At 62.3% G+C, this 57,671-nt stretch carries 47 protein-coding genes (1 of these 47 only partly in view); 18 read left to right on the plus strand and 29 right to left on the minus strand.

The window, feature by feature from the left end; all coding sequences use genetic code 11:
- Both QB905_RS11620 and mutS read right to left on the minus strand, forming a co-directional pair.
- A protein-coding gene (locus QB905_RS11620; protein ID WP_461781785.1) for a [protein-PII] uridylyltransferase crosses the window boundary here: on the minus strand, positions 1 to 1,008 show its start. 1,845 nt of this gene lie to the left of the window's left edge; 1,008 of the gene's 2,853 nt are visible here — the first part of the coding sequence; its start codon is at positions 1,006 to 1,008; the stop codon falls past the left edge of the window.
- A gap of 15 nt (positions 1,009 to 1,023) precedes the next feature.
- Positions 1,024 to 3,747, minus strand: coding sequence for a DNA mismatch repair protein MutS (gene mutS, locus QB905_RS11625; protein WP_282975187.1), 2,724 nt, complete (start codon positions 3,745 to 3,747; stop codon positions 1,024 to 1,026).
- A 266-nt stretch (positions 3,748 to 4,013) separates the two neighbouring features.
- Between mutS and QB905_RS11630 the strand changes: the two genes are divergently transcribed.
- The gene (locus tag QB905_RS11630) at positions 4,014 to 6,296 is read left to right on the plus strand and encodes an NADP-dependent malic enzyme (protein ID WP_282975188.1); all 2,283 of its coding nucleotides are present in this window, start codon (positions 4,014 to 4,016) and stop codon (positions 6,294 to 6,296) included.
- Here QB905_RS11630 and QB905_RS11635 read toward each other — a convergent pair.
- The 9 genes from QB905_RS11635 to QB905_RS11675 all read right to left on the minus strand — a co-directional run bounded on the left by QB905_RS11635 (position 6,266) and on the right by QB905_RS11675 (position 16,121).
- The gene (locus QB905_RS11635; RefSeq protein ID WP_282975189.1) at positions 6,266 to 7,981 is read right to left on the minus strand and encodes an AmpG family muropeptide MFS transporter; all 1,716 of its coding nucleotides are present in this window, start codon (positions 7,979 to 7,981) and stop codon (positions 6,266 to 6,268) included. The two genes, QB905_RS11630 and QB905_RS11635, sit on opposite strands and share 31 nt — an antisense overlap.
- Before the next feature lie 59 nt (positions 7,982 to 8,040).
- Positions 8,041 to 9,561, minus strand: a complete 1,521-nt coding sequence (locus tag QB905_RS11640) for a response regulator (RefSeq protein WP_282975190.1) — start codon at positions 9,559 to 9,561, stop codon at positions 8,041 to 8,043.
- 89 nt (positions 9,562 to 9,650) lie between these two features.
- The gene (locus QB905_RS11645; protein WP_282975191.1) at positions 9,651 to 11,207 is read right to left on the minus strand and encodes a YifB family Mg chelatase-like AAA ATPase; all 1,557 of its coding nucleotides are present in this window, start codon (positions 11,205 to 11,207) and stop codon (positions 9,651 to 9,653) included.
- Between the two features lie 200 nt (positions 11,208 to 11,407).
- Complete coding sequence (gene gshB / locus QB905_RS11650) at positions 11,408 to 12,358, minus strand: glutathione synthase (RefSeq protein WP_282975192.1); 951 nt, start codon at positions 12,356 to 12,358, stop codon at positions 11,408 to 11,410.
- Between the two features lie 81 nt (positions 12,359 to 12,439).
- A complete protein-coding gene (locus QB905_RS11655) occupies positions 12,440 to 12,826 on the minus strand; it encodes a YraN family protein (protein WP_282975193.1) in 387 nt (128 codons plus the stop codon).
- Position 12,827: 1 nt separating this feature from the next.
- On the minus strand, positions 12,828 to 13,700 hold the full coding sequence (rsmI, locus tag QB905_RS11660) for a 16S rRNA (cytidine(1402)-2'-O)-methyltransferase (protein WP_282975194.1): 873 nt from the start codon (positions 13,698 to 13,700) through the stop codon (positions 12,828 to 12,830).
- Positions 13,701 to 13,703: 3 nt separating this feature from the next.
- Positions 13,704 to 14,822, minus strand: coding sequence for a radical SAM family heme chaperone HemW (hemW, locus tag QB905_RS11665; protein WP_282975195.1), 1,119 nt, complete (start codon positions 14,820 to 14,822; stop codon positions 13,704 to 13,706).
- Between the two features lie 41 nt (positions 14,823 to 14,863).
- Positions 14,864 to 15,478: an RdgB/HAM1 family non-canonical purine NTP pyrophosphatase gene (rdgB, locus tag QB905_RS11670; RefSeq protein WP_282975196.1), complete on the minus strand. Its 615-nt coding sequence runs from the start codon at positions 15,476 to 15,478 to the stop codon at positions 14,864 to 14,866.
- A gap of 28 nt (positions 15,479 to 15,506) precedes the next feature.
- Complete coding sequence (locus QB905_RS11675) at positions 15,507 to 16,121, minus strand: SCO family protein (protein ID WP_282975197.1); 615 nt, start codon at positions 16,119 to 16,121, stop codon at positions 15,507 to 15,509.
- Positions 16,122 to 16,194: 73 nt separating this feature from the next.
- Here QB905_RS11675 and QB905_RS11680 point away from each other — a divergent pair, with 73 nt between their 5' ends.
- Together QB905_RS11680 and QB905_RS11685 are read left to right on the plus strand one after the other, a co-directional pair.
- Positions 16,195 to 17,595 (plus strand): ActS/PrrB/RegB family redox-sensitive histidine kinase, encoded by a 1,401-nt coding sequence (locus QB905_RS11680; RefSeq protein ID WP_282975198.1) that lies wholly within the window; start codon positions 16,195 to 16,197, stop codon positions 17,593 to 17,595.
- 11 nt (positions 17,596 to 17,606) lie between these two features.
- Positions 17,607 to 18,200 (plus strand): ActR/PrrA/RegA family redox response regulator transcription factor, encoded by a 594-nt coding sequence (locus QB905_RS11685; protein ID WP_282975199.1) that lies wholly within the window; start codon positions 17,607 to 17,609, stop codon positions 18,198 to 18,200.
- 218 nt (positions 18,201 to 18,418) lie between these two features.
- Here QB905_RS11685 and QB905_RS11690 read toward each other — a convergent pair whose 3' ends face one another.
- On the minus strand, positions 18,419 to 19,033 hold the full coding sequence (locus QB905_RS11690) for a hypothetical protein (protein WP_282975200.1): 615 nt from the start codon (positions 19,031 to 19,033) through the stop codon (positions 18,419 to 18,421).
- Positions 19,034 to 19,261: 228 nt separating this feature from the next.
- Between QB905_RS11690 and QB905_RS11695 the strand changes: the two genes are divergently transcribed.
- From QB905_RS11695 to QB905_RS11710, 4 genes are all read left to right on the plus strand, one after another.
- A complete protein-coding gene (locus QB905_RS11695) occupies positions 19,262 to 20,272 on the plus strand; it encodes an alpha/beta hydrolase (RefSeq protein WP_282975201.1) in 1,011 nt (336 codons plus the stop codon).
- A gap of 283 nt (positions 20,273 to 20,555) precedes the next feature.
- Complete coding sequence (locus tag QB905_RS11700) at positions 20,556 to 23,021, plus strand: PAS domain-containing sensor histidine kinase (protein WP_282975202.1); 2,466 nt, start codon at positions 20,556 to 20,558, stop codon at positions 23,019 to 23,021.
- Between the two features lie 163 nt (positions 23,022 to 23,184).
- Positions 23,185 to 24,570 (plus strand): chloride channel protein, encoded by a 1,386-nt coding sequence (locus QB905_RS11705; protein WP_282975203.1) that lies wholly within the window; start codon positions 23,185 to 23,187, stop codon positions 24,568 to 24,570.
- 42 nt (positions 24,571 to 24,612) lie between these two features.
- Positions 24,613 to 25,089, plus strand: coding sequence for a GNAT family N-acetyltransferase (locus QB905_RS11710; RefSeq protein ID WP_282975204.1), 477 nt, complete (start codon positions 24,613 to 24,615; stop codon positions 25,087 to 25,089).
- Here QB905_RS11710 and QB905_RS11715 read toward each other — a convergent pair.
- The 4 genes from QB905_RS11715 to QB905_RS11730 all read right to left on the minus strand — a co-directional run bounded on the left by QB905_RS11715 (position 25,086) and on the right by QB905_RS11730 (position 29,496).
- Positions 25,086 to 26,171 carry an HPP family protein gene (locus QB905_RS11715; protein WP_282975205.1) on the minus strand — a complete coding sequence of 362 codons (1,086 nt, stop codon included), beginning with the start codon at positions 26,169 to 26,171 and terminating at the stop codon, positions 25,086 to 25,088. The genes QB905_RS11710 and QB905_RS11715 overlap by 4 nt on opposite strands.
- Positions 26,172 to 26,278: 107 nt before the next feature.
- Positions 26,279 to 26,572 carry a hypothetical protein gene (locus tag QB905_RS11720; protein WP_282975206.1) on the minus strand — a complete coding sequence of 98 codons (294 nt, stop codon included), beginning with the start codon at positions 26,570 to 26,572 and terminating at the stop codon, positions 26,279 to 26,281.
- Positions 26,573 to 26,974: 402 nt separating this feature from the next.
- Positions 26,975 to 28,024, minus strand: a complete 1,050-nt coding sequence (locus QB905_RS11725; RefSeq protein ID WP_282975207.1) for a 1,9-bis(guanidino)-5-aza-nonane synthase — start codon at positions 28,022 to 28,024, stop codon at positions 26,975 to 26,977.
- 197 nt (positions 28,025 to 28,221) lie between these two features.
- Positions 28,222 to 29,496 (minus strand): type III PLP-dependent enzyme, encoded by a 1,275-nt coding sequence (locus QB905_RS11730; RefSeq protein WP_282975208.1) that lies wholly within the window; start codon positions 29,494 to 29,496, stop codon positions 28,222 to 28,224.
- A gap of 434 nt (positions 29,497 to 29,930) precedes the next feature.
- Between QB905_RS11730 and QB905_RS11735 the strand changes: the two genes are divergently transcribed.
- Positions 29,931 to 31,013: a PhnD/SsuA/transferrin family substrate-binding protein gene (locus QB905_RS11735; RefSeq protein ID WP_282975209.1), complete on the plus strand. Its 1,083-nt coding sequence runs from the start codon at positions 29,931 to 29,933 to the stop codon at positions 31,011 to 31,013.
- A 12-nt stretch (positions 31,014 to 31,025) separates the two neighbouring features.
- Here the strand turns inward: QB905_RS11735 and QB905_RS11740 are convergent, their stop codons facing one another.
- On the minus strand, positions 31,026 to 32,099 hold the full coding sequence (locus tag QB905_RS11740) for a glycosyltransferase family 4 protein (RefSeq protein ID WP_282975210.1): 1,074 nt from the start codon (positions 32,097 to 32,099) through the stop codon (positions 31,026 to 31,028).
- 296 nt (positions 32,100 to 32,395) lie between these two features.
- On the opposite strand from QB905_RS11740, the gene QB905_RS11745 reads away from it, so the two are divergent.
- From QB905_RS11745 to QB905_RS11760, 4 genes are all read left to right on the plus strand, one after another.
- On the plus strand, positions 32,396 to 33,067 hold the full coding sequence (locus QB905_RS11745; RefSeq protein ID WP_282975629.1) for a TetR/AcrR family transcriptional regulator: 672 nt from the start codon (positions 32,396 to 32,398) through the stop codon (positions 33,065 to 33,067).
- A 58-nt stretch (positions 33,068 to 33,125) separates the two neighbouring features.
- Positions 33,126 to 33,509 (plus strand): GxxExxY protein, encoded by a 384-nt coding sequence (locus QB905_RS11750; protein WP_282975211.1) that lies wholly within the window; start codon positions 33,126 to 33,128, stop codon positions 33,507 to 33,509.
- A gap of 46 nt (positions 33,510 to 33,555) precedes the next feature.
- A complete protein-coding gene (gene panD / locus QB905_RS11755; protein WP_282975212.1) occupies positions 33,556 to 33,933 on the plus strand; it encodes an aspartate 1-decarboxylase in 378 nt (125 codons plus the stop codon).
- Positions 33,934 to 34,172: 239 nt separating this feature from the next.
- Positions 34,173 to 36,059, plus strand: coding sequence for a ribonucleoside-diphosphate reductase subunit alpha (locus tag QB905_RS11760; protein ID WP_282975213.1), 1,887 nt, complete (start codon positions 34,173 to 34,175; stop codon positions 36,057 to 36,059).
- Positions 36,060 to 36,154: 95 nt separating this feature from the next.
- Here QB905_RS11760 and QB905_RS11765 read toward each other — a convergent pair whose 3' ends face one another.
- The 3 genes from QB905_RS11765 to QB905_RS11775 are packed head-to-tail and all read right to left on the minus strand — an operon-like array spanning position 36,155 to position 39,599.
- Entirely contained in the window at positions 36,155 to 38,095 is a 1,941-nt protein-coding gene (locus QB905_RS11765) for a potassium transporter Kup (protein WP_461781786.1), read from the minus strand.
- An 8-nt stretch (positions 38,096 to 38,103) separates the two neighbouring features.
- On the minus strand, positions 38,104 to 38,640 hold the full coding sequence (locus QB905_RS11770) for a potassium-transporting ATPase subunit C (RefSeq protein ID WP_282975214.1): 537 nt from the start codon (positions 38,638 to 38,640) through the stop codon (positions 38,104 to 38,106).
- Positions 38,637 to 39,599 (minus strand): potassium-transporting ATPase subunit KdpA, encoded by a 963-nt coding sequence (locus tag QB905_RS11775; protein WP_282975215.1) that lies wholly within the window; start codon positions 39,597 to 39,599, stop codon positions 38,637 to 38,639. Before QB905_RS11775 ends, QB905_RS11770 begins: the two co-directional genes overlap by 4 nt.
- 318 nt (positions 39,600 to 39,917) lie before the next feature.
- Here QB905_RS11775 and kdpF point away from each other — a divergent pair, with 318 nt between their 5' ends.
- Genes kdpF through QB905_RS11805 form a run of 6 tightly spaced genes read left to right on the plus strand, consistent with a single transcriptional unit; the run spans position 39,918 to position 47,888 of the window.
- Positions 39,918 to 40,010 (plus strand): K(+)-transporting ATPase subunit F, encoded by a 93-nt coding sequence (kdpF, locus tag QB905_RS11780; RefSeq protein ID WP_282975216.1) that lies wholly within the window; start codon positions 39,918 to 39,920, stop codon positions 40,008 to 40,010.
- 19 nt (positions 40,011 to 40,029) lie between these two features.
- Positions 40,030 to 41,790, plus strand: a complete 1,761-nt coding sequence (gene kdpA / locus QB905_RS11785; protein ID WP_282975217.1) for a potassium-transporting ATPase subunit KdpA — start codon at positions 40,030 to 40,032, stop codon at positions 41,788 to 41,790.
- Between the two features lie 4 nt (positions 41,791 to 41,794).
- The gene (kdpB, locus tag QB905_RS11790; protein ID WP_282975218.1) at positions 41,795 to 43,894 is read left to right on the plus strand and encodes a potassium-transporting ATPase subunit KdpB; all 2,100 of its coding nucleotides are present in this window, start codon (positions 41,795 to 41,797) and stop codon (positions 43,892 to 43,894) included.
- Positions 43,895 to 43,907: 13 nt separating this feature from the next.
- The gene (kdpC, locus tag QB905_RS11795; protein WP_282975219.1) at positions 43,908 to 44,495 is read left to right on the plus strand and encodes a potassium-transporting ATPase subunit KdpC; all 588 of its coding nucleotides are present in this window, start codon (positions 43,908 to 43,910) and stop codon (positions 44,493 to 44,495) included.
- Positions 44,492 to 47,197 carry a sensor histidine kinase KdpD gene (locus QB905_RS11800; RefSeq protein WP_282975220.1) on the plus strand — a complete coding sequence of 902 codons (2,706 nt, stop codon included), beginning with the start codon at positions 44,492 to 44,494 and terminating at the stop codon, positions 47,195 to 47,197. The genes kdpC and QB905_RS11800 overlap by 4 nt, the downstream gene beginning before the upstream one ends.
- A 4-nt stretch (positions 47,198 to 47,201) precedes the next feature.
- Entirely contained in the window at positions 47,202 to 47,888 is a 687-nt protein-coding gene (locus QB905_RS11805) for a response regulator (RefSeq protein WP_282975221.1), read from the plus strand.
- Positions 47,889 to 47,911: 23 nt separating this feature from the next.
- Here the strand turns inward: QB905_RS11805 and QB905_RS11810 are convergent, their stop codons facing one another.
- From QB905_RS11810 to QB905_RS11850, 9 genes are all read right to left on the minus strand, one after another.
- Complete coding sequence (locus QB905_RS11810) at positions 47,912 to 48,934, minus strand: type II secretion system F family protein (RefSeq protein ID WP_282975222.1); 1,023 nt, start codon at positions 48,932 to 48,934, stop codon at positions 47,912 to 47,914.
- A 13-nt stretch (positions 48,935 to 48,947) separates the two neighbouring features.
- Positions 48,948 to 49,943, minus strand: coding sequence for a type II secretion system F family protein (locus tag QB905_RS11815; RefSeq protein WP_282975223.1), 996 nt, complete (start codon positions 49,941 to 49,943; stop codon positions 48,948 to 48,950).
- Between the two features lie 12 nt (positions 49,944 to 49,955).
- A complete protein-coding gene (locus tag QB905_RS11820; protein WP_282975224.1) occupies positions 49,956 to 51,587 on the minus strand; it encodes a CpaF family protein in 1,632 nt (543 codons plus the stop codon).
- 9 nt (positions 51,588 to 51,596) lie between these two features.
- A complete protein-coding gene (locus QB905_RS11825; RefSeq protein ID WP_282975225.1) occupies positions 51,597 to 53,051 on the minus strand; it encodes an AAA family ATPase in 1,455 nt (484 codons plus the stop codon).
- 11 nt (positions 53,052 to 53,062) lie between these two features.
- On the minus strand, positions 53,063 to 53,767 hold the full coding sequence (locus QB905_RS11830) for a CpaD family pilus assembly protein (protein ID WP_282975226.1): 705 nt from the start codon (positions 53,765 to 53,767) through the stop codon (positions 53,063 to 53,065).
- A gap of 8 nt (positions 53,768 to 53,775) precedes the next feature.
- Entirely contained in the window at positions 53,776 to 55,233 is a 1,458-nt protein-coding gene (locus QB905_RS11835) for a type II and III secretion system protein family protein (RefSeq protein ID WP_282975227.1), read from the minus strand.
- Between the two features lie 8 nt (positions 55,234 to 55,241).
- The gene (cpaB, locus tag QB905_RS11840) at positions 55,242 to 56,198 is read right to left on the minus strand and encodes a Flp pilus assembly protein CpaB (protein ID WP_282975228.1); all 957 of its coding nucleotides are present in this window, start codon (positions 56,196 to 56,198) and stop codon (positions 55,242 to 55,244) included.
- Positions 56,199 to 56,830: 632 nt separating this feature from the next.
- The gene (locus QB905_RS11845) at positions 56,831 to 57,358 is read right to left on the minus strand and encodes an A24 family peptidase (RefSeq protein ID WP_282975229.1); all 528 of its coding nucleotides are present in this window, start codon (positions 57,356 to 57,358) and stop codon (positions 56,831 to 56,833) included.
- Positions 57,359 to 57,430: 72 nt separating this feature from the next.
- Positions 57,431 to 57,607, minus strand: a complete 177-nt coding sequence (locus QB905_RS11850) for a Flp family type IVb pilin (RefSeq protein ID WP_282975230.1) — start codon at positions 57,605 to 57,607, stop codon at positions 57,431 to 57,433.
- Positions 57,608 to 57,671 lie beyond the last annotated feature (64 nt).

Below are 57,671 nucleotides of genomic sequence, written 5' to 3' on the forward strand. Positions count from 1 at the left end.
TTCGCCGTCGCGGTCGATAAAGCCCATGCGGCGGGCGATTTCCGGCTGAAGATCAAACGACAGACGTTCTTCGGCGCGCCCCGACACGATGTGCATCAGGATGCGCACCTTCCACAAAAAGTCGAAGGCGCGTTTGAAAATGGCGCGTTCCTTGTCGGTCAGGATCGGGTCGAGCGCCCCCTTCGCGGTGCCGCCCGACATATATTTGGCGATCCAGTAGAGGGTGTGCAGATCACGCAAGCCCCCCTTGCCTTCCTTGATATTGGGCTCGACCACAAAGCGCGTGGTGCCGGACTTGACATGGCGCAGATCGCGCTCTTCCAGCTTGGCGGCGACGAAATCGAAGGTGCTGGATTTAAGGCTATCGCGGCTGAGCTTGTCGTCCAGTTCCTGCGCCAGTCCCTTGTCACCGGCGATGCGGCGATGTTCTAAGATCGCCGTCATGATGGTGTGGTCGCCCCTGGCATATTTCAGGGTTTCATCGACCGTGCGCGAAGAATGGCCCACCTTCAGGCCCATATCCCACAGGGCGTAGAGGATGAATTCGATCACCGATTCGGAGTGCGGCGTCTCTTTCCAGGCGCGCAGGAACAAAAGGTCGAGATCGGAAAAGGGGGCCAGTTCGCCACGGCCATAGCCGCCGACGGCCAGCAGGGTCAGGCGTTCGCCTTCGGTCGGGTTGCGGGCGCGATAGACATGGGTGAGCGTAAAGTCCCACAGGGCCGATACGATGTCATCGGCGCAACGGGCCAGGGCGCGCGCCGTTGACTGGCCGCCCTTGTGATCGTCCAGCCGCTCGAAAAGCGCGGCGCGCGCCGCATCCCAGGCCCCTTTCAGAATGGTGACGGCACGCTGGCGCAGGTCGAGCGTGTCGCCGTTCGACTCTTCATAGGCGCTCGTCAGGGCCTGTCGCAGATGCGCGCCGTCGATACGGTAAGCCGGGGCAGCCGCCACGGCCACCGGGGAGGGCAGATGGGGTTCGGTGAGCATGGGGAGGGGATCGCTCATGATACGCTTAAAACTTCAACCCCCGTCTTTAATCAGATTGTGTAAATTATAGATGATTTCAAGGGCCTCTTTCGGGCTTAAATCGTCGGGATTCAGGTCTTTTATAAGCTTTTCAGCCTTTGACGGCTCGTGGCGGACAGGCACCATCGTGCGCGTTTGCGAAAACAGGGGCAGGTCATCAAGCCGCAGCTCGGTGTGATTGTCCGCTTCCAGCCGGTGCAGAATATCATGGGCGCGCGCCACCACATGGCCGGGCATACCGGCCAGACGCGCCACCTGCACGCCATAGGAGCGATCCGCCGCCCCCTTTTGCGCCTCGTGCAGAAAGATCAGCTCGCCCTGATGCTCGTGCGCCGTCATCGACAGATTGCTGACGTGGCCCAGCCTCTGTTCGAGGTCGGATAGTTCGTGATAGTGGGTGGCGAACAGGGTGCGCGCCTTCGTGACATCATGCAGATGTTCGGTGCAGGCCCAGGCGATGGCCAGACCATCATAGGTGGCCGTGCCGCGCCCGATCTCGTCGAGCACCACAAACGAACGCTCGGTGGCCTGGGTGAGGATGGCGGCGGTTTCAACCATCTCCATCATGAAGGTGGAGCGTCCTTGCGCCAGATCATCACCGGCGCCGACGCGCGAAAACAAACGGTCCACGACGCCTAAGTGCATCGAACGCGCCGGTACGAACAGGCCCGCCTGTGCCATGATGATCAGCAGCGCATTTTGCCGTAGATAGGTCGATTTACCGGCCATGTTGGGGCCGGTCACCAGCGACAGGCGCGGGGCGGTTTCGCCTGAGGCGTCAAGCTCGACATCATTGGGCGTAAACGGCGCGCCTTTGGCTTTCAGGGCGGCGGCGACGACCGGATGGCGGCCCCGACAGATTTCTAGTTTTGTAGAATCGTCGATGACCGGCCTTGCCGCGTCCTGATCCTCGGCCCAGTGGGCATTGCCGCAGGCCACATCGAGCGCACAGATGGCGTCGTGCGCCGCCTGAATCTCGACGGCGTGACGGCGCACCTCTTCGCGCAGGCTTTCAAACAGTTCCTGCTCCAGCGCCAGACCTTGCGTGGCGGCGCGTTGAATCCGGCCATCCAGATCGACCAGTTCGGTGGTGACAAAGCGCACCTGACTGGCCAGCGACTGGCGGTGGATGAACTGTTTTTCGCTATCCTGCGCGATGAGCTGTTCGGCCAGTTTCTGCGACAGCTCGATGAAATAGCCGAGCACATTATTGAACTTGATGCGGATGGCGATGCCGGTTTCACGGGCCAGCCTCTGCTCCAGCGCCAGAACGATCTGGCGGCTGTCGTCGCGCAAAGACCGCACCTCATCAAGCCCGTCATGGAAGCCCTGGCGGATGAAGCCGCCCTCGCGCAAACCGAGCGGCGGTTCGTCGATCAGGGCGCGACTCAGCCGGTCGCGCAGGGCACCCACCGGCAGGGAGGGGGTCAGGGCCGCGATCATGGCGTCGATGTCGGCGGGTGCGCCGCTCAATTGACTGTCGGGCGCATGGCGGGCGTCATTGAGGCATGAGGCCAGGGCTTCGCCGGTATCGAGCGCGTCGCGGATCATGGTCAGGTCGCGCGGCCCGCCCCGGCCCAGCGACAGGCGCGACAGGGCGCGCGCCTGATCCGACAGGGCGCGCATGAGCTGGCGCAAGTTTGTGCGCAGCTCGCGGCGATCCTTCAGCCATGCCACCGTATCGAGGCGCGCATTTATATCTTCGGGGCGCAACAGGGGCCGCGCCAGCCGCGCCTGCAACAGGCGGCTGCCGCCGGAGGTGACGGTGGCATCGATTACCGAGATCAGGCTGCCATCGCGCTTACCGTTCTGGGTGCGGTCGATTTCCAGCGAATGGCGCGTGGCGGCGTCAATCGACATGAAATTGTGCGAAATCACCCGCGCGGGAGGCTTCAGCACCGGCCTTTTGCCCGCCTGGGTCAGGTCGATATAGGCGGCCAGCATACCGAGCGCCGAGATTTCCGCCGCATCGAAGCCGCCGAAGCCATCGAGCGTCTGGACGCCATACAGGCGGCACAGACGCGCCTCGCCCGCTGCTGGATCGCTGAGCGAGGGGGCCTGTGGCTGGATCACCCCGCCATAAAGCTTGATCAGGCCGTACAGATCTTCGTCTTGCAGGATGCGGTCGGCCACCAGACATTCCGAAGGCCGCAGGGCCGAAAGCTGCGCGCCGAGCTGATCGGCCTCGATGCCCGCCACCTCGACCTCGCCGGTGGACAGCTCGACCATGGCCAGCGCCATCATCCCGCCGCGCGAACTGATGGCGACAAGCCGATTGGCGCCTTTTTCCTCCAGAAGCGTATCTTCGGTCAGCGTGCCGGGGGTGACGACGCGCACAATGCCGCGCCGCACCACGGCCTTGGAGCCGCGCTTTTTGGCTTCGGCGGGGTCTTCGAGCTGATCGCAGACAGCGACGCGAAAACCCTGACGGATCAGCTTGGCGATATAGGCATCGGCGGCGTGGGCGGGTACGCCAGCCAGCGGAATATCCTGATCCTTGAACTTGCCGCGTTTGGTCAGGGCCAGTGACAGGGCGCTGGCCGCCGTGACCGCGTCCTCGAAAAACAGTTCGTAAAAATCGCCCATGCGGAAAAACAGGATCGCATCGGGATATTGCGCCTTGGTCGTCAGATACTGGGCCATGACGGGCGTGGCACCCTCAAGGTCAAGTGAGGGATCGAAGGTGGCTTTTTCGGGCGTTGGCGAAGCAGAATCCATATCGGCACGTTAACCTGTGTTAATCCGTCCGCAAAGAGGGGCGTGCGGTAAATTGCGTTTACCTGTGCAAATCGGGCGCAAACGCTTATGGCGCAGCCTTATGCGGACGGCAGTGTTTTGAAACCTGCATCAAAGAAACGTTTTGTAAGATTTAGTGGGTTTATAAGCTATTGATCTTGTTATAAGACTCGCCACAAACACGACAATAATTATCATACAAATGCCCGCCCGTCGCTTGTCCCGACCGGGCACAAGAGTTCAAGCCAATGTCCAGCGAAAAACAGACCTTCAGCGACGACGAAGCCCTTCAGCTTCACCAGTATCCGCAGCCGGGCAAGATCGCCCTCATGGCCACCAAGCCGATGGCGACGCAGCGCGATCTGGCGCTGGCCTATTCGCCGGGCGTGGCCGTGCCGGTGCGGCGCATCGCGGAAAACCCCGAAACCGCCTATGACTATACGGCCAAAGGCAATATGGTGGCGGTGATCACCAATGGCACGGCGATTCTGGGGCTGGGCAATCTGGGAGCGCTGGCCTCCAAGCCGGTGATGGAAGGCAAGTCGGTGCTGTTCAAGCGCTTTGCCGACATCGATTCGTTCGACATCGAGGTCGAGACGCAAGACCCCGACGAATTCATCACCGTGGTGAAAAACATTACCGGCGCTTTCGGCGGCATCAATCTCGAAGACATTAAAAGCCCTGAGTGCTTCATCATCGAATCGGCCTTGCAGGACATGGCCGATATTCCGGTCTTCCACGATGACCAGCACGGCACGGCCATCATCTGTGCGGCGGGCCTGATCAATGCGCTGGAAGTGACCGGCAAACATATCGAAGACATCAAGGTGGTCTTATGCGGCGCGGGTGCGGCGGGGCTGTCGTCTCTGTCGCTCGTCAAAGCGCTGGGCGTGCGTAAGGAAAACACCGTTGTCGTCGATATTCACGGCGTGGCCTATCAGGGCCGCACCATCGACATGGACCAATGGAAGGCGGCGCACGTCACCGATACGCAGAAGCGCACCTTGGCCGAAGCAATGGTTGGCGCCGATGTCTTCTTAGGCATGTCGGCCAAGGGCGTGCTGACGCCTGAGATGGTGGCCACGATGGCGCCCAATCCGATCATCTTCGCCATGGCCAATCCCGACCCGGAAATCGCGCCGGAAGAGGTGGCGCGCGTGCGCTCCGACGCCATCGTGGCCACCGGTCGTTCGGACTATCCTAATCAGGTCAATAATGTCCTGTGCTTTCCCTATATCTTCCGGGGCGCGCTCGATGTGCGGGCGCGGCGCGTCAATGACGAGATGAAGATTGCCGCCGCCCGCGCCCTGGCGCAACTGGCCCGCGAAGACGTACCCGATGAAGTGGCCGCCGCCTATCAGGGTCGCCAGCTCAAATTCGGCAAGGACTATATCATTCCCTCGCCCTTCGACCCGCGCCTGATCTGGTACGTGCCGCCCTTCGTGGCGCAGGCCGCTATGGACACAGGCGTGGCGCGTAAGCCCATCGAGGACATGGACGCCTATCGCAAGCGGCTGGAGCAGCGGCTTGATCCGTCGGCCAGCTTCCTGCAATCGATCACCTCGTCGGTGCGGTCGCGCCAACCGAAACGCATCGTCTTTGCCGAGGGCGAGGACATTCGCGTCATCCGCGCCGCCCACGCCTTCAAGCTGCAAGGGCTGGGCACGCCGATCCTGTGTGGCCGCGCCAATCTGGTTGAGGCCAATATGCGCGCCGCCGGTATCGATCCGGCAGAAGAGGGCATCGAGATCATCAATGCCCGGCTGTCGCACCGCAATGCCGCCTATTCGCAACTGCTGTATGCGCGCCTGCAACGCCACGGCTATCTGAAGCGCGATGTTGATCGCCTGATCTATCAGGATCGCAACTCGTTTGCCGCCGCCATGCTGGTGTCGGGCCATGCCGACGGCATGGTGACGGGCGTGACGCGCGCCTTCGATCAGGCCCTGACCGACGTGCTGCGCGTCGTCGATCCTGCGCCCGATGGCCGCATTATGGGGCTGTCGGTGGTGCTGGCCAAGGGGCGTACCGTCTTTATCGCCGATACCACCGTGGCCGAAACGCCGTCGCCGGAAGAACTGGGCGACATTGCCGTGGAAGCCGCGATGGCGGTGCGGGCGATGGGCCATACACCGCGCGTCGCCTTTATGAGCTATTCGACCTTCGGCAATCCGTCGGGCGAACGTTCGGCGCGCGTCAAGCAGGCCGTGGCCCTGCTGGAACAGCGCGGCGTTGATTTTGAATTCGAGGGCGAGATGCCGCCCGATGTGGCGCTTAATCCCGAACGCTGGGAAAACTATCCGTTCCAGCGCCTGACCGCGCCCGCCAATGTGCTGGTCATGCCCGCCATCCAGTCGGCGTCGATCTCGACCAAGCTGGTCGAAGCCTTAGGCGGCGCGACCGTGGTCGGGCCCTTGTTGCTGGGCCTGTCGAAGCCGGTGCAGATCTGTCAGTTGTCGGATTCGGTGACCAAGATCCTGACCATGGCGACCTTTGCCGCCTATGATGTGCGCGCCACATCACGCGCCTGATCTTCGGGCGGTATTGTGGGTTTGCGCCTGAAATAAAGCCAGACGCTCATCAGGATCGAAATGAAGCCGATCACGATGGTATAGGCGAAAAAGGTGAAATAGCCTGCGCCCAGCGCCGCCGGGCTGACGCCCAGCCTGAGGGCGGGCAGCACGTAGGAATCCGCGCTCAAATGCCCCATCAGGCCGGTGAACAGCGACGCCACGCCGCCCTGGTGCGCGGCCTTGGCCGAAGCCTCGACGATGCGGCCTGATTGCGAGGCCACCAGCTTGCCCAGCACCGAATAGAGGCTGGAAAACAACGCATATTGCGAGGCGGTGAAGGCCGAAGAGGTCAGGGACGACATATAGGCGATCAGCACCGTGCCGGAAATGCCGGCTGAGATATTGTCCAGGGCCATGGCGATGGCGAAGACCTTCACATCATGTCCGGCGCAGGCCAGCCACATGAAACCGGCATGGCTGAGCGGGCCGACCACAGCCCCGATGACCAGCGATTTCATCAGGCCGAAGCGGGCAATGATCCAGCTCGCCAGGCCTAAGCCGAGCATCGACATGGCCACGCCCCACACCTTGCGCATCCCGGCAATCATGTCGAGGCTGAAGCCGAGATCGACATAGAAGGGGTTCATGATATTGAGGATGAATTCGCTGACGCGATAGACGAGGATCAGGGACAGGATGAAGGCCGCCCAGTTTTCATAGCGGCTGAAAAAATCGGCCACCGGCGCCACGAAGGCGCCCTTGAAATAGGCGCCGGGTCTGGTGGCCCAGGGCAGGGGCAGGCAGCAGGCGCCCAGCACGGCAAAGCCTAACAGAAAAGCCGGAATTTGCAGGAAAACACCGCTGGTCTTCGCCGTCCATACCGCTTTCAGGGCGTCCTGAGCATGGGCGCTTAAGCCGACGAGGCCGAGCAGAAAATCGAGCACATCGACATTGCCGGTCAGGCCGCAGCCCATGATGATGGCGGCCAGCACGATCAGCACGCCGCGCGCCATCCATTCCAGCCCCTCCAGCCAGGGCTGCGATGGCAGGCCGTCCATGTGGATCGGGCGGATGGTGTGCGCCTTTTCGCGTGGAGCCAGCAAAACGGCGGCGATGCCGACCGCCATGAAACCGGCCATGATCGCATAGGCGGCGTTCCAGCCGAGCGGCCCGGCCAGCACCAGCGGCAGGACGCCCGCCAGAATGAGGGCGATGCGATAACCCCATTGATAGCAGGACGCCATCAGGCCTTGCAGCTTTTCCTCGACCGCCTCGATACGCCAGGCATCCATCACGATGTCCTGGGTGGCGGCCACGAAGCCGGTCAGAGAGGCGATAATGGCCATCAGGATAATGCCGTGTTCGGGGTGGCTGGTCGAAATAGCCAGCAGGCCCGCCACCAGCAGAATCTGAATCAGCAACAGCCAGCCTCGGCGATGGCCGAAGGTTTGGGTCAAGAAGGGCAGGTTCAGACGGTCGATCACCGGTGCCCACATGAATTTCAGCGTATAGCTGAAGGTGGTGAACAGGAAGAAATAGCCAATATCGGCCAGCGACACACCGGCCTGACGCAGCCAGACGCTGGCCGTGTCATAGATCAAAAGATAGGGCAGGCCGGATGAGAAGCCGAGCGCCAGCATGACCGCCGCCGGCCACAGATTGCGCCTCAGGGTTTCGCGTCTTTCCGCCTTGCTTTCGACCATGTCCGCCTCCGTACTGGTGGCGGACGGTAGGTGGCTTCGTGGCGGCTGTCCAGATGCGATCAGGCCGATCTGGCGGCGGCGTGGTCTCCGGCCCAGGTTTGCAGGCGGTGCTTCAGCGCCACCAGCTCAATCGGCTTGGTCAGGAAATCATTCATCCCGGCGTGCAGGCTGGCGCGGCGATCTTCTTCATAGGCATTGGCGGTCAGCGCGATGATCGGGGTGCGGATGCCGAGCGCCCGCACGGCGCGCGTGGCGCCCAGCCCATCGACGCCCGGCAGGCCTAAATCCATGAAAATAATGTCGAAACTACGCGCCTTCAGGATGTCGATGGCTTCTTCGCCGGACGAGGCGCGCTCGACCCGGCAGCCTTCGCGCTGGAGCAGGATTTGCGCCAGCAGGGCATTGACCGGATTATCCTCGACCAGCAAGACGGCCTTGTCGGGCGCGGCCTCGCTGACGATGCGCTCATCATCCTGCTGAGATGACCCCGCATCACGCGCTTCATTATGCAGGGCTTCGAGCCGTTCGAGCAGCGAGGTGCGGCGCAGGGGCTTGATCAGATAACCGGCCCAGCCCTTGTCGCGCCAGGCATCCAGTTCGTCGCGCTGTTCGGCGGCCAGCAGGATCAGGCTGTTGGCGGAAGGTGCCGCCACAGGCCCCGCCACCGCCGCCCGGTCGCACAGGAGCATGGCCTGGGGATCGATACAGTCTTCAATATCTGTCAGCATACGTACCCGGCAATCCGCCGCCGTCAGATGGCTGGCGGCGCCATCGGCCAGAATGGTATTATGCGTCACCAGCGTCACGGCGTGGGGCAGGCGATGCTGTGCTGCCGTTTTGCGCAGGCCGTAAGGCGCGCAAAATTCGATGGCGAAACACGAGCCCCGGCCCACTTCGGAGTCCAGCGTCAGTTCGCCCTGCATGACCTCGGCCAGCTTTTTGACAACCACAAGACCCAGACCCGCACCACCATAGAGGGTGGCGTCGCTGATCTTGACCTGACCATATTCCTCAAAGATACGCACGCGCGCCTCTTCGGGAATGCCGGGGCCGGTATCGCGCACGCTGAAGCGGATAAGGCCATCTTCGGTCAGGCCGACGCGGATCAGCACCCCGCCCGACGTGGTGAATTTGATGGCATTGCCAGCCAGATTGAACAGGATCTGGCGCAGGCGGCCTTCATCGGCGTGGATATAGTCGAGACGCGGATCAAGCGCCCAGACCACTTCGATGCCATTGGCGTGGGCGCGCGGCGCTAACAGCTCGGCCACGCTCTGTAGCAGCGGTTCGAGCCGCACCTCGCTGGTTTCGAGCTGAATGCGTCCGGCATCGATGCGCGCATAGTCGAGCAGATCATTGACGAGGGTGAGCAGATGTTCGCCCGACTCGCGCGCCGTGGCCAGATAGGAGTTCTGATCGGGCGTCAGGGGCGTGCGCGACAAAAGCGACAACATGCCCATCACGCCATTGAGGGGTGTACGGATTTCATGGCTCATCAGGCGGAAAAAATCTTCGCGCGCCTTCAGCCGGGCTTCGGGCGAAAGATGTTCTTGAGCGCCGGTATTCAGCGGCGTGGACATGGAGACTTTTGACATTGAGGCTTTTGACATGGCGGCTTTTCCGTCGGGTATCATTCTGATCGTTTAAGCCTAGAGCAAAAAGGTTAAGGTCACGCCAAGTTTGCGTTAAGATGAGGTGTATGGCCCGTCGTGTCTGCGCCCTGCCTGCGGTAGATCAGTGCCTCGGCGACGTGGCGGCGTAAGACCGGCCCCGATTGTTCGAGATCGGCGATGGTGCGCGCCAGGCGCAGGGTGCGCGTCCAGCCGCGCGCGCTTAAGCCCGATTTTTGCGCCGCCTGGGTGAGCAGGGTCTTACCCGCTTCATCGAGTGCGCAGATGGCTTCCAGTCCCGCGCCATAGGCGGTGGCATTGAGCGCATTGTCAGGTGCCAGGCCCAGTTTGCGGGCGCGGTCTTCCTGAAGCTGACGCGCCGCCATGACGCGCGCCGCCACCTCTTTCGAGCCTTCCGCAGGCGCAGGCAGGGCCATATCCATAGCGGTCACCGGCGGTACGTCGATTTGCAGATCGATGCGATCGATCAGCGGCCCGGACACGCGACCCTGATAATCCTTGATGCAGCGCGGCGCCTTGCCGCACGCCCCCTTGCCCGCGCCGCCATAGCCGCAGCGGCACGGATTCATGGCGGCGACCAACTGGACGCGCGCCGGATAGCGGACATGATGATTGGCGCGCGCCACGATCACATCGCCGGTTTCTAAGGGCTGACGCAGACTATCGAGCGCCTGCGCTGAAAATTCCGGCAGTTCATCTAAAAACAGCACGCCATTATGCGCCAGCGACACCTCGCCGGGGCGGGCGCGCATCCCGCCGCCGGTCAGCGCTGCCATCGAGGCCGAATGGTGCGGCGAACGAAACGGGCGGTCGCGTGTCAGCTCGCCGCGCGCAATTAGCCCGGCCATCGACCAGACCTGCGAGGTTTCGAGCAGTTCGCGCGAGGTCAGTGGCGGCAAGATACCGGGCAGGCGCTGGGCCAGCATCGACTTGCCCGAACCGGGCGGGCCTATGAACAGGAGATTATGGCCGCCCGCCGCCGCGATTTCGAGGGCGCGCTTGGGCGTTTCCTGTCCCTTGACCTCGTTCAGATCCATCGGTTTTGCCGCCGCCTTCATCTCGCCGGGCGCGGGCGGAGTGAGGACGGACTGACTCTTGAAATGATTGATCAGGGCGATCAGCGAACGCGGGGCGAGGATGGAGACATCGCCCGCCCAGGCGGCTTCGGCGCCATTCTCAAGCGGGCAGATCAGGCCTAAGCCGTAGGATGATGCGGCAATGGCGGCGGGCAGGGCGCCAGCCACCGGCGCGATGGAACCATCGAGCTTCAGTTCGCCGATGCAGACAAAACCTTCCAGCGCGTCCTGCGGGATAATGCCCATCACCGCCATCAGGGCCAGGGCAATCGGCAGGTCGAAATGTGTGCCTTCCTTGGGCAGGTCGGCGGGCGACAGATTGGCGACGATGCGTTTGCCGGGTAAGGCCAGCCCCATACCGGCAAAGGCCCCACGCACGCGTTCGCGGCTTTCGGCCACCGCCTTGTCGCCAAGGCCGACCACCTGAAAAGCGACATGGCCGTGGGTGAGAACGACCTCGGCCTCGACGCGGCGCGCCTCGGCACCTTCGAAAGCTATGGTGGTGACGCGCGCCGGCATGAAGATACCCCCTGATTTTGTAGGACTTTTACGCTTTACCTGCGGTGTAAAGATACAGAATCTATCCACAAGTTAGCGGGGATAAGAGGGTAAATCAAGAACAAAAATGGAACAACAGTGAAACTCGCTGTAATTTTCGCGCAAAAATTATGCAAGCTACGGAATGTATTAAGCTTTTGTGAACGCTTTTCGAGAGCCCGTCAGCGCGCGGCGCGCAGGGCCTCGATACGATCCCACATCAGAGCGCTGGCATCAACCCCCTCGAAGGTTTTGAGCTGCACCGCACCGGTGGGTGAGGTGACGTTGATTTCGGTCAGATAATCGCCGATCACATCGATACCGACGAACATCAGGCCCTTGTCCTTGAGGACGGGCTTGAGGCGTTCGCAGATTTCGCGGTCGCGCGCCGTCAGGTGCAGCGGTTCGGCGCGGCCGCCGACGCGCAAATTAGAGCGCACGGCCCCCTCTTCGGGCACGCGATTGATACCGCCTGCGATCTCACCGTCGATCAGGATGATGCGCTTGTCACCCGCGCTGACGGCGGGGATGAATTTTTGCAGGATGACTGGCTCGCGGCTGATCGAGGCGAACAGCTCGACGAGAGCGTCAAGATTGCGGTCGCCCGCCTTGAGCTTGATCACACCATTGCCCGCTGCGCCATGCAGGGGCTTTAGGATACAATCGCCATGCCGGGCGAAGAAATCATGCAGGGCCAGCGGATCGGCGCTGACCAGGGTGGGCGGTTGCAGATCGGGAAAGTGGGTGGCCAGCAGTTTTTCCGGTGCATCGCGCACGCTGGTCGGGTTATTGACCACCAGAGTCTTCGGATGCACCCGTTCGAGCAGATAGGTCGAGGTGATATAGGCGATGTCGAACGGCGGATCCTGCCGCAGCAGGATCACGTCGAGATCGTCTTCGAGATCGAGTTTTTCATAATCGCCCGCCGTCACATGATCGCCCTTGACGGCGCGAAGCGTCACCTTGCGGGCGCGGGCGAACGGACGGCCATCTTCCAGCGACAGGTGCTTCGGCTCGAACACCCAGAGCTGGTGGCCGCGCGCCTGGGCCGCCATCATCATCTGAAACGTGGTGTCGGCGGCGATATTGACCTTCTCGATCGGATCCATAGAAACGGCGACGCGCAGGCTCATGACGGTGTTCCTTTATTTTCACCCGCCGATATGAGGCGCGGAACACGGCTTGGCAAGCGGCTGATCAAAAATAACAGGCCGCTAAAAATAGCCGTCCGGTTTTTCAAAGGCATTGCGCAGGTGGCGCGGCCAGTGACCGGGAGCCAGGGTATAGAGGTCGATATTGAGATCGAGATGTTGCAGGCGCGGGCGCTTGGCCTGAAGCGTCAGACCGGCCTGCCATAGCCGTTCCTGCTGGATGAAGGAGACGGTTTCCAGCGCCTCTTCGTGGCTGCGGCGCTGCTTGACCTCGACCACGCAGAGGCGACGGCCCTTTTGCGCCAGCAGGTCGATCTCGCCCTGCGGGGTTTTGAGGCGGAATCCTAAGATGCGGTAACCTTTCAGCAGCAGATGGATCAGCGCCACATATTCGGCCAGATGGCCGCTTTTGTGCGCCTTGCGACCGCGCGCCTGCCGATCCGGTTTCATCCTATTCATCCCGGCGTTTGCGCGCCTGCATTTCCAGCGCCTTCTGGTAGATCAGCTTGCGCGGCAGGCCAAAGGCTTGCGCCAGTTGCTTGGCGGCGTCGGCCGGGGCATAGGTTTGCAGGGCCAGTTGCAGGGCTTCGTCGAGATTGTCCGTAGACGGAGCATCGTCTTCGGGCGGGGCGATGACGATGACGATTTCACCCTTCGGCTCCTGCAAAACGGGGTCGTCAATCAGCGCGCTTAAAGGGCCGCGATGGCCGGTCTCAAACAATTTCGTCAGTTCACGGCAGATACAGGCTTCGCGGTCGCCCAGCACAGTTTTCAGGTCGATCAGGGAATCGTGCAGACGCGGGCCGGTCTCGAAAAAGACGAGGGTGGCGCGTTGCGCGGCAAACTCAGCCAGAAAGGTTTTGCGCGCGCCTGATTTGTTGGGCAGAAAGCCCGCGAACAGAAAACGGTCGGTCGGCAGGCCCGACAGGCACAGTGCGGCCAGCACCGATGAGGCGCCGGGAATGGGATGAACCTTCGCGCCCGCCTGATGTGCCTCGGCCACCAGCCTGAAGCCGGGATCGGAGATCAGCGGCGTGCCCGCATCGGAAATCTGGGCGATAATCTGTCCCGCTTGCAGGCGCTCGATAATCTCCGGCAAGAGTTTCGGCCCGGCATGATCATCATAACGCAGCAGCTTCTTTTTCAGATCATAGGCGGCCATCAGCTTGCCGGCGACGCGCGTATCTTCGGCCAGCACCACATCGGCGGCGCGCAGAATATCAAGCGCGCGCAGGGTGATGTCGCGCAAATTGCCAATTGGCGTGGCGACGATATAGAGGCCGGGGCTGACGGGTTTGGGCGGCGGGGCGAACAGGGATTCCATGGTTTAGCTTAGAAGCTCCAATAGTAATCTGTCCAGGACGACGCGGCCCTTATCGGTGGCGCGCAGGCGATCCTTGGTGCACGCAAGGAAGCCCTCAGCGATCAGGGTGTCGGCCTTGGCGAGATCGAGCGAGGGCAGACGTTCCAGTCTGACCCCTTCGATCAGGCGCAGGCCCAGCATCAGGGCCTCTTCTTCGGCCTCGACCAGCGACAGGGCGGTGACGGCAATCGGATCGGCGGATGCGGCATAGGTTTTCAGGTCGGGCTCGGCGATAGTGGCGTGGCGAACGCCGTTGCGCGTCAGTCGGCCATGACTGCCGGGCCCAATGCCCATATAATCGACACCCTCCCAGATCAGCACATTATGCGCCGAGCGGGCAACGGGCCCGCGCGCATGGTTGGACACCTCATAGGCCTCGAAACCGAGCTGGCCCAGCACGTCCTGCGTGCAAAAATAGAAGGCTTCGGCGAGGTCTTGGCCGGGCGGTGACCACTGGCCGCGCCTGACCGCCCGCCCGAAGGCCGTGGCCTGTTCGATGGTCAGTTGATAGGGCGAAATGTGTTCGACGCCCAAGGCCGCCGCCTGACGCAGTTCGGCCTCCCAGGCGTCCACATCCTGATCGGGCAGGGCGTAGATCAGATCGAGCGAGACGCGGCCAAACACAGATTGCGCCGTCTCGATGCCGTGCATGGCTTCGCGCGCCGAATGGTCGCGGCCCAGAAAGGTCAGGGCCTGATCGTCGAGCGACTGCACGCCCAGCGACAGGCGGTTGACGCCGGCAGAGCGAAAGCCTTGATAGCGCGCGATTTCCGCATCGGTCGGGTTGGCTTCGAGCGTTATTTCTATATTTCCGGCAGTTGGGAATAGTGTGTGCGCCGCCGCGATCAGTTCGGCTACCCATTCGGGCGGCAAGAGCGAGGGCGTGCCGCCGCCGAAGAAGAGACTGGCCAGTTGCCGTTCGCCCAGACCCTGCGCCTGACGGCGCAGGTCGGCCAGTAGGGCGTCGAACAGGCCGCGCTGGCTGGCCTGTCCGCGATGTCGGGTCACATTGAAATCGCAATAGGGGCAGATGCGCGCACAATAGGGCCAGTGGACATAGAGGGCGAGAGGAAGAGACCCCACCACCACTTCGTGGTCCCCCTCCCCATGAAATGGGGAGGAGGTCAAAACAACGCCTTGCGCAATTGCTCAAAGGCGAGATGGCGGTGGCTTATCGCGTCTTTGGCCGCCGGATCCATTTCGGCGAAGGTGATGGCGTGGCCATCGGGGCGGAAGATCGGATCATAGCCGAAACCCTGATCGCCGCGTTTCGGGAAGACGATCTCGCCCTGCACCTTGCCTTCAAAAACGCAGGCATGACCCTCCGGCCAGGCCACGGCCAGCGCGCAGGTGAAATGGGCTTTGAGCGTAAAAGCCTCGCCCTTTTCCTCGCGGGCGATGCGCAACTTATGCTCGATCACCTCCATAGCGCGGTCGAAATCCTTGTACGGCCCGGCCCAGCGCGCCGAATAGATACCGGGATCGCCATCAAGCGCGTCAATGCTCAGGCCCGAATCGTCGGCCAGCGCCGTCAGGTCTGCCTTCATGGCGGCGTGGCGCGCCTTCAGAATCGCATTGCCGATGAAGCTGACCTCGGTTTCGGGCGGTTCGGGCAGGTTCAGCGAAGCCGCCGTCACCACCTCGAAGCGGCCATCCAGCAGGGTGGAGATTTCGCGCGCCTTGCCGGGATTATGGGTGGCGGCGATCAGCTTCTGGCCGGTGATCAGCGACAGGCTCATTGTATTTCCTTAAAGAGATGATGCGGGTTTATCCGCCCTGCATCGCCTGTTCGATTTGCTGGGCGTTCTGCTGCGGCGTCATGCTGGCGGTGAGCGGCACGTCGAACTGACCCTGCGGGTTCATCAGATAAACCACCGCCGTGTGGCTGTAGCCATAGCTGTCGCCGCTGCCGGTTTTGGTGGCGGTGGCGCGATATTCTTTCTCGACCTTATCAATGGCGTCCTGCGATCCGGTCAGGCCGATGACGTTTTTCGGAAAGCCGTTGGAATCGAGATAGGCCTTGAGGTTGGCCGGTGTGTCGCGCGCCGGATCGACGGTGATGAAGATGATTTGCAAATTCCTGGCCTTGTCACCGAGCAGGGCCTGGGTATGGGCCAGGTTTTGCAGGGTCAGGGGGCAGACATCGGGGCAGAAGGTGTAGCCGAAAAACACCGCCGACCACTTGCCCTTCAATATTTCTTGCGTCACCGGCTTGCCGTCCTGATCGGTCAGGCTGAACGGGCCGCCGATACGGATGGAGGGGTCGGTCTGCGAAACCGTAGCGCGCGGCGCCGGGTGCAGACCATGCCAGATATTGACACCGGCCAGAACGATCAGCAGGGTGAAGGCGCAGGCGATGATCGCCAGTCGGAATTTGGTCATATCCGTCCTTTTCTTGTCAGTGTCCTATCTCAGCCCCACCCGCTCTTAGACCCTGAAACGGCCCGCCTCAAGCATGTTTGTCGCCAGAACCCTCGAACGCATTTCGGATGTCCTCCATGACGGCGAGCCGGGCCCGGCCTTGTCGGGCGGGCGCGGTCAGGAGCATTTACGCCTGCGCACGCTGGTCATGCTGCGCTGGCTGGCCGTGTTCGGTCAGACGGTCATGGTGCTGCTGGTGGCCTATGGACTGGGCTTTCATATCCGGCTCGGCCTGTCGCTTGGCATTATCATGGCCAGCGTCTGGCTCAATATTACCTTAAGCCTCGGTCGCCGTTCGGTGACGCGGGTGCGCGGCTGGGAAGCGGCGCTGCAACTCAGTTTCGACGCCTGCCAACTGGCGCTTTTGCTGGGCGTCACCGGCGGGCTCGACAATCCGTTTTGCCTGATGCTGATCGCCCCGCCCACCGTGGCGGCGGCCAATCTGCCGACGCGGCACGGGCTGGCCGTGGTGGTGGTGTCGATTATCGCCGCCTGCGGACTGGCCTTCTGGTCGCTCGACCTGCCGTGGTTTGCGGGCGAAACCTTTACCCTGCCGCACATGTACCGGTCGGGCTTTCTGGCCGCCATCATCGTCGGGATCGTGTTTACCGCCGGCTATGCCTGGCAGACGGCGCTGGAGCAGGCGCGCATGGCGCGGGCGCTGACCGCCACCCAGGCTGTGCTGGCCAAGGAACACCGCTTAAGCGCGCTGGGCGGTCTGGCCGCCGCCGCCGCCCATGAACTGGGCACGCCGCTGGGCACCATTCAGGTGGTGGCCAGGGAAATGCTCAATGGTCTGAAGCCGGGCGATGCGCTGTTTGAGGACGCCGAACTGCTGGTGTCGCAAAGCCAGCGCTGCCGCGATATTCTCAAATCCCTGTCGGCCAGCCCCGAGCGCAGCGATATGGTCTATGAGCGCATGGCCTTGCGCAGCTTTCTCGAAGAAGCGGCAGCACCTTACCGTGCCGCGCACAAGCAGATCGTCATTTCGGTCAGCGTCGAGGGCGCGCCCGCAGGCGTTGATCCCGGCCTCGGCATGACCATCCGCCGCCGCCCGGAATGGCTGCACGCCTTTTCGGCCTTTATCGAAAACGCCGTCGATTTCGCCCGCACCACGGTCTATGTCCGCGCCGAAGTGACGCGCGGCTTTGTCAGCGTGACCATCGAGGATGACGGGCCGGGATTCGCGCCGGACATATTGTCGCGGCTGGGCGATCCTTACGTCTCGTCGCGCTATCAGGCCGAAATCGCCGAAAACCGTGACGAGGCCAGCCATTCCGGCATGGGGCTGGGCTTCTTTATCGCCAAGACCCTGATCGAATATACCGACGCCACGGTCAGTTTCGGCAATCGTGAGGCGGGCGGGGCCCATGTGCGGGCCTTGTGGCGGCGCGAGCAAATCGATATTCTGCCTGCGGACTCACTTATTTTATAAGGCAAAGCGTCATGGACGACCCCCACGCCGACACACCCGAAGCGTCACGCGCCGCCCTAGCGGCGAAGATAGACGGTCTGGCCGATACATCCCTGCTGCTGATGGACGATGACGCGCCGTTTCGCAACCGGCTGGCGCGGGCGCTGGAGGCGCGCGGCTTCAAGGTGATCACAGCCGAAGGGGTGCGCGCGGCGATGGCGATCATTGAACAGATGCCGCCCGCCTTTGCCGTGATGGATATGCGGCTGGAAGACGGTAATGGCTTGCAGGCGGTCGAGGCCCTGCACCAAAAACGCCCCGACGCCCATGCCGTCATGCTGACCGGCTATGGCAATATCGCCACGGCGGTGGCGGCGGTCAAATCGGGCGCGGTCGATTACCTGTCCAAGCCCGCCGACGCCGACGATGTGGTGCGCGCCCTGCTGGCCGTGGAGGACAAGGCCCCGCCGCCGCCTGAAAACCCGATGTCAGCCGACCGCGTGCGTTGGGAACATATCCAGCGCGTCTATGCCCTGTGCGGGCAGAATGTGTCGGAAACCGCCCGCCGCCTGGGGATGCACAGGCGGACATTGCAGCGGATACTGGCCAAACGCGCGCCTAAGTAGGTAAGGTATTTTAAGCAAGAGTTTTAACCACGGAAAACACGGATCGCCGCTAAAGCGGCGTCACGGATGGCAGAGTGTAAACGGAGAAGGAGGGATGCCTCCTCTCTCTTATCCGTGTCATGGCCGAAGGCCATGATCCGTGTTTTCCGTGGTTCAAACTCTTTATTGAGCAAGCCGCAAATATTGTGCTCATTCAATCTTGGCTTCGTGGCTAAACCTTATTCATCCGCGATGACAATGCTCGGATTATCGGGCGGAATGAAATCGAACAGGCCGAAATCAAGCGACTTTTGCGGACGTGCCGCCATCAGCGGATTTTGCGACAGGGCCAGCAGTTCTTCCGGCGTCAGGTCTTTTGCGGCGGGCTTTTTGCGTAAGTGACGCGCCTGATCCTTGCTGACCTGACCTTCACCCTTGGGGCGCGCCGGTTCAGCGGCCATGATTTTCCAGTAGCCAAGCGATAGCTGCCAGACGGGGGCCACGGGTTTTTCGCGCTGCGGCCAGCGTTCGCCAGCGGTAAAGACCGGTTCCACGGGCCTTAAACGTCCGCGCTGCGCATCGGGTATGCGGCTCAAAAGACGGCAGATGCGGTCTTCGGGCAGGGGCGTAAAGGCCTTGCCTGCGCGCTCATCTTCCACCAGCCCGGCATAGGCGTCGAGCGCGTCATCGAGGCTTTGATATACCGGCCCCAGCGACTGGGTGACGAAGACCACGCGACCGCCATTCAGATGTTCGGCCTCACGCTCACGCATGGCGCGGCTCTCCGAGCCCTGACGCAGCAGGGCCAGCGCTTCGTGGGCGTCGTGGGCGATGGGAAAGGCGGGCAGGCTCATTTTGCGTTCACGTTTTGATCCGAACGTCACCTTAAACCCGCATAATCGGGGTGACAAGGGGATCATCCTGCGATTATGCTAGAGCAACGAGCGTTTAATTTGACTTACAAATTGAATGCGAGATGCGGAAAAGCGCAAAATGTAGAGCGGGTTGCATGCCTTTGACCGATTCAATCAGAATGCAGACCGCTCTAGACAAAAGTAAGACAAATCTGGATGGAAACGATCATGGACACTCTGCGCCGCACCCTCATTCTCGGCAGTCTGGCGGCTCCGGCCCTTGCGGCTTCGGCGGCTATGGCCCAGACGGCGGCGCCCGATGTCAGCGATCCGCTGCACGCCGGTCTGGCCTGGCCGGAGCCTGCCGCCACGCTTGATCTGTGGCCGAAGGGGGTGAGCGGCCAGTTGCATCCCGATATGCAGGAGCATGTTGAGGAAACCTCGACCGATCCCAAGGTGCGCATTCGCCGCGTTCAGGGCATCAGCCGTCCGCGTGTGGCGGTTTTCCCGGCGAAGAACCCCAATGGCGGGGCCATGCTGATCATTCCGGGCGGCGGGTTTAGCTGGAATTATTTTGACCATGAGGGCTATCAGCTCGCCGATTATCTCAACCAGCAGGGTATCACCTGTTTCGTGCTGTTCTACCGTCTGGCCAATGACGGCTGGGACAAACCCGCCGAGGTGGGTGTGGCCGACGCGCAGCGCGCCATGCGCCTGATCCGCGCCCATGCCGCCGATTACGCCATTGATGCCCATCGTCTCGGCGTCATCGGCTTTTCGGCGGGCGGGTTTCTGGTGTCCACCCTGGCCACGCGCTTTGACGCTTCCTTTTACACGCCGGTGGACGCCGCCGATACGCAACCGGCCAGACCGTTTATCGCCGCTCCCATTTATCCGGTGCAGAGTGTCGATCCGGCCTATGCCTATCCGGGCGTGATCACCAGCCTGTTTGGCGGGCAGGTGACGCCGCAGATCATCAAAACCTGGTCGCCGGATCAGAATGTCGGGCCCGATACCGCGCCGTGCTTCCTGTGCCAGAACGAGGACGACACCACGGTGCCGGTCGAGAATTCGGTGGCCCTGCGCAATGCGCTGGCCGCCGCCAAAATCCCGGTCGAAACCCATCTGTTCGCCAGGGGCGGTCATGGCTTCGGCATGAAGGACGCGCCCGATCAGCCGTGGCATATCTGGCCGCAGCTCTTCGCTAATTTCGCGCGCAGCCGCGGCCTGATGGGGTAGGTTTTTTCCGAAGACCTGTAAGGTCTGAGGCAAGGCCGACGGGCCGCCCGAGCTGATGCGAGGAGCCATGCGGAGATTGAGTTCATGTCCAAAAGGCCTGACGCTCGATGCTTGTAGCTTAAGCGATGACAGGCGGCCTTTTGGCAAGGCCGACGGGCCGCCCGAGCTGATGCGAGGAGCCATGCGGCGATTGAGCTGAAGAATCTCCGTTTTTTTACACGCGAATCAACTTCCTCTATAGTGCTGGGATCAGTGATTCGTATTGTATTCAGGCGGACGCCGGATGGCCCTTGCTACCCTAGCCTATTCTGCCGCTGCCGGGGCTATGGCCCTGGCGCTTTCGACGACCTGGCTGGCTCTGCGCACGCGCTCACGCCTCAGCCGGTCGCAAACCGTGCTGCGCGATGATCTGGGGCATAAACAGGCCCTGCTGCGCGAACTCGATTCGGCCACTCAGGCGTTTGACGAAGCCTTTCTGGCCGTCGAAGCCGATACGGTGCGGCTGGTCTGGGGCGAAGACACGCTGCACGCCTGCGCCGCCGCCCTGGGGATCAAGTTAGCAAACCTGAAAAACCATGCTGCCGATCTGGCGCCCGCCGTCATGGCCGCTCTGGGTGACAGTTCATCCGAAGCTGCCAATGGCCTGAAGGCGCTGATTGCGGAAGGTCGCACCTGCCGGTTCGAGGTGTTCGCCGAAGATGAGGCTGGCCGCGAAGAGGCAAGCCTTGCCGCGCCCGCTGGCATGACCCTGATCGTCGAAGGCCGTTCATCGGGCGCAACGGCGTGGATCCGGCTGGCTATTGCCGGGGCGCGCGCCTCTCTATCGTCGGGGCCGTTCGCCCAGATGGCCGAGCACATGCCCGCGCCGTGCTGGATCTGCGCCCGCGATGGCCGCCTGATCTGGGCCAATGCCGCCTGGCTGAAAGCCGCCGAAGCACCGTCGCTCGATGCCGCCATCAAGGGCAATCTGTCGCTCGACAGCAATGCCGATGCGCTGGTCATGGAGGCGCTGGAAACGCGCGGCCGCCGCGAAGGCTTCCGCTGGCTGACTTTGGGCGGGCAGCGCCGCGCCTTCCAGATCATCGCCGAGCCGCTGAGTGACGCCTATATCTGCGCCTATGTGATCGATGTGACCGAGGCCGAGGACAGCCGCGAGGCGCTCAAGCGCCACGCCAAGGCGCATGACGAAACGCTGGATGCGCTCGAAGACGCTGTGGCCATTTTCGGCCCCGAACGGCAACTGACCTTCCATAACCGCGCCTTCGAGCAGCTCTGGGAACTCGACGCCGCCTGGCTGGCCGAGCGCCCGACCCACGCCGAATGGCTCGACCGCCTGCGCCAGAAGCGCCGCCTGCCCGAAACCTCCGACTATGCCGGTTTCAAGGCCAGAGAGAGCGAAGCCTTTGGCCTGACCCATACGGGCGATGACGAGATGTGGAGCCTGCCCGATGGCCGCTCCTTGCGCGTCGTCCACCAGCCCCACCCCTTGGGCGGTTTGTTGATCCTGTTTTCCGACAAGACCGGCGAGCTGAAGCTGAAATCGCAGTTCAACGCCCTGATTCAGGTGCAGAAATCGACGCTCGACCAGCTTAATGACGCTGTGTCGGTCTATGGTTCGGATGGCCGCCTGCGCCTGCGTAATCAGGCGTTTGACGCCTTCTGGAATATCCGCAGCGACGACATGACCGCCGTGATGGATTTCGCGCAGGTTGCCGAGCTGTGCCTGCCGCTGGTGCATGATCGCGGTTTCTGGAGCGAGCTGAAGGCGCGCGTCACCGACACCGATCCTCTGTCGCGCGCCCCGCAAAAGGGCGAGGTCAAGGTGTCGGATGGCCGTCTGGCGCGCTGGCGCACCCAGCCCCTGCCGGATGGGGCGACGCTTCTGGCCTTTTCCGACATCACGGCCACGCGCCAGCTTGAAAAAGCCATCGAAGACCGCGACGAGGCGCTGAATGAATCGGTGCGGCTGAAGCGCGATTTCGTCGCCAATGTCTCCTACGAACTGCGCACGCCGCTGACCACCATTGTCGGCTATGCCGATCTGTTGCAGACCCAGAGCTTCGAGAATCCGAAGCACAAGGCCTATCTCGACTCGATCCAGTCGGCGGCGCAGGAACTGGCGCGCTCGATCGATGATGTGCTCGATATGGCCCAGATCGATGCCGGGGAAATGTCGATCAGCCGCGCGCCGGTGCGCCTGCTCGATATTGTGGCTGAGGTCGGCACGCGTCTGGCCGACAGCTTCAAGGCGCGCGGCGTGGCCTTCGATTATCAGGGCGTCACCGAAACCGGCGAGATTGATGTCGATGCCAAAAGGCTGGGCCAGTGCCTTGAGCATCTGCTTGGCAATGCCATCCGCAATGCCGCGCCGGGTGGTGCGGTGGCGCTGAAGGCGCGGCGCAATGGCGAGACGCTCGAACTGGAAGTGGCCTATACAGGGCGCGGCATTCCGTTCCATGTGCAGGCGCATATTTTCGACCGCTATATTGGCCGTGAGCGCGGCGGGCCGGGTCTGGGCCTGGCGCTGGTCAAGGCGCTGGTGGAGTTGCACGAAGGCTGGATCACGCTCGAATCCGAGCCCAATACCGGCGCCAGTTTCAAGATTCACCTGCCGGGTCAGGGCGCGATCAGAGCGCCGCTGCCAGTGGAGGTGGCCCAGACCAAGGCGCAGGATGCAGAGCCGGAAACGCTGGTTGCCGCGCCGGGTCAGGGCGATGACGGCGGCGTCAATGTGCTGGGCGTGGCCTGATTGTTGTTTTTTGCAACCCGATGTGACCGGGTAAGGGTTGATCGGGCGAACCAAAAGACCGATAGCAGGGGATAATTTCCCAGCGCCTCCCCTGCAAGCCGCCATAATCCCTGTGGCAGGCCGCACGGAGGCTTTGTCCGTATGAAAGAATTCTCACCCGCCCATGCCTAAGGATCTGCGCCGCCTCCGCCCCGTCATCAGCCGCTGGATGAGCCTGCGTCACTGGCGGTCGCAACTGCTGTTCTGGAGCGGCGGCCTGCTGGTCGGGCTGGTGGCGGTTTCCATGACGATGGTGGCCGATAAGGCGCAGGCTCTGTTTTTCGGGATGCGCCACGCCTTTTTCTGGCTGCCGCTGATCATTACCCCCTTAGGCTTTGCCGTCTCATCCTATGTCACCAAGCGCTGGTTCGGCGGCGCGCAGGGCTCCGGCATTCCGCAGGTCATCGCCGCCAGCGAACTGGTGCGCCATGATCCGGAAGGGTCGCAAAATCTGGTGTCGATCCGCATCATTATCGGCAAGGTGGCCATGCTGATGCTGGGTCTGGTCTGCGGCGCGCCGATCGGCCGCGAAGGCCCGACCGTGCAGGTGGGGGCGGCCCTGATGCGCATGACCGGGCGGATCGGCGGCATTGTCAGCAACGAATCGGCGCTTCTGCTCGCCGGTGGTGCGGCGGGCGTGGCGGCGGCCTTCAACACGCCGCTGGCCGGGATCGTGTTCGCCATTGAGGAACTGGGCAAGTCGTTCGAGCAGCGCACATCGGGCACGGTGATCCTGACCGTCATGCTGGCCGGTATCGCTTCGATGGGGTTGTTGGGCGATTATACCTATTTTGGTCGCCACACTACCGGGATCATCGGCTGGCCTGATGTGGTGGCTGTTTTCGTGTGCGGCATCGGCGGCGGCCTGCTGGGCGGCGGTTTTTCGCGCGGCGTCATTTTCGGCCTGAAACGCATGGGTTCGCTGTTTGGCGGCTTCACGGCGCGCCGTCCGGTCGTCTTTGCCGCCATGTGCGGGCTTTTGCTGGCCATTCTGGGTGTGGCTACGGGTGGAGCGGCCTTCGGCACCGGTTACAGTGATGCCCGCGACCTGCTGGCCGGTACTCAGCACGTCTGGTACGGCTATGGACTGCTGCGCGTGGTCAGCGCCCTGTTGATGGCGATTTCCGGCATTCCGGGCGGCCTGTTCGCGCCGTCTTTGTCGGCGGGCGCGGGTGTCGGGGCCGACCTGCACTTTTTTGTGCCGATGGTGCCGCTGGCCACAATGGCCCTGCTTGGCATGGTCGGCTATTTCTCCGGCGTTGTGCAATCGCCGCTGACCGCCTTTGTCATCGTCATGGAAATGACCGACGACCACGACATGGTGCTGCCTTTGATCGCCACCTCGCTCCTGGCCTATTCGGTGTCGCGCCTCGTGTGCCCGCGTCCGCTTTATCACAGTCTGGCCCAGTCGTTCCTGAAAAAGGCGCGCGACGAAAAACGGGCCGAGACGGCAGAGGTGGAAGCCGTGGACGAAACCGGTCAGATCGAAACCAGTCCGCCCAAGGCCTGAACCGGCCTTGCGCGCGCGGCGAGGATACCGCATCTTTACAAGATGACCGGACACGCCCCGCACATCAGAGCCGCCACCACGCCGCGGGATATAGAGGCGGCGAGGGGGCTGTTCCTCACCTATGCCGCCTCACTGGGCATTGGGCTCGATTATCAGGATTTCGACGCTGAACTGGCGGGCCTGCCGGGTAAATATGCACCGCCGCAGGGTGCGCTTCTGCTGGCAAGCCATGATGCGCGGATGATCGGCTGCGTGGCGATGCGACCGCTGGCCTCCGGCGTCTGCGAGATGAAACGGCTCTATGTCACGCCACAAGGCCGGGGACTTGGCGTGGGGCGCGCCCTGATCGACGCGGTTCTGTCGGAGGCGCGACGGCTCGGCTACGGCGAGATGAAGCTCGACACCCTGCCGCAGATGACGGCGGCCATCGCGCTTTACCAGGAGGCCGGATTTGCGCCCGCGCCCGCCTATTACGACACGCCGATTGCCGGAACCCTGTTCATGGCGCGCACGCTCTAAGCCGAGTGATACAGGGCGCGCATCGTATCGGATGCGCTGATCACGCCTTCGAGCCGCCCATCGGCATCCGTAACCAGCACGTGCCGCCGGTCGCCGCGGCTGAACAGGGGCATCAGCCTGTCCAGCCCGTCCGTGGCGCGCACGCTGACATAATCGCGGCGCATGGCGTTTCTGGCCAGACCGGCCAGACGGGAAAGTCCGGTCATATCTGCGCGCACCAGCAGGCCCAGAACCCGGCCTTGTCTGTCGATGACGGGCAGGGCCTTGATGTCGTGGCGTTGCATCAGGACGTGCGCCTCTTTCAGCGGGGTGCCGGGACGCACCGTATGGACGGGGGCGGTCATGATGCTGGCGCAGGTCTTATGTCCGGCCAGCCTCTGCCAGGCGTGCAGTTCGCTGCGTTCGAGCAGGCGGGCCAGATCGTCGCTGGCGATGTCGAGCACCTCGTCATGCTCGGCCAGGGCGGCGGCCATGTCTTCGGGGCTGATGCGCAGCAGGCCCGACGCCGGCGCAGCCTGTGCGGCCGGCCTGTGCGGATAGGGTTTGCGCGTCAGGCCATTGTAAAGCATGGCCGTGCCGACCAGCAGCAGCGAATTGGTCAGGGCGGGAAACAGGGCGAAAACCGGAGCGTGGACGCCGCTCAAGACCACCAGCAAGGCCATAGCGCCTCCCGGCGGATGCAGGCAGCGCAGGCCGAACATGGCGGCGATGGCCAGCCCCACCGCAACGCTGGCGGCGATGACCGGATCAGGAATCAGATTACAGGCCACAAGCCCCATAATGGCCGATACCGTATTGCCGCCGATCACCGACCAGGGCTGGGCCAGAGGCGATGAGGGCGCGGCGAAGACCAGAACGGCGCTGGCCCCCAGCGGCGCCACCAGCCAGGGTGTCAGATGCAGGTTTTTCGCGGCGGTCAGGCAGATCAGGGCGGTGATGGCGATGCCGAAACCGCCGCCCAGCGCCGCGCGCAGGCGTTCGAGGCGGCTGACAGTGGCCGCTCCGGCCATGACGGCGCGCAGACGGGCCCGGACAGGCGGCAGGGATAGAGGCAGGGGCAGGGCGATGGCGGGGCGGGGCATAACATCTCAGGAGCACAGGAAGGACGCGGGTTTGTAACCGTCCGCGCCGCCGCACCAAAGCTATATATTCTGCACCGCGACTTTAGGCGGGCTCGTCCCCCTTCGGTTCAGACGACAATGTTCAGATAGGAGCCAGGGCGTCTGAGCGCTGTGTCCGCCGGGTTTTGCGCAGGAGAAGGCGGCGCGGCGGGTGATGTGGCTCTGGCGATGTCGGCAGCCCTGAAGGTGGGCGGCGTAATGGCTGGCGCAGCGGGTGCCGTCACCTGCTGGAAGAAGGCTTTCTGGGCCGACAGGGCGCTGGTAAAGCCCGCGCCACTGTTCGCCGGACGCGCCGCAGGACGAGGGGCGGGGGCTTGCGGATTCAGCATCTGCGACAGGGAGGGCGGGATAGGTGTGGCCATAGCTGATCCTATACGGAATCAGGTATTTAAATGGTTAACACGCATTAAGGCTGATGGAAAATTCGGCGCAGACACTCTGAAAAAGACCCTGATGGGGTGCAATGGTCTCCGCTGTTTTGCTTAAAACGCAAAACCTTAGCGAGACCCTGATGGGGCGCAATTGTCTCCAAAAACGCAAAACGGAGACCATTGGGGGGCAATGGTCTCCGTCGCATACCGCCGGTTTCGAGGGGGGGGATGATCCCGGCGGCTAAGTCGGGTTTCAGCAGCAAAATCAGCCGGTGAAACCGTTGTGACCCCTACCTAATACTTTATGCGGAAAATGGAAGACCGCAGTGCAACAAATATCTCCTTTTTTGTGAGAAATTTGCCTAAATTCACATGGAAGTGAACATGAGTCCCTTATTGAAACAGTTTGGCCCAACGCGGCTTGGTGCGCGATTTCCATGCGCCGCGATGATAGGCGTCCGAACCGATCAAAGGCACAACGGTGGTGGCTTCGGCAAACACCATCTGCTCATAGGTGGTGTTGACCTTGCCCCACGAAGCGGCTTCCTGAAGGGTGGATGACGAACAGGCGCCGTCCCGCACATCGGCCACCGTGATCTGCACAGCGTATTTGTGCATGTCGGCTTCGACGCCGAGGATTTCAGCGCAGACAACCGTATCCTGCGCGAAGTTCTTCGGCACGCCACCGCCGACCATGAACAGGCCGGTGGTGCCCGCTGCGATCTTGATGTCGGTCAGTTCGCGGAAATCGGCCACGGCGTCGATCATCATATAGGGTTGCTTGGCGGCGGCGCGTTCCTTCTGGTGCTTGACCAGACCGAAACCGGCCGAGGAATCGACAAAGGCCGGGCAGAAGATCGGCACGCCCTCTTCATAGGCGGTCTGGATCAGCGAGCCGGGCTTCTTGGCATTGCCTTCGGAGAGCCACTTGCCCATTTCCCAGATGAATTCGCGCGAGGAATAGCCGCGCGGCTCCAGACGGTTGGCGATCTCAAGAATGGTGTGGTCGCAGGTTTGCAGTTCTTCTTCGTCGATATAGGTGTCGTAGATGCGGTCGATATAGTTTTCGCGCAGCACATTGTCATCGACCGGGCCCGCGGCCTGATAGTGCTTGAAGCCGAGCGCTTCGAAGAAGTCCATATCGACGATCGACGCGCCGGTGGCCACAACAGCATCGACCATGCCAAACTTCACCATGTCGCGGTAAACGTGCATACAGCCGCCCGCCGAGGTGGAGCCAGCCAGAATCAGCCAGGGCGAACAGGCCTTGTCTTCCAGCGCCATATTGAAAATATCGGCGGCGCGCGCCGTGTCGCGGCTGGAAAAGCTCATCTTGCGCATGGCGTCGATGACCGGACGCGCATCATAGGCGGTGATGTCAACGTGCTCGACGGTGTTTTGCAGCAGTTCAGCTTTGCGATTATTGGGGGTATCAGCGTTCATCTCGTTTTCCTTTGAGACAGGAGTGAAGGTGGACGCCCGTCATTGACCCTTGTTTGACACCTCATATGGCATGAGGTTCGTCCCCCCAGACGGTGCGATGGGGCGGGTATAGCCGACAACTGTGTCAGTCTTATGCGCGGCCCTATACGCGATAGGGCCGCCTTTGGCAATTCAAGCTTTAGGGTGCCTGTTACCTGTTACCTGGCCCTGACGATCCGCTTCTTGCCGCGCTTGCCGCCCTTGGGACGGTTGAGCCGCACCACCTTATTGTCGTCGATGTCAAAGGCCGAGCGCGGATTATTGATCGAGCGCGGGCCTAAGCCAAACAGCGAGGCCATCGGCGCGTCATCGAGGAAGACGGTGTCGGTTTCGCCATAGCCATTGAAGCGCGTGCCCATGGTGACGCCATAAGCGCCGAGCATACCGATTTCGATATAGTCGCCTTCATTGACATCGGCGGGCAGCCAGAAGGGCCCCGGCATGGAATCGATGGAATCACAGGTCGGGCCATAGAAGCGGAACGGTTTCAGGGTTTCCGACTCGATCTCGTCATCCTGTCTGTGCAAACGCACCGGGAACGGCCATTTGGCGTGGGTGGCGTCGAACAGATTGCCGTAGGAGCCGTCATTGAGATAGAGGGCATCGCCCTTGCGCAGCTCAACGCGGGTCAGAACCGAGGTCGATTCCGCCACCAGAGCACGGCCCGGTTCGGCCCAGAGCTGCGTCTCCTCATGCACCTTCATTTCATTGAAGGCGCGGTCGATGACATCCATATATTCGGAAAGGGCCGGCGGGATCATGCCCGGATAGACCGACGGGAAGCCGCCGCCGACATCGACCACATCGGCGAAGACACCGGCGCGTACCAGAGCGCGCGAGGCCGACAGCATGGCCGCGGCGTAAGATGTGGGGCGCATACATTGCGAGCCGACATGGAACGACACGCCCATCAGATCCTGCGTGGCCTGACGCGCCGCCAGCAACAGCGACGGGGCTTCGTGGGCCTGGGCGCCGAACTTGTTGGTCAGCGGCAGATTGGCGCCTTCGCCCGACGTGGCCAGACGCACGATCAGGTTCAGATCGCGCGCGCCGCCGGTGGAGTCGAGAATTTTGTGCAATTCTTCGTGGGTGTCGAGCGAGAAGGTGCGCACACCATAGTCAGAATAGGCGCGCGCAATGGCGCTGCGGCTCTTGACCGGGTGCATGAAGGCCAGACGCGCTTCCGGCAGAACCGAACGCACCAGCTCCACCTCATTGAGGGAAGCGACGTCGAACGAACGCACACCCGCCGCCCACAGGGTTTCCAGCACCCATGCGGAGGGGTTGGCCTTGACGGCGTAGAAGACATTGCCCTTGAAATTGGCCTGAAACCATTGCGCGGCAACTGTGACCGGCGCACGTCGCACGAGGGCGACGGGGCGTTCCGGAGGCTGCTTGCGGACCAGGTCCAGGGCTGATTGGTAGTGATCCACCAGACATCCCTTGCTTGTTTAAAGGTCGCCTGTGCTTCGGAAAATGTGAAGCATATGCGGCCAAAAATACCCAGGCCGGCGTTAGCAGTGGGGGTTGGAACCTTAAGGGTCCGCCGGAACAGGCTGGTATAGGGATTTTTCACTGCATGTAAAGCCTTTTTTCGCTAGAGCAACGAGCGTTTCATTTGACTTACAAATTGAATGCGAGATGCGGAAAAACGTAAAATGTAGAGCGGGTTGCCTGCCTTTGACCGATTCAATCAGAATGCAAACCGCTCTAACAACGCCTTGTGGCGCGTGCCTTTCGGCTGGCTGTGGCCGCGCCGTAAAATCGCGGGGCCGGGGCTTGAAAGACGGTTGCCAGAACCGTGGATTCGTTCTTATGAATACATGTGGTTCAATACGAGTCGGGTTCTTGTCTCTGGAGGCGGAAAGTGCGCAAGCCTGACGGGGCGGCTGACAGGACGAAGGCGAAAGCGAAGATCGGGCTGGCGCTGCTGGCCCTCGTGGCGCTGGTGGTGACCGGCTGCGGTCGTGCGCCGACCGGCGACACCCGCCCGCGTACAGAGATTGGCTTTGCCGTGCGCGCCGATGCGCCAGCGCAGGCCCGCTGGCAGCCTCTGTTCGATGATATGGCGCGCCAGACCGGGCTGAAGATCAGACCGGTCTATGCCGCTTCCGATGCCGCCCTGGTGGCGGCCTTGCGTGACAACAGGGTGCAGGCGGGCTGGTTTTCCAATGCAGCGGGGCTGGCGGCCATGCGCCACGCACACGGTGAAGTGTTTGCCCACACCACCTATCCCGATGGTACGGACAGCGATTACAGCCTGATTATCGTGGGCAGGGATTCAAAACTCAAAACCATCAATGATCTGCTGAAGTGCGATAAGAGGCTGAAATTTGGCGTCGATTATGGCGCTTCGGCGGGAATGTCGGGGGCGGATATGGCGGCGCGTGTCTATCTGTTCCTGCCGCATCATTTTACGCCGGAAACCTGTTTCAAAACCGTGCGGCCCGATAGCCCGCAAGCCAATATAGAGGCCGTGGCGTCAGGCAGGCTCGACGCTGCCATCAGCCACGCCACCGCCCTGACCGCGCTCAGCGCCACGCCGCAGGGCCATGTCGAGCTGGAGCGCATCAAAACCCTGTGGGTGTCGCCGCCGCTCCTCATGGACGTGCTGGAATACCGCACCGATCTCGATCCGGCGACGCGCGAAAAACTGCGCTCCTTCTTTCTCTCCTATGGCACGGCGACGGGCGCAGACGGTGAGCGTCAGCGCGCCGTTTTGAACGGGCTGGTCTGGGGGCCGTTGCAACCCGACGACGATTCGCACTTTCTGCCGCAGCGCCGCCTGGAAGCCTTGCTGGCTATCGACAAGGCGCAGGCCCGGCATGACGACAAGGCGCTGAAGGCGGCGCAGGCGCAACTGGCGGACATTGAAAAGGAACAGGCCGATCAGGCGGACAGCGGCGCACCTCAGGCATCGGTCGATGGATCTGTTGAGGCGCGGCCCTGATCCGCCCGCCCATCAGGCCGGTTCACGGCGCTTGCGGCGGTGGATCTGGCGCAGGCGGTTCCAGAATTTCGCCCGCGCCGGTTCGGGATAGGGTTCGAGATTGCGAATGAATTCCGCCGCGCATTCCGGCCAGGTGAATTTTTCGGCATAGGCGCGCACCGCCTTGCGGTCGATTGTCAGGGCCTCGCTAATGGCCACGGCGAGGTCTTCGTTGATCGCGCCCGCACCGGAGCCGGGGATCAGGTCGATCGGGCCGTGCGCCGGGAAGGCGGCCACCGGCGTGCCGGCCGCCATCGCCTCGGTGATCACCAGCCCGAAGGTATCGGTCAGGGACGGGAAGACGAACACATCCGAATCGGCATAGGAGCGCGCCAGTTCATCGCCGAAACGCGGGCCGGTGAAAACCACATCGGGATATTTAAGCTTCAGCTCTTCAAGCTGCGGCCCCTTGCCGACAATGACCTTGGTGCCGGGCAGGCCTTCGAGCCTGAGGAAGGCTTCGATATTTTTCTCCACCGCCACACGGCCGATATAGGTCATGATCGGACGCGGCAGATCGCCGAAGATCGGTTCCAGGCCGGGGCGGAAGGTTTCGGTATCGACGCCGCGCGTCCACGGCGAAATATTCTTGAAACCGCGCGCCTCCAGATCCTTTTGCAGGGTGGGCGTGGCCACCATCACCCGTCCCGAAGGCTTGTGGAACCAGCGCATGAAGGCATAGCCGACGCTGACCGGAATGGGCAGGCGCGCCGAGACATATTCAGGGAACTTGGTGTGATAGCTGGTGGTGAAGGGCAGTTTCCATTCCAGGCAGACGCGCCGCGCCGCCATGCCGACAAAGCCTTCGGTGGCGATATGGATGGCATCGGGCGCGTAATCGAGGATGATTTCGCGCACCTCCTCGTAGCAGCCGAGCGCCAGCTTGACCTCAGGATAGTCGGGCCATGAAACGGTCTTGAACTGGTTATAATCGACGATCTTGAATTCGTGGCCGAGCTTTTCGCATTCCTCGATCGTCTTGCGCAGGGTCGTCACCACGCCATTGACCTGAGGTTCCCATGCGTCGGTTGCCAGCAAGATGCGCAAAATGGTTGTCCTTCATAGTTGCCCTCTTCTCCATGCCGAACTCGGCGCGGCTTGGCAAGCTTAAGCCGCACCGGCATTTTTTTGACACATGTGTCGCTTTGTGCATCGCACAAGATATAAAAACCCTGTAAATAGCGGTTTCGCGGATGCGCTTGCGACTTGCGTAAAGCGAAAAATGTCTTATTTTTAAAAGCGAAAGACGATTTGGCGTAACGCATGTTCGGTAATGTGCGCCGCGCCCGGAAAGAAGCGGAATGAACGAAGACAGCAAAAGCGCTCCGTCTGCGCCACCGAAGATGTTGCAGGTGCGCAGTAAGGCTGGCAAGAGCCGCGAGCCCTCGTCGCGCGATGGCGGGGCCAAGGACACGCCCAAATCGCGCCGCACCCGCGTGCAGATTTTAGAAACCGCCATGCGCCTGTTCGCCGAACTGGGCTATGACCGGGCGGGCAATGCCGCCATCGCCGAGGCCTGCGGCCTGACGCGCGGGGCCATGCTCTATCACTTTCCGACGCGCGAAGCCCTGATCGAGGCGGCGGCCTGGCATATTCAGGCGGCGCGCGAAGCCGCCTTCGAGATCGAGGCGGGCAAGCTGAAGCCGGGTCAGGACGCGCTCGACGGCGCGATTGACGCCTACTGGCAGCTCTTAAGCTCCGTGCCGTTCGCCGCCTTTCTGGCGCTGGAACGCGCTGGTCGTCAGGATGCCGAAGTGGCCAGGGCCATCGCCCCGGCGCAGGAAGCCTTCGACAAGGGCGCGATGGGCCGCGCTACGCCGGGTTTCATCATGGCCGGTAATGACCCGCGCTTTCAGGTCAGCCGCGACCTGGCCCGCTTCGCGCTTGATGGTATGCACCGCTCGGCCATCACCTATGATCATGATGCGCGCGTCGAACATATGCTGAGCGTCATCAAACGCGCCGTTCACATGCTCAACCGCAAGGGCGATGTGACGGACCTGTGGAGCGAATGATTGGCAAGGCCGTGATTTAAGGTTATGGAACCACGGAAAACACGGAAAGCACGGACGTATGGATAAAGGCCATCTGCTTTATGAGGCGGAGACGTTTGCGATCCGTGGCGCTGTCTTCGAAGTGTCCAGGGAAATGGGTATTGGCTTTCTGGAGTCGGTGTATCAGAACTGCTTGCAGCGCGAGTTCGTATTACGGAACATCCCTGCCATTTCCCAGCCAAGTTTGACCCTTATGTACAAGGGTGAGTTTTTGCCTCCTTGCTTCCAACCCGATTTTGTCTGCTATGACAAGATCATCGTTGAGCTTAAGGCGGTGCGCGCTATTGATGATGCACATCGCGCACAAACGGTCAACTATCTTCGTGCGACAGGATACAAGCTCGCCCTTCTCGTCAATTTCGGTGCGCACCCCAAAGCTCAGGTCGAGCGCATCGCGCTTTGATCCGTGCTTTCCGTGTTTTCCGTGGTTCACTATTCTTCAGGCTCCCATGCGTAATCTTCTCCGCTCCAAAATTCACAACGCCTATGTCACCGAAGCCAATCTGGCCTATATCGGTTCGATCACCATCGACGAAGACCTGATGGAGGCGGTAGACCTGTGGGAGGGCGAGCGCGTGCTGGTGGTGTCCAACACGTCGGGCGCGCGGTTAGAAACCTATGTCATTACCGGCGAACGCGGTTCGGGCAAGATCGCCATGAACGGCGCCGCCGCCCATCTGATCGCGGAATCGGAGCAGATCATCATCATGGGCTTTGAGCTGACGGATAAGCCGATTATCCCCAGTGTCGTGCTCGTTGACCGCCACAATAAACTTGACCGCTATTTAAGCGAAACGCCCGACACGATTCTTTCACAGAAATCGTGATTAAGGCGAAAAAGTGTTAAAGGCGCGCAAGCCCTTGAGAGGCTTGGCAAAAGCCAAAAATTAACCTGTCGTTTACGAAAAATCTTCACCACAAGGGCCTTCAGCCCATTGACGAAATTCGGTGCTTATGTCCCCATATATCGACGGACGGGGCGGGTTACACACCAGATATAGTGTTAACGCGATTTGTACGGAGCGGGCGCCACGGGCGCGCATTTCAGGTATCAGGGTGATTTTCTATGTCTTCGAGTGAAGCGGCCAAACGCGAAACTTCCGTCTCCTTTAAGGCGAATACGGCTAAGGCGAAGATGGCTGTGCGGCCCAAGGCGCGCCCCGAACTGGTGCTGAGCCGCCAGATTGTTACCGATCCGTCACGCGACGCCCTGCTGACCGACTTCGGCAAGACCACGCTCGACGACCGCTATCTGATGCCCGGCGAAACCTATCAGGACATGTTTGCCCGCGTCGCCAATACCTTTGCCGACGATGCCGACCACGCCCAGCGCATCTATGACTATATCTCGAAGCTGTGGTTCATGCCGTCCACGCCGGTGCTGTCAAATGGCGGCGCGGCGCGCGGCCTGCCGATCTCGTGCTTCCTCAATGCCGTGCCCGATAATCTCGAAGGCATTGTCTCGACCTGGAATGAAAACGTGGCCCTGGCCAGCAATGGCGGCGGCATCGGCACCTATTGGGGCGGCGTGCGCTCCATCGGCGAAAAGGTCAAGGGGGCGGGCCAGACCTCCGGCATCATCCCCTTCATCCGCGTGATGGATTCGCTGACGCTTGCCATTTCGCAAGGCTCCTTGCGCCGTGGTTCGGCCGCCGTCTATATCGACATCTTCCACCCGGAAATCGAGGAATTCCTCGAAATCCGCAAATCTTCGGGCGACTTCAACCGTAAATCGCTCAATCTGCACCACGGTATCGGCGTCACCGACGAATTCATGGAGGCCGTGCGCGATGGCACGCCGTTCGGCCTGCGTTCGCCCAAGAACAACGAAGTCCTGCGCTATGTCGATGCGCGTTCGCTGTGGCAGAAGATCCTCGAAATCCGCCTGCAAACCGGCGAGCCCTATCTGATCTTCTCCGATACGGTCAATCGCTCCATGCCTTTGCATCAGCGCGAACTGGGCCTGAAGGTGCGCCAGTCGAACCTGTGCTCGGAAATCATGCTGCATACCGGCCCCGATCACCTTGGCCGCGACCGCACCGCCGTGTGCTGCCTGTCGTCGGTCAATGCCGAAACCTTCCTCGAATGGCGCGACCAGCCGGGCTTTATCGAGGACGTGATGCGCTTCCTCGATAATGTGCTGGAAGACTTCATCCAGCAGGCTCCCGGTTCGATGGACGCCGCCGTCTATTCGGCCAAACGCGAACGCTCGGTAGGCTTAGGCCTGATGGGCTTCCACTCCTTCCTGCAAAGTCAGGGCGTGGCGTTTGAATCGGCGATGGCCAAGTCGTGGAATATGCGCCTGTTCAAGCATCTGCGCCGCGAGGCCGACAAGGCTTCGGTCAAGCTGGCCGAGGAACGCGGGCCCTGCGAAGATGCCGCCGAGCGCGGCGTGATGGAACGCTTCTCGCACAAGCTGGCCGTGGCCCCCACCGCCTCGATCTCGATCATCTGCGGCGGCACCTCGGCGGGTATCGAGCCGATCCCGGCCAATATCTACACCCACAAGACCCTGTCCGGGTCGTTTGCGGTCAAGAACCCCTATCTGGTGGCGCTTCTGGAAGAAAAAGGCCAGAACACATCGGAAATCTGGGATTCCATCGTCGAAAACGAAGGCTCGATCCAGCATCTCGACTTTCTGTCCGAGCATGAAAAGGACGTGTTCAAGACGGCGTTTGAAATCGACCAGCGCTGGGTGGTCGAACTGGCCGCCGACCGCACGCCGGAAATCTGCCAGTCGCAGTCGCTCAACATCTTTCTGCCCGGCGATGTCAATAAGTGGGACCTGCACATGCTGCACTGGACGGCGTGGGAGCAGGGGCTGAAATCGCTCTATTATATGCGCTCTAAGTCGGTGCAGCGCGCTGCCCATGCCGGTTCCGAAACCAAGGAAGCGGTCGAAAAGATGGACATGCCGAAGACGGATTACGAGGAATGCCTCGCCTGTCAGTGACCAGGCGCCGTGCATTTTTGTAAACCCAAAAAAAAGCTAAGGCTACCAGTAACTCACTGGCAGCCTTAGCTTTTTTATATATCAGGGCCACGGCCTCAAATGGTCATCTGCGTGCCCAGCTCGACCACGCGCCCCGGCGGGATATGGAAGAAGTCGGTCGGGTTGGTGGCGTTCTTCATCAGGAAGATGAACAGCCTGTCCTGCCACAAGGGCAGGCCGGAATTGTTCGATGGCACGACATTGCGTTTGCCGAGGAAGAAGCTGGTGGCCATGATGTCGAACTTCAGCCCCTGTTTGCGGCACAGGCCAAGGGCGCGCGGCAGGTTGGGGCTTTCCATGAAGCCGTAGCGCACGGTTACTTTTTTGAAGTCGTCATTCAGCACCTCGATGGCGATGCGTTCGTCTTCGCTGACGCGCGGCGCATGGGTCGTTACCACGCTTAATATGATGTTCTTCTCGTGCAGCACCTTGTTGTGCTTGAGATTGTGCATCAGGGCGACCGGAGCGGCGTCAGAATCGGAGGTCAGGAAGATAGCGGTGCCGGCGGCGCGGTGCGGCGGGCGCTTTTTCAACATCTCGATCAGATCGGTCAGCGATATGGCATCGCGGCGCGCTTTTTCGCTCAGCAGGCGTGTGCCGGTCGTCCAGGTGGTCATGATCAGGATCATCGCCCCGCCAAAGGCCAGAGGCAGCCAGGCACCGGTGAAGAACTTGGTCAGGTTGGAGGCCATGAAGATGGCCTCGATGGCACCCAGCGGCACCAGCAGGATCAGGGTGCGTGTACGCGACCAGCCCCATGTCTTGCGGATCACCACCCAGGCCATGACGGTGGAAATAAACATGGTGCCGGTGACCGCGATGCCATAGGCCGAGGTCAGGGCGTCGGAGCTGCGGAAGGCGACAATCAGCATCAGCACGCCGATCATCAGCAAGGTATTGACCTGCGGCACAAAGATCTGGCCGGCCTGGGTTTCCGAGGTGCGCCGGATGTCGATGCGCGGCAGAAGGCCGAGCTGCACGGCCTGCTGGGTCATCGAATAGGCACCTGAAATCACCGCCTGCGAGGCGATCACGGTCGCCATAGCGGCCAGAACCAGCATCGGCCAGTACATCAGATCGGGGATCATGCGCCAGAACGGATTGCCCATCGCGCTGGGGTCGATCAGGCACAGGGCGCCCTGACCGAGATAGTTGAGCATCAGGGCCGGAAAGACAACGGCCAGCCAGGCCGCGCCGATCGGGTTGCGGCCGAAATGGCCCATATCGGCATAAAGCGCCTCGGCTCCGGTCACCACCAGAAACACCGAGCCCAGGATAATGAAGCCGGTAAAACCGTTGGAAATCAGGAAACTGACGCCATAGACGGGATTGAGCGCCAGCAGCACGTCGGGGCGTTCGACGATATAGCGTATGCCGATGCCGCCGATGACGAGGAACCAGATCAGGGTGATGGGCCCGAAGAAGCGCGACACTTTTTCGGTGCCCTTGGACTGGACAAGGAACAAAACGACCAGAATGACGATGGAAACCGGCACGACCAGATGATCGAGGCTGTGGCCGACATTGGGCGCGTCCTTGAAGCCTTCGATGGCCGACATGACCGACAAGGCCGGGGTGATCAGGCTGTCGCCGTAGAAGAGCGCCGCGCCGCAGATGCCGAGGAAAAAGATCATGGGCGAGTAACGGCCCAGCGCATTTTGCGCCAGCGCCATCAGGGCCAGGGTGCCGCCTTCGCCCTTATTGTCGGCGCGCATCAGGAAGATGACGTATTTGATGGTCACCAATAGCAGCAAGGCCCAGAAGATCAGCGAGATCACCCCGAAAATGGCCAGATGATTGCCAACATCGCCGCGCGTGTGGCGCAGGGCCTCGCGCATGGCATAGAGCGGCGAGGTGCCGATGTCGCCGAACACCACGCCGAGCGCGCCCATCGTCAGCAGCCAGAAGCTGTCGCGGCCATGACCGTGGGCAGCAGGGGCGGCGGGTGCCTGCGACGTTTCGGCGGTGACTATTGCGCTTTGTGAAGACGTGTCCATAAGGAACCTCATGCCAGCCTGTGGTCGAGACGCAGATTGACGATCAGAAGATTGACCGACGGTACGCCACGAAGGCTGAAGGTGGGATTAAAGGTGGAGGCCCGGATGGCCGCTTCGATGACGCTGAGCGGAACGCCTCTGGCGCGGGCGATGCGCGGTGCCTGAAAGTCGGCGGCGGCGCGGCTGATGACGGGATCGAGACGGCTCGGGGTGAAGCGGGCCAGTTCAGCGGGTACGCCGGGGCCAAGCCGGGTTTGCCATGATTGCAGTTCGCGGCGGCAGGCTTCGCTGGCATTACCGGCGCAGGCCGGATCGTAAAGCGGGCCCCAGATATAGGCGGGATCGCCCTGATGCCGGGTGGTGAAGACCGAGGCCAGCGGCGTGCCGTGAGTGGCAGGCACGGTCAGATCGCGCATCTGCTGGTCAAAACCATTGCGCACCGCCGCCTGCTCAAGCGCGGGCAGAAGGACGCCGCCCAGCAGCAGCCCGCCGATCAGCAGGGCCAGAGGCGCACGCACCGGCGTAAAAAGGGCCGGATACCTCATGACGAAGCTCCGGACGCCAGAACGCGCCGCACGCCGGGCGAGGCAGCCAGGGCCAGGGCCGGAATGGCCAGCCAGAAGTGGATGAAGAGTTGCGCCAGCGCCGCCAGCCAGGGCAGGGCGAGGAAGACCGGCATCTGGGGCATAGCCGCCTGCTGCGCCGCCAGTGTGAGCGCGAGGCTGCCGGCGCAGATCAGAAAGCCGAAGACGCGCTTTCGGCTTATATGGGCGTACAGCCCAAAAAGACTAGCCGGGGCGATCAGGTTGACAAAACCGATCACGGCGTCGCCGCGCGCCGCATGTAAGATTTGGGCTGTCGCCAGATCGACACCCGGATTTCCGCTGCCTTGCCAGCCATCGAGGCAGGCGGCGACGCCACTTGTCGCCGTCAGCCCCAGATGCAGGCAGGCCAGAGGCGTCAGGATGCAGATGAGCGCCCGGATCAGATCGCTCCAGTAATTGCCAACCTCGCCATTGGGGCTGCACAGGGCGCGGATCGTGACGGCGCACAGGGCCAGGGTGGCGGCGGATCCGACAAAGGCGGCGCCGCGTGACAGGTCGCCTGAAAGGAGGTCGCCTGAAAGCAGGCCGCCAGAGAGGAGGCCGGACGGATCGCCTGCCACGGCCCGCGCTGCCAGGGCGAAGGCGTTGGCCGCGTCATGGCCGTCCGCCGCCAGAGCGGCATAGACGAGGACGAACAGCAGGCAGGAAAAGCTGAGGGCCGCCAGCGCGGCCTGGCTCCAGCTCATCCGGGTCTGGGCCTGCGGGCCCACGAGTCGCTGCAACAGACGCACGGGCATATCGAGAACTGGACTGAGCAGGGTTTCCCGGCCGGTAAAGACCCTGGCCATATAGGCGCCCGACAACCAGGCCGCCAGCAGCGCTATGGTGAAGCTGAGCAGCCAGGCACAGGGTTGAGCGACAATCGATGTGAGAAACGCAAACGGAAACGGCGACAACATGGGCCAGAACTGGATGTTTCGGCGCACCGAAAAGGCGGACGCGCGAGCTGATCCGCGCCTCATAATTCAAATCGCGTATAGGCGGCGTATAGATATGCCGGAAGCCTGTATAATTTCTGTATAGAGGCGCGCCGTCTATACGAAACCTATATGCACCGGGTGCGCCTTTATATGCCGCCTATACCGGAATGGCGCTAGATGAGGTGGCCTCACCCGGAGGCTCGTCATGCTGTTTGTCTTCCTTATTCTGGGGCTCGGTTTCTTTGCCCTGTCGGCCCTGCTGGTGCGTCTGTGCCAGCGTCTGCTGGAGGGCGGTTCATGAGCGCCCTGATTCTTGTGGGCGGCGTCATCGTCGCCGGTCTGTTCGGCTATCTGCTGGTCGCTTTGATCAAGCCCGAACTCTTTCCCTGATCTGACACAAGAGGCCGTCATGTTTTCGTTCATTCCCGCCGCAGGCTGGTTGCAGCTTGCGCTCTATATGGTCGTGCTGATCGGCGCGTCGATCCCGCTCGGCCGCTTCATGGCGCGCGTGCTGAAGGGCGAGCGCACCTTCCTGTCGCCCGTTGTCGCGCCCGTCGAGCGCCTGATCTACAAAGCGTGCGGCATCGATCCTCAAGCTGACATGCGCTGGCAGGACTATGCCGCCGCCATGCTGGTCTTTTCTGTCGTCAGCTTTGTGGTTCTGTTCCTGATGCTGCTGGGCCAGGGCGTGCTGCCACTCAATCCGCAGCATCTGCCGGGCCTGTCCGCCGATCTGTCCTTCAATACGGCGGCCAGTTTCGTCACCAACACCAACTGGCAGGCCTATGGCGGCGAAACCACTATGAGCTATTTCAGCCAGATGGTGGGTTTGACCGTGCAGAACTTCGTCACCCCCGCCGTCGGGCTGGCGGTGATGGCCGCCATGATCCGCGGTCTGGCGCGTAAAGAAAGCACGGGCCTCGGCAATTTCTGGGCCGATATGGTGCGCGCCACCCTCTATATCCTTTTGCCGATGTCGTTCGTTCTGGCGCTGATTTTGGGCGCGCAGGGCGTGGTGCAGACCTTTCATCCTTACGTTACCGCGCATGGCCTGCAAGGCGTTGATCAGGTGATCGCGCTGGGGCCGGTTGCCTCGCAAGAGGCAATCAAGATGCTGGGCACGAATGGCGGCGGCTTCTTCAACGTCAATTCGGCCCATCCGTTTGAGAACCCGAACCCTCTGACCAACTTCCTTGAGCTGTTGTCGATCCTGCTGATCCCGGCCGCCTGTTGCGAAACCTTCGGCGTCATGGTCGGCGACAAACGGCAGGGCCGCGCCATCCTGACCGCCATGACGGTGATCTTCGTGCCGCTGATGCTGATGTGCGTCATCGCCGAGCAATCGGGCAATCCGCATTTCACGGCGCTGGGTGTCGATCAGATCGCCAGCCATTTGCAGAGCGGCGGCAATATGGCCACCGCCGCGCAAAGCGGCGGCAATATGGAAGGCAAGGAGACGCGCTTCGGCATCGTCAATTCCGCCCTGTGGGCTTCGGCCACCACGGCGGCGTCGAACGGTTCTGTCAATGCCATGCACGACAGCTTCACGCCGCTGGGCGGGCTGATCCCCCTATTGTTGATGAAGTTTGGTGAAATCATCTATGGCGGCGTCGGTTGCGGGCTTTACGGCATGTTGATCTTCGTTCTGCTCAGCGTCTTCATCGCCGGTCTGATGGTGGGGCGCACGCCGGAATATCTCGGCAAGAAGATCCAGAGCTTCGAGATCAAGATGGCCTCGCTGGTCATGCTGATCCCCGGCATACTGGTGCTGGTGGCCACTGCCATCGCCGTGATGACGAAGGCCGGGCAGGCGGGCATTTTCAATCCCGGCGCGCAGGGGTTCTCGGAAATCCTCTACGCCGTCACCTCGGCCAGCAATAATAACGGCTCGGCTTTTGCGGGCCTCAGCGCCAATACGCCGTTTTACAATACGCTGCTTGGCATCTGTATGCTGGTCTCGCGCTTCTGGGTGATCGTGCCGGTACTGGCCATCGCCGGATCGCTGGCGGCCAAGAAGCGCGTGCCGGAATCGGCGGGTACGCTGCCGACCCATACGCCTCTGTTCGTGGCCGTCGTGGTCGGGGTAATCCTGCTGATCGGCGTCCTGACCTATGCCCCGACGCTTGCGCTCGGCCCCGTGGTCGAACATTTCCATATGATTGAGGGATAGGACAATGACATCCCAGTTCAAAAAGAGCGGCCTCTTTGAGGGTGCCGACATCGGCTCGGTGCTGAAACAGACCGTGCTGCGCCTCAACCCCGTCTATCAGTTGCGCAACCCGGTCATGTTCCTGGTGTTCGCAGGTTCGGTCGTCACGACGCTGATCTTCGTCGCCATGCTGGTCATGCCTCATGCGCCGAGCGTCAGGGCGCTGGCGGGTGGGCAGGGCGCGGTCTTCGTCGGCCTCGTCGCCTTCTGGCTGTGGTTCACGCTTTTGTTCGCTAATTTCGCCGAGGCCATCGCCGAGGGCAAGGGCAAGGCGCAGGCCGATTCGCTCAAGAAAGCCCGCCGCGATGTCAGCGCCAAAAAGCTGGCCAAAAGCGCCGACCGCAAGAAGTTCCAGACCGTGCCCGCCAATGGCTTACGCAAGGGCGATCTGGTGGTGATCGAAGCGGGCGATTTTGTCCCCACCGACGGTCAGGTGATCGAGGGCATCGCTTCGGTCGATGAAAGCGCCGTCACGGGCGAGTCCGCGCCGGTGATCCGCGAATCGGGCGGCGACCGCGACGCGGTGACCGGCGGTACGCGCGTCTTGTCCGACTGGCTGGTGGTGCGCGTCACCTCCGATCCGGGCGAAAGTTTCCTCGACCGTATGATCGGTCTGGTCGAAAGCGCCAAGCGCCAGAAGACGCCCAATGAAATCGCCCTGTCGATCCTGCTGGCGGCCCTGACCATCATCTTCCTGCTGGTGTGCGTAACCCTGCTGCCCTATTCGTGGTTCAGCGTGGCGCATACGGGTGCCGGAACCGTCATCTCGGTGACGGTGCTGATCGCCCTGCTGGTCTGCCTGATCCCCACCACCATCGGCGGCCTTTTGTCAGCCATCGGCATTTCCGGGATGCAGCGCCTGATCCGCGCCAATGTCATCGCCACCTCCGGGCGCGCGGTCGAGGCGGCGGGCGATGTCAATGTGCTGCTGCTTGACAAGACCGGCACCATCACCTTCGGCAATCGTCAGGCGGTGGAGTTCCTGCCTGCGCCCGGCGTCTCCGAGCAACAACTGGCCGAGGCGGCAGAGCTGTCGTCTCTGGCCGACGAGACGCCGGAAGGCCGCTCCATCGTCGTGCTGGCGCGGCAGAGGTTCAGCCTGCCTGAGCGGCGGGCGAGCGACATCGACGCCGACTTCATCCCGTTCAGCGCCGAACAGCGCGTATCGGGCGTGGTGGTGGCCGACCGCCACATCATGAAGGGCGCGGGCGACGCCATCGCCAGACTGATCGCGCTCAAGGGCGGCGCTATCCCCGCCGAGGTCAATGGCGATATTGAGCGCATCGCGCGTTCCGGCGGCACGCCGCTGCTGGTATCGGAAAACAGCCTCGCGCTCGGCGTTGTCTATCTGAAGGACATCGTCAAGCCGGACATCAAGGCGCGTCTGGCCGAGCTGCGCCGCATGGGCATCAAGAGCATCATGATCACCGGCGACAACCCGCTGACCGCCGCCGCCATCGCCTCCGAAGCCGGGGTGGACGATTTCCTGGCTCAGGCGACGCCGGAGACGAAGCTTGCCTATATCCGCAAGATGCAGGAAGGCGGTGAACTGGTGGCGATGGTCGGCGACGGCACGAACGACGCGCCCGCTTTGGCGCAGTCGGACGTGGCCGTGGCGATGAATTCCGGCACCCAGGCCGCCAAGGAGGCGGGCAATATGGTCGATCTCGATTCCGATCCGACCAAGCTGATCGAGATTGTCGAGATCGGCAAACAGCTCCTGATGACGCGCGGTGCCCTGACCACCTTCTCGATCGCCAATGATCTGGCCAAGTATTTCGCTATTATTCCGGCGGCCTTCGCCGCGACCTATCCGGCACTTGGCGCGCTGAACCTGATGGGCCTGACCAGTCCGCAAAGCGCCATCCTGTCGGCGGTCATCTTCAATGCCCTGATCATCATCGCCCTCATCCCGCTGGCGCTGAAGGGCGTCAAATACCGCCCGGCCTCCGCCGCCAGCCTGTTGTCGCGCAATATGCTGATCTATGGGCTGGGCGGGCTTGTCGCGCCCTTTATCGGCATCAAGCTGATCGATATGGCGGTCACCGCCATCGGTCTGGCGTAAAAGGAATCGCATCATGAACGCCTATCTTTCCGCTTTACGTCCCGCCATCGTCTCCACAGCCCTGCTCACCGTCCTTTTGGGCGGTGTCTATCCGGCGGTCACCACGGCGGTTCTGCACTTGAGCTTTCACAAGCAGGCCGAGGGCAGCCTGATCCGCAGCCCGGCGGGCCGGATCGTCGGTTCAGAACGGATTGGTCAGAACTTCGACCAGCCGCGCTATCTGTGGGGCCGTCTGTCGGCGACCGGGCCCACGCCCTATAATGCCGGAGCCTCGTCCGGTTCGAATTTCGGTGTCAATAATCCGGCCCTGCTGGCGGCGGCGGAAGCGCGCATCAAGGCGCTGAAGGCTGGCGATCCGGGTAATAAGGCATTGATTCCCGTCGATCTGGTCACGGCGTCCGGCTCCGGCCTCGACCCGGAGATCAGCCCCGCCGCCGCCCAATATCAGGTCGGGCGCATCGCCAAAGCGCGCGCCATCAGCCCCGATGTGGTGCGCGCCGCCATCGCAAAATCGACCAAGGGGCGCACCTTCGGGATTCTGGGCGAACCGCGCGTCAATGTGCTAGAGGTCAATTTAAGACTGGATGGCCTTTTGACGTGAATAGCGATACCCGACCCGATCCCGATAAGCTGCTCGCCCTCGTCCGCAAGGACGGGGGCGAAGACGCGCCCGGAACCACCAGACGCGGTCGCCTGAAGATCTTCTTTGGCGCCTCGGCGGGGGTGGGCAAGACCTATGCCATGCTGTCCGAGGCGCGCGCCCGTAGCCGCGAAGGCCGTGATGTGGTGATCGGCGTGGTCGAGACGCATGGCCGCAGCGAAACGGCCAGCCTGACCGAAGATATGGAGCTTGTGCCGCGTAAAGCCATCGATCATCGCGGCGTCGCCATGACCGAGTTCGATCTCGATGCCGCATTGGCGCGCAAGCCTTCGCTGATCCTGATCGACGAATTCGCGCACAGCAATGCGCCGGGATCGCGCCATCCCAAGCGCTGGCAGGATGTCGAGGAACTGCTCGACAATGGGGTTGATGTCTATACCACGCTCAATGTCCAGCACCTCGAAAGCGTCAATGATCAGGTGGCGCGCCTGACCGGCGTGTGGGTGCGCGAAACCGTGCCCGACCGCGTGTTCGACGCCGCCGACGAGATTGCGCTGATCGACATTCCGTCCGATGAGCTGCTGCGCCGTCTGGCCGACGGCAAGGTCTATGTCGCCGAGGGGGCCAGTCGCCGCGCCGCTGAAAACTTCTTTAAAAAAAGCAATCTGCTGGCCCTGCGCGAACTGGCGCTGCGCCGCACCGCCGAGCGCGTCGATGCCCAGAGCGACGAACTGAGCGCGGCGCTGGGGCGCGATGAGCCGCAACTGGGCCAGAAGATCATGGCGCTGATCGGCCCTGATCCCTTATCGATGCGGTTGATCCGCCACGCCGCGCGCATGGCCAAGGGGATGCGCGCGCCTCTGTGCGCCGTTTATCTGCAAGGCGAGCGGCACGAGCGGCTGGATGAGCGGGCGCGCGACCGCGTTGAGCAGTATCTGCGTCTGGCCGAACATATGGGCGCGCGCATTGTGCGGCTGTCCGGCGCGCATCCGGCGCGCGACATCCTGGCCTATGCCCGCCAGACCGGCTTTACCCGCATCGTGGTTGGCCACCGCAAACCGCCTTTGTGGGCCTTTTGGCGTCCGTCATTCGCGCAGCAACTGATCGCAGGCGGCGAGGGGCTGGAGATTGCCGTCCTGCATGGCGACCGCGGTCCGGCGCGCCGGGAAGCGGCCTCAACGGAGCGCGCGCCGGGGCGTTTGTGGCTGCGGCCCTTTCTGGCCCAGCCGCTCGACTATGCGCTGGCAGCGGGCGGCGTGGCCCTGTGCACCGGGCTCGGCCTGCCGTTCCGTGATCATACGCCCTCGACCAATCTGGCCATGATCTATCTGACCGGCGTGGTGGTGATCGCCGCACGCCTTGGTCTGGGGCCGTCGGTGCTGGCCTCGCTGCTCAGCGTGCCGGCGTTCAACTTCTTCTTCACCCAGCCCTATTACAGCTTCAATTTTTACGACACCTATTATTACATAACCCTGGCCTTCATGCTGGTGACCTCTTTGCTGGTCGGTTCGCTGACGGCGCGCCTGTCGCTCAATGTGCAGCAGGTCAGCGACCGCGAACGCGAGACGCAAGGGCTGTATGATCTGTCGCGCGCCCTGTCGGCCGAACGCGGCGTGGAGCGCATTTGCGAGGTCGCGGTGGCGCATCTGACCGAGCCCTATGATCTGAGCGTGACGGTTTTCGTGCGCAATGGCCCGAATCTGCGGCCTTTTCCGGCCAGCGCGCTCAGCGACGACATGAAGGAGATGAGCGCGGTCAACTGGGTGGCGGCCAATGGCCAGATGGCCGGGCGTGACACCGACACCCTGCCGTCGGCGGTCGGGCTGTACCTGCCGCTCAGCGCCGAGGGCGAAACCATCGGGGTGCTGGGCCTGATTCCCAATGACGGCGCGCGCCCGTTTCGCGGCCCGGAAATCCTGCAATTCGGCACGGCGGCGGGCCTGATCGCCGGGGCTCTGCAACGGGCACGGCGCTCCGACGAGGCGGCGCAGTCCCGCGTCGAATCGGAAAATGAGCGGCTGCGCAATGTGCTGTTGTCGTCCTTGTCGCACGATCTGCGCACGCCGCTGACCGTGATGAACAATTCGGTCAGCACGCTTGTGCGGATGCGCAAGGATCTGCCGCGCAAGGCGATGGACGAGCTGACCAGCCTGTGGAGCCAACTGACGCGCTTGCAGAAATTCGTCAGCAACCTGCTCAGCATGGCGGCGATCACCTCCGGCCAGATGCAGTTCAACTTCCAGCCCTACACGATTCAGGAAATCATCGGTGCGGCTTTGTCTCACACCGAGGCCGGGCGCGAACAGCGCACTGTGCGCACCCAGATGACCGGCGTGCTGCCGCTGGTGCGCATCGATGGCGCCCTGATCGAGCAGGTTCTGGTTAATCTGATCGAAAACGCCTATCAGCATACGGCCAGTGACGGCGACATCCTGATCCAGGCCGAGCCGGAGGCCGACCGTGTGCGGGTCAGGGTTTCCGACAATGGCGGCGGTCTGAAGCCGGGCGACGAAGCGCAGATATTCGAGCAGTTCCAAACCGGCCAGACCGTGACCTCAGACCGATCCGGAAAAGGCTCCGGTCTGGGGCTGGCCATCTGCCGCGGTGTAATCCGTGCCCACGGCGGCGTCATCTATGCCCGCAACAACCGTGCCCCGCGCTCTGGCGCCAGTTTTATTTTCACCCTGCCTGTGGCTGAATGAGCAAATGAACGAACCCCTGATCCTGTGTATCGAGGACGATGCCGACATCCGCCGCTTTCTGAAATCCACACTGGCCGCCAATGCCATGCAGACTCTGGAGGCGGCGACCGCGAAGGAGGGGTTGCAACTGGCGTCCAGCCGCAGCCCCGACATCATCCTGCTCGATCTCGGCCTGCCCGATATGGACGGCATGGACCTTATCCGCCGATTGCGCGAATGGGGCACCACGCCGATTGTGGTGCTGTCGGCGCGCGACCGCGAGCGCGACAAGGTGGCGGCGCTCGAACTGGGGGCCGATGATTATCTGACCAAGCCCTTTTCCGCCGCCGAGCTGATCGCGCGCATCCGCGTGGCGCAGCGCCATGCCGGACGGCAGATCAGCGAAGCCGCCTTTGTTTTTGATCGCGGCGGCCTCTTCATCGACAATGCGGCGCGGTGCGTGCGGGTCGATGGCGCCGAGATTCGTCTGACGCCCATCGAATACAAGCTTTTGCTGACCTTGGCGCGCCACGCCGATAAGGTGTTGCCGCACTCGACCCTGCTGGCCGAGGTGTGGGGCAGGCACGGGCAGGACACCCAGACCTATCTGCGCATCCACACCCAGCACCTGCGCGAAAAACTGAAGGACGATCCGCTCAAGCCGCGCTTCATCTTTACCGAACCGGGTATAGGTTACCGGTTACGCGCCTGACTGTGTAAATTTGCTTTTGGCCGCTATTTCTTGTCGGTCGGTTTGACATTGATGATCGGCGTCGAGGAATCGTGCTTCTGCATGGCGGTGATGCGCAGAACGACCGGGCCCAGAATGACGACGAACAGCACGGGCAGGAAGAAGACGATCATCGGCACGGTGAGCTGGGCGGGCAGGGCGGCGGCCTTTTTCTCAGCGGCCGAAAGCCGCAGCTCGCGATTTTCCTTGGCCATGACACGCAAGGCCGTGCCGAGTGGCGTGCCGTATTTTTCCGCCTGAATCATAGCGGTACATACTGCCTTGATGCCGGGATGGTTGGTGCGGATCGCCAGCCCTTCATAAGCCTGGCGGCGTTCGGCCAGATAGGACAGTTCGGCCACCAGCAAAGACAGCTCCTCGGCCAGCGCGATCGACTCCCCGCCAATTTCGCCGGACACGCGATGCAGGGCGGTTTCGATCGACATGCCCGCTTCGACCGAGATCAGCATCAGGTCGAGCGCATCGGGAAAGGCGGCCACAATCGATTGGCGGCGCTTGGCGGCGCGGTTGGAAATATACATGTTGGGCGCGTAATAGCCCAGCACCAGACCGCCCACCGTGACCAGCAGCTTCATTTGCAGGCTGAGGTGACCGACATCCAGAACAAAAACATAAAAGGCAGCGACGGCAGCCAGCACGAGCGGCATGGCGAAGCGAAAGAAGTAGAAGGTGGAAACGGGCTTGGGGCCGCGAAGACCCGCCATAGCCAGTTTCTGCACAACCTTGGGGTCTTCGAGCAGGGTCTTGAGGTTCAGTTTTTCGACCAGGGCGCGGTAGGGGCTGGTATCGGTGCGGCGCAGGCCCCCGCCCGCGTCTTTCGCCACGCTCTGGCGCGAGATGCGGCGCAGTTCTTCGCGCCGCTGCGCCACGGCCTTCATCCGTTTGCTGAGTTGCTCGCCCGACACCATGTTCTGGCCGAGCGTTAGCACGGTGAAGAAGACCAGCACCGCCACGATGATGGCGGCCATATTGCCGGGATTCATGATAAAGGCGGCGAAGGCTTCCATGCTGTGATCCCCGTCAGAACTTGAAGTTGATCATCTTGCGCATCATCAGTATGCCGAGGCCCATCCAGACCGCGCCGCCGAGCAACATCAGATTGCCGACCACATTGGTGAACATGATGGCGATATAATCCGGCCGCGTGATGAAGATCATCAGGCCGACGCCCGGCGGCAGAACGCCGATGATCGAAGCCGAGGCAATGGCTTCGGACGACAGGGCCTTGATCTTTTCGCGCATCATCTTGCGGGCGCGCAGCACGCTCGACAGATTATTGAGCGCTTCGGACAGATTGCCGCCCGATTTTTGCTGAATGGCGATGACGATGGCGAAAAAGCGCAGTTCCGGTGCCGGAATATGCTCGCTCATCTTGTCGAGCGCATTTTCCAGCGACATGCCGATGGCGACATTTTCCACCAGCCGCTGGAATTCCGGCCCCAGCGGCGCGGTGCATTCCTTGGCGGCCAGCTTCAGCCCGTCATTGACCGGCAGGCCCGACTTGATGCCGCGCACGATGATGTCCATCGCATTGGGAAATTCCTCGGTGAACCTGGCGACGCGGCGCTTGGCCATGAAGCTTAAGATCCAGCGCGGCAGGCCATAGCAGGCGGCAAAGGCGGCGCCTGCGGCGATCAGCAGGCGCAGGGCGAAGGGCACGTTGCCGAGCAGCAGCAGAGGCAGCAGAAAAGCCATAGCGCCCAGTACGCCGCTGATGATCCAGAAACGCGATATATTCGCCTCCAGACCGGCGTGCTGCATCCGCGCGCTCAAGGACAGGCGCGCCTTGCGCTCGCGCTGTTCGGCCTCTTTTAACTGCTCGGTAATCTGGCGGCGGCGCTCTTCGGGCGTGCGCGCCTGTCCGCCGGACTTGCGCTTGACGGCGGCATTGGTGCCCAGGCCGATGGCCTGGGTGCGTTTGGTGAGCTGGGCCGAACCGCCGCCGCCGGTAATGGCGAAACCGAGGCTGGCCAGCAGCACAAAGCTCAAAAAGGCGATCAGAAGGGTGGTGAGCACAGGTGGTTCCCCCTATTCCGACGCATCGAGCGCTTCGGCGAGTTCGCGCTCCAGCCCGTAATAACGGGCGCGATCCCAGAAGCGCGGACGGCCGATGCCGGTCGAGCGGTGACGGCCGATAATCTTGCCGTTCTTGTCCTCGCCATCCATTTCGTAAAGGAACAGATCCTGGGTGACGATGACATCGCCTTCCAGTCCCAGAACTTCGGTGACGTGGGTGATGCGGCGTGAACCGTCGCGCAGGCGGGCGGCCTGGATGATCAGGTCGATGGAGCCCACGATCATTTCGCGGATGGTGCGCGACGGCAGGCCGTAACCGCCCATCGTGATCATCGATTCGAGACGCGACACGGCCTCACGCGGTGAGTTGGCGTGCAGCGTGCCCATCGAGCCATCGTGGCCGGTATTCATGGCCTGCAACAGGTCGAACGCTTCCGGGCCGCGCACTTCGCCGACGATGATGCGTTCGGGACGCATCCGCAGACAGTTCTTGACCAGATCGCGCATGGTGACCGTGCCCTGGCCTTCGAGATTGGGCGGGCGGGTTTCCAGGCGCACCACATGCGGCTGTTGCAATTGCAGTTCGGCGGCGTCCTCGCAGGTGACCACGCGCTCGGTCGGGTCGATAAAGGCCGTCATGGTGTTGAGCAGGGTCGTCTTGCCGGAGCCGGTGCCGCCGGAGATCAGCACATTGCAGCGCGACGCCCCGATCACGCCCAGCACGCGCGCCCCTTCCGGGCTGATCGAGCCGAATTCGACCAGATTGCGCATGGTCAGCTTGTCTTTTTTGAACTTCCGGATGGTGAGGGTGGGGCCATCGAGCGCCAGAGGCGGCGCAATGACGTTGACGCGCGAACCATCGGGCAGGCGCGCATCGCAGATTGGCGAGCTTTCATCGACGCGGCGACCGACCTGCGACACAATGCGCTGACAGATATTCATCAGTTGCTGATTGTCGCGGAAGCGCACATTGGTGAGCTGAACCTTGCCGTCCACTTCGATGAAGACGCGCTGCGCCCCATTGACCATGATGTCGGCAATGTCGTCGCGCGCCAGCAAAGGTTCGAGCGGGCCATAGCCCAGAACATCATTGATGATGTCCTGCACCAGATTGTCCTGCTCGGCCACCGACATGGAGACGTTCTTGATCGCCACCAGTTCGGCCACGATGTCGCGGATTTCCTCGGAAGCGGCGCGGTGATCGAGTTGCGCGAGCTGGCTCAGATCGATGGTGTTGATCAGGGCATTGAAGATCGCCGTCTTGGTGGCGTGATAATAGTCCGACTGTTCGCGCACGATCTCGGTGACCGACTGCGCCTGGTGCATCTGCTCCAGACCGGCGGCCAGCTTGCCCTTGGGCGCAGGCTTGTCGGATTCGGCACCAACGCGCTTTTCCTGGCTCAGTTCCGGCAAGGCGATGCGGCTGGCATCGGGGCGTGGCGCATCGAGCTTTTGCGGGCGTGTGGCAATGCCCGTGGCACCGGCAGGCGGTGGTGCCGCCACCGCACGCACGGCGGGTTTGCTGCCGCCCGCGCTTTTGCCCAGAGCCTGCACGCGCACTTCCGAAGGCGAGGCAGCCGCCGGCTTGCCGCCGAATCCGCTGGCGGCGCGCGGTTCAGATTCGCTCGGGCGTTTGCCAAACACGTCAGGGCCTCACTTCTTAAACAGGGAGCCCAGGAAGGATTTCCTGGCCTTGGCTTCGGCAGAGCGACCGGTGATGGCGGTGGTCAGCCGGTTGAGGCTGTCGGCCACCTTGCTGGCCGGGCCGCATTCGGCGATCATCTGGCCGTTATTGGAGGCCTGGCCGAACAGCCTGGCGTCGAACGGGATCAGGCAGCACGGCTCAAGCCCCAGAGCGGCGGTGAAGTCCTTGACCGGGATTTCCGGGCGGCCCGGTATATCCATCTGGTTGAGCACCAGTTTGGGGGCGGAATCGTTGGGGCGCGAATGCTTGAGCAGGTCGATGATGTTCTTGGCGTTGCGCAAGGAGGCCAGGTCGGGCGTGGCCACGATCACCACCTCGTCGGCGGCGATCAGATTGGCCTTCAGCCACGGCGTCCAGATATGCGGCAGATCCATCACGATATAGGGGGCGGCGGCGCGCACCTTGCGCGTCACTTCCGAATAGGTGTCTTCGTCCGCCGTATAGTCCTGATCGAGCGTGGCGGGTGACGAAAACAGCGACAGACGGTCGGTGCATTTGGTCAGCATACGGTCGAGCAGCACGGAATCGAGCCGGTCGGGCTCACCCAGCGCATCGGCTATGCCGTGCAGAGGATCCTGATTGAAATCGAGGCCCGCCGTGCCGAACGGCAGGTCGTAATCGACGATCACCGTGTTCGACTGCATCTGCTCGCTGAGATTATAGGCGAAATTATGGGCAATCGACGACGAGCCCGCGCCGCCGCGCGCGCCGACAAAGGCGATGGCGCGACCGACAAACGGCGTTTCCGGGTCATTGAACAGACCGCCGATGGACTTGATCAGTTGCAGCGGCTGAATCGGCGCCACCACATATTCGGAAACGCCCTGGCGGATCAGTTCCCGATAAAGGGAAATATCATTGTGCGCGCCGATGACGACAACCTTGGTATTGGCGTCGCAAACCTCGGCGAGGCGGCCAAGCTGATCGAGCAGGCCCGCGCCGCGCTCGGTCGATTCCACGATCAACAGGCTCGGCGTCGGTTCGTTATGATAGGTCTGGATAGCCGCTTCGATGCCACCCGGGCGCACCAGAGACTGGGCGCGCGCCATGCGCCGGTCGAGCGCGGCGGTATCGCAGGCTTGCAGGCTGGCAGGCGAGTCGGGGAAGAAATGGATGGCGATGCGCGGGATCGAAATCGCGCCGATGTCGTCATGATCTCCCATGCCAGCGAAGGCGGGCGCGGGTTCGCGCAGGCCGAGATGATTGGCGAAGGCCTGACGCTGCAAGGGCGCTTCCGCCACCGGCTCGGCGAACGGATCATCGGCCAGCCCATCCTCATCGAAGGACGCAGGCGCGGCCAGATCGTAATCGTCCTTCGCAGGCGTAGCATGGTAATCGACGAATTCATCGTCGAGATCGTCCAGGCTGTCGAAAGGATCATTATGCTTGGCGGGATTGGCCATGGATTATTGCCTCACTGGATCGCGGTAGAGATATTGCCCTTGCTCTGATCGTCCTCGGCCGCCGAGGTCACATCACCCTTGCGATACTTATCGAGGATGACGGACTTGCGGGAGGGGTCGGTCGAGCTGGCCGCGTGGGGGGAATCGAGGTCGCGCGGATCGGCGATCATGGCCGCCATATTGGCCGAGATCGCGCAGCCGAAATTATTGTAGGGCCTGTTGGAGGCCGTGGCCGCCAGGTTTTCCCAGGCCTGATTGCAGTCATAGCTGCGCGCCCGGTAATAGACCATATCGACAGTCACCACATCGGCGGGCTGGCTTTGCGCTGTGCTTTGCGACAGATGATCGGCGGACACATCATGGTCGCGCAGATAGCCGCTGATATTACGTCCGGCGGCAATGGCCGAGGGAGCGGAGGCTGTAATGATTTCGACGCTGACCGGCTCGCCCGAAATCCAGTTGGCCTTGTCGGCCACCTGATCGAGGGCGCGGCGCTGATTATCCGACAGGCCATTGGGATTGACGCGCAGGTGGATGGCGCGCGTCAGGGTCTGGGCCTGTAGCGGATATTGCTCGCTGGGCAGGAGCGGGTTCGGATCGGCGGCCATCGCGGTCGGGCTGACCGTGGTGGCGCAGCCTCCCAAAGCCAAGACACCGGAAAGGGTGAGCAGGGCGGAAAGCGTGAAAAGACGGGGCTTGTAAGCAAGGTCGGTCATGATGCTTCCTATTCGATCACATAGCCGATGGGTGCCTGATAGGGGGCAGGTGGCGGCGCGCCCGGTGCGCCTTGCGCAGGGCTGATCACCGCGTTCAGACGGCCCATGAAGACGCTGCTCAGATCATTGGAGGGTTGCAGATTGTCGGCGGGGGTCTGTATGTGATCGGGATCGCTGGGCGACACGATATAGGGGGTGACGATGACGACCATTTCGGTTTCGTCGTTCTGGAAATCGCGCGAGCGGAACAAAGCGCCCAGCACCGGCAGGCTGGTCAGGCCGGGCAGGGAATCGATCGCCGCCTTATATTTCGATTGCAGCAGACCGGCGATCATCATCGACGAACCCGACTGCATCTCGACCGTATCGGAGGCGCGGCGCACGCTTAGGCCCGGCAGGTTGAGCTGGCCCACTGTCAGGGAGCCGATATTGGTCAGTTCCGAAACTTCCGTCGAGATTTTCAGGCTGATCAGTCCGCTCGACAAAACGACCGGCGTAAAGCCCAAACCGACACCGAAGGGTTTATATTCAACGCTGACATGGCCCTGACTGTCCACGCTGGTCGGCACTGGAAACTCACCGCCCGCCAGGAATTTGGCCGCTTCGCCCGATACCGAGGTCAGGTTCGGCTCGGCCAGTGTCCGCACCAGACCGACGCGCTCGAAGGCCGACAGGTTTGAGGCCAGCGACAGGCCCGCTGCCGTCTTGTCGGCATAGCTGAGGGCGCTGCCGCCGAGCAGGGCGTTGTTGACGCCGTAGGTGGCCGTTTGCTGGAAGCCGTAGCTGACGCCATTGGCACTGGTGTTTTGCAGGAGGTTGGTGAAACCCAACTGCTTGATCGTGTTGCGGTTGACCTCGACGATGCGCACCTTGAGCATCACCTGATCCTTGCCGGCAATGGCCATCATATTGACCACGTCTTCGGGCTTATCGACGAAGGTCTGGGCCAGACGGGTGATCTGGTCGGCCTGACCGTCATTCTGCGCCATGCCACTTAGGATGATATGGCCGTTCAGCGCCTGTACCTCGATCTTGGCGTCGGGGAAGAGGCGGTGCATGGTGTCGCTCAGTTCGTCGGTGGGCTTATCGACGCGGATCGACAGGTTGAGGATCTGGCGGCCCATGCGGTCGAAGAAGATGGCGTCGCTCTGGCCCGCCGCCACGCCGAGCACGAAGATGCGGCGCGGCGTGCGCAGAACGGCATCGGCCACCGCCGGATCGGAGACGAAGACATCGGAGGCATCGACCGGCAGGTCGATGACCGCCGAGCGGCCCTTGGCGAGGTTGAGCACTTCGGTCTTGGCCGTCGAGGTCTGGGTTTCGACGCGCATACCGGTGCCGCTATAGGGCACGGGTTCGGACATGGCCGGGCTGAGGGCCGGACTCACGGCGAAGGCCCCGATGGCCAGAAGACCTGTCAGGGCCGTTGTGGCCAGCCGCAACCGCGCAGTGTGTGTGGATTTCAACTGATAGCTCATCGCGATACCAGAACCTCTGAGGCTTGACCGTTGCGGAAGACGCGGACACTTTGTTCGCCGCCACCTGACGGCGTGGCATCGATGACGCCGGATGGGCCCGACGCATCGGCATAGGAACGCAGCATCAGGGACAGGGTGCCCGAAGCCTTGGCCAGGGTCAGCACCTCGCCGTCGCGCGGGCTGACCTCCAGCGTGGCGGTGGCGCCGATCACGCTTTGCTTGTCCTTTTCGGCATTGACCTGCTGGTCGATGGCCAGAACGCGGATATTGCGCAAGACCGGCTGGACCGAATCGATCGTGCCGGAGCCTGAGGCGCGCTGCGTCTGGTGGGTGGCCAGAATATCGACATGGTCGCCGGGCAGGATGAAGCCACCCGCCGTATTATCGACGCTGACCGGCACGGCCATCGCGCGCATCCCCGGATGCAGCATCACGGCCATGAAGCCGCCCTCATCGGCGCGCACGATCTTCTCGTCGGTGACCGGCTCATTGGCGAACATATCCTGACGCGCCACGCCGCCGACATAGGCGTCACGCGCCGGCGAGGGGGCCACCTTGTCGCTGACGGCCTGAGCGATGCCGCCCACCACGCCATCGGCGTTTTTCTTGACGGCCACGGGGCCGCTTTCCGAACCGGGCGCGGCGGAAGCCGAGCCGGAAGCCGAAGCCGACGACGCGCTCATCGAAGGATTACCGCCATCGACGATATAGGCGGGATTGAGCGAGGCCATCGGCCAGTCCTGCCAGGTCAGGTCTGCATCGGTCAGGCGCGTGCCCGCCTTGATGTCGTGGCTGACCACCAGTACGCGGGCCGTCGGTTGGGCAGCGGGCGCTTCCACCGAAGCCTTGGCCACGGTTGAAGGCTTGCCCGCGATCATGCCGCGCACCAGCAGAGCCAGCAGAATGGCCGCCAGACCTGCAATGCCGTAAACGACGTATTTGGACGTCTTCATGCAACAATTCCCCTGCCACTGTCGGGCCGCGTCTTCAGCTTGATCCCGGCCTGATCGCGCGCTTTTCGCATGTAGAGCCGGGTGATTCTCGCGGTGATGTTGGCTTAACGGTAGTTAACGTTCACCTAAGGAAAGCCCGAACCATTGCAAAATCCGTGTTTTAGGTTGTTTTTCGGTGCGGAAGAGGCCCTCCGCCCCTCCGTCATCTTCGCTCCGCTCGCTGACACCTCCCCCGTACGCTGCGCTACAGGGGAGGATCATTTGTTCTCATCCTCCCCTGCATAGCGGGGGGGGAGGGCGCAAGCGCAGATGACAGTGGGGTATCTTGCGGCCTTGAATGCCCCCTCCGTCATCTTCGCTCCGCTCGCTGACACCTCCCCCGTACGCTGCGCTACAGGGGAGGATCATTTGTTCTCATCCTCCCCTGCATAGCGGGGGGGGGAGGGCGCAAGCGCAGATGACAGTGGGGTATCTTGCGGCCTTGAATGCCCCCTCCGTCGCGGGCAAGCCGCGCCACCTCCCCCGTACGCTGCGCTTACAGGGGAGGATCATTTGTTCTCATCCTCCCCTGCATAGCGGGGGAGGTGGCGAGCAAGCGCAGCGCGTCGAGACGGAGGGGGCGTTTTGCCTGATCAGGGCCGGATCAGGCTGAGGAAATCGCTCTGCCAGATGGCGGCCAGCCCGCCGATGGCGATGGCGATGCCATACGGAATATCGCCGCGCGCCTCGAAATGGCGGCCAAGCCAGGCGGGCAGTTTCGGCCCCGCCAATGGAAAGGCCTGACGCAGGCCCAGCAGCGCCAGGGTGAGCGCGCCGCCCGCCAGCGCCGTATAGATCAGGAAGGCCACGAAGCCATGCCAGCCCAGCCATAGCGAAGCCGCCGCGATCAGCTTGGCGTCGCCGCCGCCCATGAAGCGCAGGGCGAAGAAGACCATGCCGAGCACCAGGCCCAGCGCGCCGAGGCCGAGATGAATACCCCAGTCGGTCAGGCCGAAAGGCACGCCGCTGATCTGGGCCAGCAGGGCAGCGGGCACGAAAGCGACCGCCAGACCTATGGTCAGGCGGTTGGGGATGGTCATGGTGGTGAGGTCGGTAAAGGCCGCCGCCAGCAGACAGGCCGGATAGACGAGGGCGAACAGGGTGGCGAGCAGGGTCAGCACGGAAAAACCTCGGCAGAATCGGAACCTGTCCGAGATGTAGCCGCCCGTGGTTAAGGATATGCTTATGGGGGGTCAGTTGGCTCTGTTGGCCACGGCCAGTACGGAATCCGATACATGGCTGAACATATTGATCGCGCTGGTGCCAAAGGCATAAAATGCGCCGATGCAGCCCAGAAAAATGATGGCGGCGATCAGGCCATATTCGATGGCGGTAGCGCCGCTGGTATCATTGAAAAAACGCCGGAACATGAAAAACCTCCGGAGGAAGGCGGATGCCGGATACAGAAACGGGCCACGGACGGGTTGATCGTCC

Source organism: Asticcacaulis sp. EMRT-3, assembly GCF_030027245.1.
Taxonomy (GTDB): domain Bacteria; phylum Pseudomonadota; class Alphaproteobacteria; order Caulobacterales; family Caulobacteraceae; genus Asticcacaulis.

Coding starts and splice junctions, on each gene's coding strand:
- mutS (WP_282975187.1), bottom strand. CDS start 3,747: ATGGATTCTGCTTCGCCAACGCCCGAAAAAGCCACCTTCGATCCCTCA.
- QB905_RS11630 (WP_282975188.1), top strand. CDS start 4,014: ATGTCCAGCGAAAAACAGACCTTCAGCGACGACGAAGCCCTTCAGCTT.
- QB905_RS11635 (WP_282975189.1), bottom strand. CDS start 7,981: ATGGTCGAAAGCAAGGCGGAAAGACGCGAAACCCTGAGGCGCAATCTG.
- QB905_RS11640 (WP_282975190.1), bottom strand. CDS start 9,561: ATGTCCACGCCGCTGAATACCGGCGCTCAAGAACATCTTTCGCCCGAA.
- QB905_RS11645 (WP_282975191.1), bottom strand. CDS start 11,207: ATGCCGGCGCGCGTCACCACCATAGCTTTCGAAGGTGCCGAGGCGCGC.
- gshB (WP_282975192.1), bottom strand. CDS start 12,358: ATGAGCCTGCGCGTCGCCGTTTCTATGGATCCGATCGAGAAGGTCAAT.
- QB905_RS11655 (WP_282975193.1), bottom strand. CDS start 12,826: ATGAAACCGGATCGGCAGGCGCGCGGTCGCAAGGCGCACAAAAGCGGC.
- rsmI (WP_282975194.1), bottom strand. CDS start 13,700: ATGGAATCCCTGTTCGCCCCGCCGCCCAAACCCGTCAGCCCCGGCCTC.
- rdgB (WP_282975196.1), bottom strand. CDS start 15,478: ATGAGCCTGTCGCTGATCACCGGCCAGAAGCTGATCGCCGCCACCCAT.
- QB905_RS11675 (WP_282975197.1), bottom strand. CDS start 16,121: ATGACCAAATTCCGACTGGCGATCATCGCCTGCGCCTTCACCCTGCTG.
- QB905_RS11680 (WP_282975198.1), top strand. CDS start 16,195: ATGTTTGTCGCCAGAACCCTCGAACGCATTTCGGATGTCCTCCATGAC.
- QB905_RS11685 (WP_282975199.1), top strand. CDS start 17,607: ATGGACGACCCCCACGCCGACACACCCGAAGCGTCACGCGCCGCCCTA.
- QB905_RS11690 (WP_282975200.1), bottom strand. CDS start 19,033: ATGAGCCTGCCCGCCTTTCCCATCGCCCACGACGCCCACGAAGCGCTG.
- QB905_RS11695 (WP_282975201.1), top strand. CDS start 19,262: ATGGACACTCTGCGCCGCACCCTCATTCTCGGCAGTCTGGCGGCTCCG.
- QB905_RS11700 (WP_282975202.1), top strand. CDS start 20,556: ATGGCCCTTGCTACCCTAGCCTATTCTGCCGCTGCCGGGGCTATGGCC.
- QB905_RS11705 (WP_282975203.1), top strand. CDS start 23,185: ATGCCTAAGGATCTGCGCCGCCTCCGCCCCGTCATCAGCCGCTGGATG.
- QB905_RS11710 (WP_282975204.1), top strand. CDS start 24,613: ATGACCGGACACGCCCCGCACATCAGAGCCGCCACCACGCCGCGGGAT.
- QB905_RS11715 (WP_282975205.1), bottom strand. CDS start 26,171: ATGCCCCGCCCCGCCATCGCCCTGCCCCTGCCTCTATCCCTGCCGCCT.
- QB905_RS11720 (WP_282975206.1), bottom strand. CDS start 26,572: ATGGCCACACCTATCCCGCCCTCCCTGTCGCAGATGCTGAATCCGCAA.
- QB905_RS11725 (WP_282975207.1), bottom strand. CDS start 28,024: ATGAACGCTGATACCCCCAATAATCGCAAAGCTGAACTGCTGCAAAAC.
- QB905_RS11745 (WP_282975629.1), top strand. CDS start 32,396: ATGTTGCAGGTGCGCAGTAAGGCTGGCAAGAGCCGCGAGCCCTCGTCG.
- QB905_RS11750 (WP_282975211.1), top strand. CDS start 33,126: ATGGATAAAGGCCATCTGCTTTATGAGGCGGAGACGTTTGCGATCCGT.
- panD (WP_282975212.1), top strand. CDS start 33,556: ATGCGTAATCTTCTCCGCTCCAAAATTCACAACGCCTATGTCACCGAA.
- QB905_RS11760 (WP_282975213.1), top strand. CDS start 34,173: ATGTCTTCGAGTGAAGCGGCCAAACGCGAAACTTCCGTCTCCTTTAAG.
- QB905_RS11765 (WP_461781786.1), bottom strand. CDS start 38,095: ATGGACACGTCTTCACAAAGCGCAATAGTCACCGCCGAAACGTCGCAG.
- QB905_RS11770 (WP_282975214.1), bottom strand. CDS start 38,640: ATGAGGTATCCGGCCCTTTTTACGCCGGTGCGTGCGCCTCTGGCCCTG.
- QB905_RS11775 (WP_282975215.1), bottom strand. CDS start 39,599: ATGTTGTCGCCGTTTCCGTTTGCGTTTCTCACATCGATTGTCGCTCAA.
- kdpF (WP_282975216.1), top strand. CDS start 39,918: ATGAGCGCCCTGATTCTTGTGGGCGGCGTCATCGTCGCCGGTCTGTTC.
- kdpA (WP_282975217.1), top strand. CDS start 40,030: ATGTTTTCGTTCATTCCCGCCGCAGGCTGGTTGCAGCTTGCGCTCTAT.
- kdpB (WP_282975218.1), top strand. CDS start 41,795: ATGACATCCCAGTTCAAAAAGAGCGGCCTCTTTGAGGGTGCCGACATC.
- kdpC (WP_282975219.1), top strand. CDS start 43,908: ATGAACGCCTATCTTTCCGCTTTACGTCCCGCCATCGTCTCCACAGCC.
- QB905_RS11805 (WP_282975221.1), top strand. CDS start 47,202: ATGAACGAACCCCTGATCCTGTGTATCGAGGACGATGCCGACATCCGC.
- QB905_RS11810 (WP_282975222.1), bottom strand. CDS start 48,934: ATGGAAGCCTTCGCCGCCTTTATCATGAATCCCGGCAATATGGCCGCC.
- QB905_RS11825 (WP_282975225.1), bottom strand. CDS start 53,051: ATGGCCAATCCCGCCAAGCATAATGATCCTTTCGACAGCCTGGACGAT.
- QB905_RS11830 (WP_282975226.1), bottom strand. CDS start 53,767: ATGACCGACCTTGCTTACAAGCCCCGTCTTTTCACGCTTTCCGCCCTG.
- cpaB (WP_282975228.1), bottom strand. CDS start 56,198: ATGAAGACGTCCAAATACGTCGTTTACGGCATTGCAGGTCTGGCGGCC.
- QB905_RS11850 (WP_282975230.1), bottom strand. CDS start 57,607: ATGTTCCGGCGTTTTTTCAATGATACCAGCGGCGCTACCGCCATCGAA.